Annotated in this window: 50 protein-coding genes (2 of these 50 running past the window's edge); 25 read left to right on the top strand and 25 right to left on the bottom strand. The window is 71.2% G+C overall.

Annotation, left to right across the window (positions count from 1 at the left end):
* Nucleotides 1-1114 carry the 5' portion of a WD40 repeat domain-containing protein gene (locus AB0I04_RS01585; protein ID WP_360877220.1) on the bottom strand. 1052 nt of this gene lie to the left of the window's left edge, so only the first 1114 of its 2166 coding nucleotides appear in the window; the start codon lies at nucleotides 1112-1114; its stop codon lies beyond the left edge, outside the window.
* Nucleotides 1115-1430: 316 nt separating this feature from the next.
* Here AB0I04_RS01585 and AB0I04_RS01580 point away from each other — a divergent pair, with 316 nt between their 5' ends.
* On the top strand, nucleotides 1431-2237 hold the full coding sequence (locus AB0I04_RS01580) for a YhjD/YihY/BrkB family envelope integrity protein (RefSeq protein WP_360877217.1): 807 nt from the start codon (nucleotides 1431-1433) through the stop codon (nucleotides 2235-2237).
* Nucleotides 2238-2244: 7 nt separating this feature from the next.
* Here AB0I04_RS01580 and AB0I04_RS01575 read toward each other — a convergent pair whose 3' ends face one another.
* Nucleotides 2245-3132: an RNA polymerase sigma-70 factor gene (locus AB0I04_RS01575; RefSeq protein ID WP_360877215.1), complete on the bottom strand. Its 888-nt coding sequence runs from the start codon at nucleotides 3130-3132 to the stop codon at nucleotides 2245-2247.
* Nucleotides 3132-4310, bottom strand: a complete 1179-nt coding sequence (locus tag AB0I04_RS01570; RefSeq protein WP_360877212.1) for an FAD-dependent oxidoreductase — start codon at nucleotides 4308-4310, stop codon at nucleotides 3132-3134. Before AB0I04_RS01570 ends, AB0I04_RS01575 begins: the two co-directional genes overlap by 1 nt.
* Nucleotides 4311-4597: 287 nt before the next feature.
* Here AB0I04_RS01570 and AB0I04_RS01565 point away from each other — a divergent pair, with 287 nt between their 5' ends.
* Complete coding sequence (locus AB0I04_RS01565; RefSeq protein ID WP_360877209.1) at nucleotides 4598-5077, top strand: Rrf2 family transcriptional regulator; 480 nt, start codon at nucleotides 4598-4600, stop codon at nucleotides 5075-5077.
* A gap of 49 nt (nucleotides 5078-5126) precedes the next feature.
* Complete coding sequence (locus tag AB0I04_RS01560; protein WP_360877206.1) at nucleotides 5127-6371, top strand: MFS transporter; 1245 nt, start codon at nucleotides 5127-5129, stop codon at nucleotides 6369-6371.
* A gap of 47 nt (nucleotides 6372-6418) precedes the next feature.
* Here the strand turns inward: AB0I04_RS01560 and AB0I04_RS01555 are convergent, their stop codons facing one another.
* Complete coding sequence (locus AB0I04_RS01555) at nucleotides 6419-7552, bottom strand: Dyp-type peroxidase (RefSeq protein ID WP_360877203.1); 1134 nt, start codon at nucleotides 7550-7552, stop codon at nucleotides 6419-6421.
* A gap of 108 nt (nucleotides 7553-7660) precedes the next feature.
* On the opposite strand from AB0I04_RS01555, the gene AB0I04_RS01550 reads away from it, so the two are divergent.
* The 3 genes from AB0I04_RS01550 (at nucleotide 7661) to AB0I04_RS01540 (ending at nucleotide 9196) form a co-directional block, all read left to right on the top strand.
* Nucleotides 7661-7930, top strand: a complete 270-nt coding sequence (locus tag AB0I04_RS01550; RefSeq protein ID WP_360877200.1) for a hypothetical protein — start codon at nucleotides 7661-7663, stop codon at nucleotides 7928-7930.
* 380 nt (nucleotides 7931-8310) lie between these two features.
* Complete coding sequence (locus AB0I04_RS01545) at nucleotides 8311-8706, top strand: hypothetical protein (protein ID WP_360877197.1); 396 nt, start codon at nucleotides 8311-8313, stop codon at nucleotides 8704-8706.
* A gap of 34 nt (nucleotides 8707-8740) precedes the next feature.
* Nucleotides 8741-9196 carry a hypothetical protein gene (locus tag AB0I04_RS01540; protein ID WP_360877195.1) on the top strand — a complete coding sequence of 152 codons (456 nt, stop codon included), beginning with the start codon at nucleotides 8741-8743 and terminating at the stop codon, nucleotides 9194-9196.
* Nucleotides 9197-9230: 34 nt separating this feature from the next.
* Here AB0I04_RS01540 and AB0I04_RS01535 read toward each other — a convergent pair whose 3' ends face one another.
* The 3 genes from AB0I04_RS01535 to larB all read right to left on the bottom strand — a co-directional run bounded on the left by AB0I04_RS01535 (nucleotide 9231) and on the right by larB (nucleotide 12525).
* Nucleotides 9231-10286 carry a helix-turn-helix domain-containing protein gene (locus AB0I04_RS01535; protein WP_360877192.1) on the bottom strand — a complete coding sequence of 352 codons (1056 nt, stop codon included), beginning with the start codon at nucleotides 10284-10286 and terminating at the stop codon, nucleotides 9231-9233.
* A gap of 184 nt (nucleotides 10287-10470) precedes the next feature.
* Nucleotides 10471-11664: a nickel pincer cofactor biosynthesis protein LarC gene (gene larC, locus AB0I04_RS01530; protein WP_360877190.1), complete on the bottom strand. Its 1194-nt coding sequence runs from the start codon at nucleotides 11662-11664 to the stop codon at nucleotides 10471-10473.
* A 168-nt stretch (nucleotides 11665-11832) separates the two neighbouring features.
* Nucleotides 11833-12525, bottom strand: coding sequence for a nickel pincer cofactor biosynthesis protein LarB (larB, locus tag AB0I04_RS01525; protein WP_360877187.1), 693 nt, complete (start codon nucleotides 12523-12525; stop codon nucleotides 11833-11835).
* A 30-nt stretch (nucleotides 12526-12555) separates the two neighbouring features.
* Between larB and larE the strand changes: the two genes are divergently transcribed.
* From larE to AB0I04_RS01495, 6 genes are all read left to right on the top strand, one after another.
* Nucleotides 12556-13383 (top strand): ATP-dependent sacrificial sulfur transferase LarE, encoded by an 828-nt coding sequence (larE, locus tag AB0I04_RS01520; RefSeq protein ID WP_360877184.1) that lies wholly within the window; start codon nucleotides 12556-12558, stop codon nucleotides 13381-13383.
* Between the two features lie 159 nt (nucleotides 13384-13542).
* On the top strand, nucleotides 13543-15828 hold the full coding sequence (locus AB0I04_RS01515) for an HAD-IB family hydrolase (RefSeq protein ID WP_360877181.1): 2286 nt from the start codon (nucleotides 13543-13545) through the stop codon (nucleotides 15826-15828).
* Nucleotides 15825-17021, top strand: coding sequence for a zinc-binding dehydrogenase (locus tag AB0I04_RS01510; RefSeq protein ID WP_360877178.1), 1197 nt, complete (start codon nucleotides 15825-15827; stop codon nucleotides 17019-17021). The genes AB0I04_RS01515 and AB0I04_RS01510 overlap by 4 nt, the downstream gene beginning before the upstream one ends.
* 24 nt (nucleotides 17022-17045) lie before the next feature.
* Nucleotides 17046-18623 (top strand): lactate racemase domain-containing protein, encoded by a 1578-nt coding sequence (locus AB0I04_RS01505; RefSeq protein WP_360877175.1) that lies wholly within the window; start codon nucleotides 17046-17048, stop codon nucleotides 18621-18623.
* Nucleotides 18620-19585 (top strand): lysophospholipid acyltransferase family protein, encoded by a 966-nt coding sequence (locus tag AB0I04_RS01500; protein ID WP_360877171.1) that lies wholly within the window; start codon nucleotides 18620-18622, stop codon nucleotides 19583-19585. The genes AB0I04_RS01505 and AB0I04_RS01500 overlap by 4 nt, the downstream gene beginning before the upstream one ends.
* Before the next feature lie 100 nt (nucleotides 19586-19685).
* On the top strand, nucleotides 19686-19814 hold the full coding sequence (locus tag AB0I04_RS01495; protein ID WP_360877169.1) for a hypothetical protein: 129 nt from the start codon (nucleotides 19686-19688) through the stop codon (nucleotides 19812-19814).
* A gap of 70 nt (nucleotides 19815-19884) precedes the next feature.
* Here the strand turns inward: AB0I04_RS01495 and AB0I04_RS01490 are convergent, their stop codons facing one another.
* Nucleotides 19885-20724 (bottom strand): SDR family oxidoreductase, encoded by an 840-nt coding sequence (locus AB0I04_RS01490; RefSeq protein ID WP_360877166.1) that lies wholly within the window; start codon nucleotides 20722-20724, stop codon nucleotides 19885-19887.
* A 58-nt stretch (nucleotides 20725-20782) separates the two neighbouring features.
* Here AB0I04_RS01490 and AB0I04_RS01485 point away from each other — a divergent pair, with 58 nt between their 5' ends.
* Nucleotides 20783-21154 (top strand): MerR family transcriptional regulator, encoded by a 372-nt coding sequence (locus AB0I04_RS01485; RefSeq protein ID WP_360877163.1) that lies wholly within the window; start codon nucleotides 20783-20785, stop codon nucleotides 21152-21154.
* A 103-nt stretch (nucleotides 21155-21257) separates the two neighbouring features.
* On the opposite strand, the gene AB0I04_RS01480 is transcribed toward AB0I04_RS01485, so the two are convergent.
* Both AB0I04_RS01480 and AB0I04_RS01475 read right to left on the bottom strand, forming a co-directional pair.
* Nucleotides 21258-21920 carry an SGNH/GDSL hydrolase family protein gene (locus AB0I04_RS01480; RefSeq protein ID WP_360877160.1) on the bottom strand — a complete coding sequence of 221 codons (663 nt, stop codon included), beginning with the start codon at nucleotides 21918-21920 and terminating at the stop codon, nucleotides 21258-21260.
* A 35-nt stretch (nucleotides 21921-21955) separates the two neighbouring features.
* On the bottom strand, nucleotides 21956-23473 hold the full coding sequence (locus AB0I04_RS01475) for an FAD-dependent monooxygenase (RefSeq protein WP_360877158.1): 1518 nt from the start codon (nucleotides 23471-23473) through the stop codon (nucleotides 21956-21958).
* Between the two features lie 268 nt (nucleotides 23474-23741).
* On the opposite strand from AB0I04_RS01475, the gene AB0I04_RS01470 reads away from it, so the two are divergent.
* Both AB0I04_RS01470 and AB0I04_RS01465 read left to right on the top strand, forming a co-directional pair.
* Nucleotides 23742-25295 (top strand): BTAD domain-containing putative transcriptional regulator, encoded by a 1554-nt coding sequence (locus tag AB0I04_RS01470; RefSeq protein ID WP_360877155.1) that lies wholly within the window; start codon nucleotides 23742-23744, stop codon nucleotides 25293-25295.
* Between the two features lie 29 nt (nucleotides 25296-25324).
* Nucleotides 25325-25600, top strand: coding sequence for a hypothetical protein (locus AB0I04_RS01465; protein WP_360877152.1), 276 nt, complete (start codon nucleotides 25325-25327; stop codon nucleotides 25598-25600).
* A gap of 76 nt (nucleotides 25601-25676) precedes the next feature.
* Here the strand turns inward: AB0I04_RS01465 and AB0I04_RS01460 are convergent, their stop codons facing one another.
* The 10 genes from AB0I04_RS01460 to AB0I04_RS01415 form a co-directional block, all read right to left on the bottom strand.
* Complete coding sequence (locus tag AB0I04_RS01460) at nucleotides 25677-27095, bottom strand: serine hydrolase (protein WP_360877149.1); 1419 nt, start codon at nucleotides 27093-27095, stop codon at nucleotides 25677-25679.
* Between the two features lie 131 nt (nucleotides 27096-27226).
* Nucleotides 27227-27916 (bottom strand): hypothetical protein, encoded by a 690-nt coding sequence (locus AB0I04_RS01455; protein ID WP_360877147.1) that lies wholly within the window; start codon nucleotides 27914-27916, stop codon nucleotides 27227-27229.
* A 166-nt stretch (nucleotides 27917-28082) separates the two neighbouring features.
* A complete protein-coding gene (locus tag AB0I04_RS01450; protein ID WP_360877144.1) occupies nucleotides 28083-29066 on the bottom strand; it encodes a hypothetical protein in 984 nt (327 codons plus the stop codon).
* Nucleotides 29067-29401: 335 nt separating this feature from the next.
* Complete coding sequence (locus tag AB0I04_RS01445) at nucleotides 29402-31480, bottom strand: glycogen debranching N-terminal domain-containing protein (RefSeq protein ID WP_360877142.1); 2079 nt, start codon at nucleotides 31478-31480, stop codon at nucleotides 29402-29404.
* Nucleotides 31481-31539: 59 nt separating this feature from the next.
* Entirely contained in the window at nucleotides 31540-34155 is a 2616-nt protein-coding gene (locus AB0I04_RS01440; RefSeq protein WP_360877139.1) for a hypothetical protein, read from the bottom strand.
* A 98-nt stretch (nucleotides 34156-34253) separates the two neighbouring features.
* Complete coding sequence (locus AB0I04_RS01435) at nucleotides 34254-35888, bottom strand: glycoside hydrolase family 13 protein (RefSeq protein ID WP_360877136.1); 1635 nt, start codon at nucleotides 35886-35888, stop codon at nucleotides 34254-34256.
* A gap of 34 nt (nucleotides 35889-35922) precedes the next feature.
* Nucleotides 35923-36792: a carbohydrate ABC transporter permease gene (locus AB0I04_RS01430; protein WP_360877133.1), complete on the bottom strand. Its 870-nt coding sequence runs from the start codon at nucleotides 36790-36792 to the stop codon at nucleotides 35923-35925.
* Nucleotides 36789-37799 carry a sugar ABC transporter permease gene (locus AB0I04_RS01425; RefSeq protein ID WP_360877130.1) on the bottom strand — a complete coding sequence of 337 codons (1011 nt, stop codon included), beginning with the start codon at nucleotides 37797-37799 and terminating at the stop codon, nucleotides 36789-36791. Before AB0I04_RS01425 ends, AB0I04_RS01430 begins: the two co-directional genes overlap by 4 nt.
* Before the next feature lie 55 nt (nucleotides 37800-37854).
* Nucleotides 37855-39141: an ABC transporter substrate-binding protein gene (locus tag AB0I04_RS01420; RefSeq protein ID WP_360877127.1), complete on the bottom strand. Its 1287-nt coding sequence runs from the start codon at nucleotides 39139-39141 to the stop codon at nucleotides 37855-37857.
* Nucleotides 39142-39169: 28 nt separating this feature from the next.
* Entirely contained in the window at nucleotides 39170-40204 is a 1035-nt protein-coding gene (locus AB0I04_RS01415; protein WP_360877124.1) for a LacI family DNA-binding transcriptional regulator, read from the bottom strand.
* A 341-nt stretch (nucleotides 40205-40545) separates the two neighbouring features.
* On the opposite strand from AB0I04_RS01415, the gene AB0I04_RS01410 reads away from it, so the two are divergent.
* Together AB0I04_RS01410 and AB0I04_RS01405 are read left to right on the top strand one after the other, a co-directional pair.
* Nucleotides 40546-41907: a hemolysin family protein gene (locus AB0I04_RS01410; RefSeq protein ID WP_360877121.1), complete on the top strand. Its 1362-nt coding sequence runs from the start codon at nucleotides 40546-40548 to the stop codon at nucleotides 41905-41907.
* A complete protein-coding gene (locus AB0I04_RS01405; protein WP_360877118.1) occupies nucleotides 41895-42911 on the top strand; it encodes a hemolysin family protein in 1017 nt (338 codons plus the stop codon). Before AB0I04_RS01410 ends, AB0I04_RS01405 begins: the two co-directional genes overlap by 13 nt.
* Before the next feature lie 156 nt (nucleotides 42912-43067).
* Here the strand turns inward: AB0I04_RS01405 and AB0I04_RS01400 are convergent, their stop codons facing one another.
* The 3 genes from AB0I04_RS01400 to AB0I04_RS01390 are packed head-to-tail and all read right to left on the bottom strand — an operon-like array spanning nucleotide 43068 to nucleotide 45838.
* Entirely contained in the window at nucleotides 43068-43781 is a 714-nt protein-coding gene (locus tag AB0I04_RS01400; RefSeq protein WP_360877115.1) for a PIG-L family deacetylase, read from the bottom strand.
* A gap of 29 nt (nucleotides 43782-43810) precedes the next feature.
* On the bottom strand, nucleotides 43811-44578 hold the full coding sequence (locus AB0I04_RS01395) for a class I SAM-dependent methyltransferase (RefSeq protein WP_360877112.1): 768 nt from the start codon (nucleotides 44576-44578) through the stop codon (nucleotides 43811-43813).
* A 33-nt stretch (nucleotides 44579-44611) separates the two neighbouring features.
* A complete protein-coding gene (locus AB0I04_RS01390; protein ID WP_360877109.1) occupies nucleotides 44612-45838 on the bottom strand; it encodes an MraY family glycosyltransferase in 1227 nt (408 codons plus the stop codon).
* Between the two features lie 205 nt (nucleotides 45839-46043).
* Here AB0I04_RS01390 and AB0I04_RS01385 point away from each other — a divergent pair, with 205 nt between their 5' ends.
* Nucleotides 46044-46619, top strand: coding sequence for a hemerythrin domain-containing protein (locus tag AB0I04_RS01385; RefSeq protein WP_360877107.1), 576 nt, complete (start codon nucleotides 46044-46046; stop codon nucleotides 46617-46619).
* 386 nt (nucleotides 46620-47005) lie between these two features.
* Here AB0I04_RS01385 and AB0I04_RS01380 read toward each other — a convergent pair whose 3' ends face one another.
* Entirely contained in the window at nucleotides 47006-50260 is a 3255-nt protein-coding gene (locus AB0I04_RS01380; RefSeq protein WP_360877104.1) for a glycoside hydrolase family 2 TIM barrel-domain containing protein, read from the bottom strand.
* Nucleotides 50261-50522: 262 nt separating this feature from the next.
* On the opposite strand from AB0I04_RS01380, the gene AB0I04_RS01375 reads away from it, so the two are divergent.
* The 4 genes from AB0I04_RS01375 to AB0I04_RS01360 all read left to right on the top strand — a co-directional run bounded on the left by AB0I04_RS01375 (nucleotide 50523) and on the right by AB0I04_RS01360 (nucleotide 52947).
* Nucleotides 50523-50903, top strand: coding sequence for a hypothetical protein (locus AB0I04_RS01375; RefSeq protein ID WP_360877101.1), 381 nt, complete (start codon nucleotides 50523-50525; stop codon nucleotides 50901-50903).
* Between the two features lie 187 nt (nucleotides 50904-51090).
* Nucleotides 51091-51252: a hypothetical protein gene (locus tag AB0I04_RS01370; RefSeq protein WP_360877098.1), complete on the top strand. Its 162-nt coding sequence runs from the start codon at nucleotides 51091-51093 to the stop codon at nucleotides 51250-51252.
* A 36-nt stretch (nucleotides 51253-51288) separates the two neighbouring features.
* On the top strand, nucleotides 51289-51771 hold the full coding sequence (locus AB0I04_RS01365; RefSeq protein WP_360877095.1) for a cation:proton antiporter regulatory subunit: 483 nt from the start codon (nucleotides 51289-51291) through the stop codon (nucleotides 51769-51771).
* 6 nt (nucleotides 51772-51777) lie between these two features.
* Complete coding sequence (locus AB0I04_RS01360) at nucleotides 51778-52947, top strand: cation:proton antiporter (protein WP_360877092.1); 1170 nt, start codon at nucleotides 51778-51780, stop codon at nucleotides 52945-52947.
* A 39-nt stretch (nucleotides 52948-52986) separates the two neighbouring features.
* Here the strand turns inward: AB0I04_RS01360 and AB0I04_RS01355 are convergent, their stop codons facing one another.
* Nucleotides 52987-53748: a pirin family protein gene (locus AB0I04_RS01355; protein WP_360877089.1), complete on the bottom strand. Its 762-nt coding sequence runs from the start codon at nucleotides 53746-53748 to the stop codon at nucleotides 52987-52989.
* A 153-nt stretch (nucleotides 53749-53901) separates the two neighbouring features.
* Between AB0I04_RS01355 and pgm the strand changes: the two genes are divergently transcribed.
* The 3 genes in view from pgm to AB0I04_RS01340 are tightly spaced (at most 53 nt apart) and all read left to right on the top strand, a layout consistent with a single transcriptional unit that may run on beyond the window.
* Nucleotides 53902-55551: a phosphoglucomutase (alpha-D-glucose-1,6-bisphosphate-dependent) gene (gene pgm, locus AB0I04_RS01350; RefSeq protein WP_360877087.1), complete on the top strand. Its 1650-nt coding sequence runs from the start codon at nucleotides 53902-53904 to the stop codon at nucleotides 55549-55551.
* 26 nt (nucleotides 55552-55577) lie between these two features.
* Nucleotides 55578-55829, top strand: coding sequence for an alpha-ketoglutarate-dependent dioxygenase AlkB (locus AB0I04_RS01345; RefSeq protein ID WP_360877084.1), 252 nt, complete (start codon nucleotides 55578-55580; stop codon nucleotides 55827-55829).
* Nucleotides 55830-55882: 53 nt separating this feature from the next.
* A protein-coding gene (locus AB0I04_RS01340) for a hypothetical protein (protein ID WP_360877081.1) crosses the window boundary here: on the top strand, nucleotides 55883-57073 show its 5' end (the start). It continues 1683 nt past the right edge of the window; only the first 1191 of its 2874 coding nucleotides appear in the window; the start codon lies at nucleotides 55883-55885; the stop codon falls past the right edge of the window.

Raw genomic sequence — 57073 nt, 5'->3', positions numbered from 1 at the left:
CGACGCCGGTAACGCTGTCGGTGTGCCCCGCCAACGTGTGGAGCTCACGCTCGCCACTCAGGTCCCACAGCCGCACGACACCGTCCGCACCACCGGACGCCACCAGTGCACGATCCCCGTCACCGGCCATCGCGACCGCGTTGACCCAGCCGGTGTGACCGCGCAGCGTGCCGACGATGCGGCGGTCGGCGCCATCCCACACACGGACAACGCCGTCATCGGCGCCCGCGCAGATGAGGTCGCGCTCCGCGATCCGGGCGTGGCAGACACTCGTGAGCCCACCCTCACGGACCGAGATGGTGCCGAGATCGGCAGCAGTGTCAGCGGCCCATATCCGGATATCGCCGTCATCGCCCGCCGACAGCGCGACCGGGCGGCCGGCGATCTCGGCCGCCGCCACTCCGCTTACCGGCCCGCGATGGCCGGCCCTGGCATGCAGCGCTCGGCCCGTACGCACGTCGTACACCCTGATCACGCGGTCGTCGCCGGCCGAGGCGAGAAGGTCGCCTTCGCCGGCGGCAAGGGCGGCGGCACGAACCGGCGCTGGTACAGGAATGGACGGCCCAAGAGGCGTTCGGTCGGGAAGCGAAGAAAGCGTGATGTCGTCCTGAACGACCGCGAGTGCGGGACGTCGGCCGATGGTGCCGAACGCCGCCGCACCGGACACGATGCTCGCCGACTCGGAGCGTTCGGTCTCGCTCACCCGCCGGTGAACGACCCGCGGAAGCTCATCGGCGGTGGACCGTACGGCCCCGCCACTCACCTGGCGTACGAGCGCGTCGAGAATCCCGAAGACATCGAGAATGGCCGGCTCGGTCGTATCGTTCCAGGCGAACACCAACTCCCCGACGGGCTCGACGATGAGCTCCCGGCGCGCGGCGCCCGGTGGGATCGGGGCGGGCGTGATCGTCGGGAAGCCGGATCGACTCAGCATGTCGAGGATCTGTGGCCACAGCACTCGTTCGAGCCTCGCGGTCCACCTCCGCAGCCCCGTGACGTCGCGATGATCCAGCCGCGCGCTGCCGTCGGGCCGCACGGTCAGTTCGAAGCGCCCCAACGCGTCGGCAGGGGAACCCGAACGGTAGAGGATCCCGACGACGCCTCCGTCGGCCATACGGTCATCCTTCCCCGGCTCGATCGCGCACCATAATTGCCGCTGAGCATTAGCGTCCGCCGCCGTTAATGAATGTCACACGTATGAGCGATCCGATTGTTCCTTCTTGGGCGCGTTGACGATCAGACGATACAGACGCGGCGACGGCTCCGGCCGACATTTCATCATTCATCGAAGCGTCCGTTTACCTTCCGCGGGGAAGAGATGCAGCCCCAGGGGAAAGCCTGCGGGAGGGCCCATTCTCAAACACGCGCTTAGACTGGTGTACATGGCGGGCCGGAGGGGGCCGGTCGGTTCGCGTGGCGGGCGGGGGCGCATGCGCGTGTGGCTCTCTGGCCTGGGACGACGGGGTCGGGCGGCCGTCCAACGCCTCAGGGCGGGTGAGCCGGGCAGGCTGTGGAGTCGGCTGAACGCGGTCGACTTCTACGGCAACTCGTTCCAGTTGGCCGCGCTCGCGATCTTGTGCTTCTTTCCCTTCCTCATCGTCGTCACCGCCGCGGCCGGTCGTGACGCCGCGGCGGTCGTCGCGGGCTGGCTGGGCTTGAACCGGCAGGCGGCGGAGGATGTGGCGGCCCTCTTCAAGCCCGGCCAGGGCTCCGGCTCGCTGACGGTCGCGAGCGCCTGCGTGCTGGTCATCGGGGCCATGGCCGTCGCCGGCACCCTGCAACGGTGGTACGAGAGGGTCTTCGACGTTCGCGGCCGAGGGTGGCGGGACATCGCCGCCCAGTTCTCCTGGATCGCGGCGCTGCTCGCGTACGGGGCCGTGCAGGCCACGGCCGGCAGGGCGCTCGGCCCGGCCGGCGGGCCGGTGCTGCAGGGTCTCTTCGCCTTCGCACTGGCGACGCTCTTCTGGTGGGCGAGCATGAAGATGCTGCTCATGGGTGCGGTGAGCTGGCGCGCTCTCTTCCCCGCCGCCCTGGCCACCGGCGTGTGCTGGATGGGTCTGGGGGTGTTCTCCGCGCACTTCTTCTCCGCGGCGATCATCGAGAATGAGCAGAGCTACGGTCCCATCGGCGTCATCATGATCATCTTGTCGTGGCTGGTGGCCATGGGGGTGGTCATCCACCTCGGATCGATCGTCGGCCGGATGTACGTCGAGCGACGTTCCCGTCCGCCGGGATGATGCCGGGTCAGGCGGTGTCCTGGGCGATCGCCGGGAGCTTGTCCGGGTTGGCGATCAGGTGGATCGCACTGATCCCCCGGCCGTCGGGGTCGATATCGACGGTGGCCACCGTGATGGGAACGCCGGCGAGGTGCACGAGGACCGCCGGCCCGCCGTTCGCCTCGACGAGGCGGAACTCCGATCCCGGCGGCACGTCCCCCGCGACCGCCGCGAAGAATCGGGCGACCTTGTCCGCTCCCTCGACCGGGCGACGCGGCGCGCGTACCTTACCGCCGCCGTCCGACCAGAGCGTCACGTCGGGGGCGAGGACCTCCATGAGGGCGTTCAGGTCACCGCCGACGGCCGCCTCCAGGAACCGCTCGGTGGCCCGCCGGCGCACCTGACGATCGGGTTCGAAGCGCGGCCGCCGCGCCTCGACGTGGCGGCGTGCCCGGTGCGCGAGCTGCCGTACCGACTCCTCCGAACGGTCCAGGACGCGGGCGATCTCCGCGTGGTCGAAGCCGAACGCCTCCCGCAGGACGAACACCGAACGTTCCAGCGGCGACAGGGTCTCCAGCACGACGAGCATCGCCATGGACACCGAGTCGGCGAGCGCGGCCTCCTCGGCCACGTCCGGGGCGGTGAGCAGGGGCTCGGGCAGCCAGGTGCCGACGTACACCTCGCGGGCGGCCTTCTCTCGGCGCAGCCGGTCGATGGCCGCCCGGGTGGTGAGTTTGACCAGGTAGGCACGGGGCTCGGTGACCGTGGACCGGTCGACGCGGCTCCAGCGGAGCCATGCCTCCTGAAGGGTGTCCTCCGCCGCGGCGACGCTGCCGAGCATGCGGTACGCCACCGAGAACAGCAGCGTCCGATGCCCCTCGAAGACGTCGTCGCCGGACGTCGGCTCGTCCGGCATCAGGACACCGGGGCGGGCTCGGCGGGCCGGGCGGCCGTCCGGCGGCGCGGCGTGTAGGGGCCGGGGTGCCGGAACACCACCTTCGCGGAATCGAGCACGATGTTCTTGTACCAGACCGCGAGCCGTCCCGTCAGGACCCATCGGCTCGGGGTCTGGTCGGCGCGCAGGAACTGGATGAAGGCGTCACGGCGGCCGAGGCTGACGCACTCGTGGAAGTAGCGGAACCGGAACGAACGCGGCGTCCTCCCGGCCAGGCGGTCGGCGATCGCGTCCGCGGCGCACGGCGCGGTGAAGCTTCCGGTCCGGCAGCCGTACGCCAGCGCCGCGCCCCAGGGGCCGGGTACGGCGGCGGCGTCGCCGATGGCGTACACGTCCGGGTGGGACACGGACCGCAGCGTCTCGTCGACCACGATCCGTCCCTGGTCGTCCACGGCGAGCCCGGCGTCCCGGGCCAGGGACGGCACGGTGAAGCCGCCGGCCCAGACGCACAGGTCGTACGGGACTCGCCGGTCCCCGTCCAGCACGAGCGTGTCCTCTGCGACCTGCCTGACCTCGGCACCGGCGAGGACCTCGACGCCGAGCCGGTCGAAGGCCCGGCGCAGGTACCGCCGTGCCCTCGGGGCCTGCCACGCCCCGGGCTCGGTCCGGGAGGCGAGGAGAACCCGCAGGTCGGGACGGGACTCGGCCAGCTCCGCCGCCATCTCGATGCCGCACAGCCCGCCGCCGCACACCGCGACCGTGGAGCCGGGTGACGCCGTCGCCAGCGCCTCGTTCAGGCGTTCCGCGGATCCGGCGTCGGAGAGGGTGTGCGCGTGAGCGGCGACGCCCGGCACGGCGCGTACGTCGACGGTGCTGCCGAGTGCGTACACGAGCACGTCGTAGCCGAGCGTGCGCTCGCCGCCCCGCGCCTGGACGCGGACCCGGCGGCCGGCGAGATCGAGGTCGCCGATCCGGCCGACGGTCAGGCTCCCGCCTCGGGGCCCGCCGACCAGGTCGGCCAGGGGCAGCTCGCGGAGCCGCTGTCCGGTGGCCGTCTGGTGCAGGCGCGGCCGTTCGACGAACGACGGCGACGCGCTCACGACGGTCACGTCGGCGGTATCGCCGAGCCCGTTGATGAGCCGCCGTGCGGCCGGCAGTCCCGCGTATCCGGCACCGAGTACGACGATCCGGGTTGTCATGGTGGTCCTCCTCACGGTGACGTGACGCCTGGAAGGCGCCCTCACCGATGTAGGCGGAACGACCCCCGCCGAACGTGACATGCGTTCCGCGGATTTCCGGCTCCGGGTCGGATCCAGCCCCTCCGGACCGCCTCGGTGCCCGGTTGGAACCGGGTGTCGACGCCAAGACGGGAGGCGATCGCCTTCCTGCGAAGCAGTGCCCGTGCCACACCTGCCGTCTGGGTGGTTTTCGTGGCTTTTACGTAAGAGGCTGGTTACCGGCAATCTGGACGGGTAATGTCCAGGTTATGCGGATGGGGGAAGGCGTCGAGTGGGGCCTGCACTGCTGTCTGGCCCTGGCGTGGATCGGCGGTGAGGAGCCGCTGTCGACGGCGAAGCTGGCGGCGTGGTTCGGGCTGCCGCCCGCGTACCTGAACAAGCGGCTCCAGGCGCTGGTCCGGGCGGGCGTGCTGACCTCGACCGCCGGCGCGCGCGGCGGGTTCCGGCTCGCCCGGCCCCCGGAGAAGATCACGCTGATGGACGTCGTGTCCGCGATCGAGGGTCCGGATGAGGCGTTCCGCTGCGCGGAGATCCGGCAGCGGGGCGCGGGGGCGGAGGCACCCGCGAGCGACTTCCAGCGCGCGTGCGGTGTCTCCGTCGCGATGCGCCGCGCAGAGCTGGCGTGGCGGCGGGAGCTCGCCTCCCAGACGCTCGCCGACCTGATGGCGAAGGCGCCGCCGTCGGCCGGCGCCCGCGCCCGGCGCTGGCACGAACGCGTCAACGGCTGACCCGAGTCCCCGGGAGACGGTCCCGGGCCGACTTGGAAGGAGAATCTGGATGTTGAATGTCCTGAATCGGCCCCGTACGGCAGAGGTGACGAGGCCGGGTGGCCTGGGCCCGACGCTCGTCCTTGCGCTGGGCACCTTCGCCGTCGGCACGGACGCCTTCATCGTCGCCGGGTTCCTGCCGTCCATGGCCAGTGCGCTGCACGTCTCCACCGGAGCGGCGGGCCAGTCGGTCACGGTGTTCGCCGTCGCGTACGCCGTCCTCGCCCCCGTGCTGGCCACCCTGACCGCGCGGCTGCCCCGACGCATGTTGCTGGTCGGGGCGCTCGTCGTGCTGGGCGTCGCCAACCTGGCCTCGGCGCTCGCACCGAACCTGCCCCTGCTGATCGCGAGCCGGGTGCTGGCGGCGGCCGGGGCCGCGGTCTACACGCCCGGAGCCGGGGCGGTCAGCGCGGCGCTGGTCCGCGCGGAGCTGCGGGCGCGCGCCCTCGCCGTCGTCGTCGGCGGCCTGACCGTCGCCACCGCACTCGGGGTGCCGCTCGGCGACCTGGCCGGACACTGGCTGGGCTGGCGTACGGCGCTCGGCCTGGTGGCCGCGCTCTCTCTGGTGGCGGCGGCCGGGGTGTTCTGGATCATGCCGGTGCTGCCGGGCGGACCGCGGGTGCCGCTGCGGGCCCGGCTCGGCCTGCTGCGCCGGCCGGCGGTGGCGGCGGTGCTGCCGCTCACCGTCCTCGGCATGGCGGCGAGCTACACCGTGTACGCGTACAGCGTCCCGGCGCTGCGGAGCGTCGGGGTGCCCGAGGGCTCCACGGTCCTGATGCTGTTCTTGTACGGCGCGGGCGCCGTGGCCGGCAACCTGGTCTCCGGCTACGCCACCGACCGGTGGGGCCCGACACGCGTGCTGAACGGCGGCTACCTCGCCATGGCCGTCGCCCTGGCGGCCCTCGGGATCAGCGCCGCCACCGGCGTCACGTCGCCGGTGATCGCCGGGGTGCTCGTGCTGCTGTGGGGCGCGAGCACGTGGACGCAGACGCCCGCGCAGCAGCACCGCCTCATCGCCGCCGCTCCCCAGGAGGCCCCGCTCGTCGTCTCGCTGAACGCCTCATCGATCTACATCGGCATCGGAGCCGGAACCGCCGCCGGAGGTGCGGTCCTCGGAGCGGGCCCGTCCGTGATGTACGGGCTGGCCACCGCGGTCGCGGTCCTCGCGCTGGTGTTCCTGCGCTGGACGACCCGGGCCAGGCGCGGATGGCGCCCCGTCCCCGCGCCGAGGAGTGTCAGCGACGCCGCACGCTGATGGCCGGCAGTACCGGTCCGCGTCGTAAATCGGCTCCTCCTCCGGCGTCAGCGCGGCGACAGGCCCGCCGCGGCCATGAGCGAATGTCCGAGGTAGTCGCCTCCGCCGGGCAGGACGTAGAAGTAGCCGCCGCCCACCGGCAGGACGTACTTGTCGAGCGCCTCGCCGGTCAGCCTGCGCTGTACGGTCGCGAAGCCGCGTTCGAGGTCCTGCTGGAAACAGATGAAGACGAGCCCCTCGTCGGCGTGGCCGGCGCTGTCACGGCCGCGCCGGTAGGAGTACCCCCGGCGCAGGATGCGGTTGTCCTCCGTTCCCGGGGTACGCGGGTTCGCTCGCCGGATGTGGGAGTCCAGCGGGATCACCTGGCCGTTCGGGTCGCCGCGATAGTCGAACGCCGCGTTCTCTCGCCCGTACCCGAGCGGCGCGCCGTCGTTCTTGCGGCGCCCGAAGACCTTCTCCTGCTCGGCGACCGTCTCGGTGTTCCACAGGTCCGTCGCGAGCCGGATGATCCGCACGACCTGATACGTGCCGCCGACGGCCCAGTCCGGCTCGCCGCCGCCCGGCTGCACCCACACCAGCCGGTCCATCTCCGCCTGGTCGCGGACGTCCGGGTTGCCGGAGCCCTCGCGGAACCCGAACAGGTCGCGGGTGCTCGGCCGCCCGTCCGCCGTGAGGGTGTTCTCGCCGCGGAATCCTTCGACCTGCCACCGCGTTCGCAGCCCGCCCCGCGTCGCCGCCCGCAGGTCCGCCATCACCTTCCGCGCGGTCTCCACGCGGTCGGCGCAGACCTGGATCAACAGATCCCCATGGCACTGCGCGGGATCCAGCGTGTCATTCGGAAACGCCGGCATGGTCGACAGGCGCTGCGGCCGGAGTCGCCGCAGCCCGAACCGGTCGAAGAGCGAGGCCCCGACGGCCACGGTGACCGTGGCACCCTGCCGGTCGACGACGGCGGTTCGCGTGCTCAGGCCTTTCAGCAGGACGGCCAAGCGGTCCTTGCTCGACGCCATGACGTCACACGCCGTCATGATCACCGTGGTGGCCGGAAGGGTGGTGATTCCAGGTTGTTCCTCACCGCTCTCCGCGGCCGGTCGTCGCCGGAGGCGCGTCCCGCCGCCGGCGCCGGGGCCGGGGTCGTTCTCACACCCCCCTGTGGCGAGCGCGGAAAGCCCGGTCAGCATCACGCTGCGCCGCGAGAGGAGCCGCGCATGACTCGCTACGCGCCGCATTGATGCAGTCGCTCCCAATCGGGCTCGGCGAGGGTGATCTTCTCCCCATTCCGGTACCACGTGACCGAGTTCCAGTCCCTCTTCCCCATTCGAACGTTGAACCCGAGTCTTCCCATCTCCCAGTTGGTCCCTTCCCGAGCGATCAAGGACATCAAGGTCGGCGACAAGGTCCTCGCCACGGATCCGGAGACGGGCCGCACCGAGGCGCGCCGCGTCGACACCCTGATCACGGGCGACGGCGACAAGAAACTCGTCGAGATTGCGGGAGCCGTCGGCCATCAGGACCGGTGTGTCCCCGGTGAAGTTGTTGGGCACACCAAGATCCCTTGACCATGTCCGCCTCCCGAGATCATGACTGATCAAGAACACACCTCCCGAGACGGGGCGGCATCGACTTTCAATCCGGGCTTAATGACCGAGCTCAGCGATGGGAGCCATGGGCGGGCCGGACTCGTCATTCCCCGCGCTTCGAGCCAGGTGGTCGAGGGGCGTCGGCAGATGAGTCGTGCGGACGGTCCGGCGGCGATCGCCGTGCTCCGTGATGGTCACCCGAGCCGGTTGACGCGCACGGATCCGTGGGTGACCTGCGGATTTCAGCACCTGATGAATGTGGGCGACGTCGGCCGCCGGTACTACGCAGGGTTTGTGTGTCCGAAGCCACGCGGCGGCCGCATCGGCCGACCGCGGCATCGCCACCGAAGGAGGCACCGATGCCAGCGATTCGCAGGTTCCTCAAGGCAACCTCGGCGATCGCCATCGCCGGCCCGTTGTTCGCCCTGTCCCCGACGGCCCACGCCCAGCAGGGAAACACCGTGTCGCCGGCGTATGCGAAGGCCTATGTGAACACCTACGCACAGGCACCCAGCCACTATTCACCGTCCGATCTCTCCGCACAGGCCGGATGGCTCTACCCCGGGAACAACTACTTCTACTGCCAGTACAACAATCCCGACGACGAGACCTACTATCACGGCCACAAGAACCATTGGTGGGCCAAGACCGATGACGACTCGGGCAACACCAACGTGTGGATCAGCGAGGTCTACATGACGCCGGGCCAGGACGACCAGCCCGCGGTTCCGTTCTCCGTGCTGCCGCTGTGCTGAGCGCCGTACCGATCTGGACGAAAGGTGGCAGTTGATGACTGCGAAGAGAGCGGCAACCGTCCTGACCATGACGTTGGTCGCCGGGCTGAGCGCGGCTCCGGCGGCGAACGCGCGGCAGTCCGCGCAAGAGGCCCCCAGAACGGTGGCCGCCCAGCCCGTGCGACCCGCGATCCCTTTTCAATGCAATATGCATGGCAATAACTGGTGCGCGCATGTCACCGCGATCGACTCGGGATCCTACCTGGCGCTCCACCGGAAACCGGACTACGAACACGGCACCGTATCCGGCGTGCAATATCACAACGGCGACACCGTGGGACTGATCTGCTGGACGACCGGAGACCCGGACGCCGACGGAAACGGTGACACTTACTGGTTCGACGTGACGGACCAGAACTACAACTACGGCTACGTCAACGACTGGTATCTGACCACCGGCGGCTACAACGACTGGCACGGCCACGTCCCCGAGTGCGGGCCGATCGTCTGAGGCGGCCGACCCCGGAGCCGTGCCGGATCGATCTCTAGAGCAGGCCGGTCTCGGCACGAGGGCCGGGACCGGGCCGGTCCCCCGGCTCACGCTGGGCCAGCAGCGCCGACCCCAGGGCCGTCAGCACGTGGATCGTGCGGTTGGCCTGTCGCCGACTGGTGATCAGGCCGGCTTCGCGGAGCGTCGTCGCGTGCTGGCTGGCCCCGGCCGCGGAGATGCCGACATGCTCGGCGAGTTCGCCGGTCGTCAATCCGACGATCGTCGCCTGGAGCACCGCGGCGCGGGTCGGCCCGAGCAGTCGCCCCAGCGCCGCGTCGGCGCGGCCGGAGGAGGGGCCTGAGGCGAGCCATTGGAGATCGTGTTCGACCGGGTAGACGAGGGTCGGCGGGAGTTCGGGATCGGCGAACGAGACCGGATATCTCCAGCAGAAATAGGACGGGACGAGAAGCACTCCGCGTCCGTCGAGATACAACTCCTTGTCGACCGGATAGTCCGCCTCCAACACCGGCGCTCGCCAGCGCATATGGGGTGCGAAACCGCCCAGGACCGCGCCGATCCCCCCTTCTCGTAACTGCCGGGCCCGCAGCGCCCGATCGGTGTGGACGCGGGATCTGATGTCGGCCCAGTACGGCCGCAGAGCGGCCTCATGGTAGATCCGGAGGGTCTCGGCGAATTCCGACAGCGTTCGGGTGCCGCGCCCGGCCAGAGCGCTCACCCAGGATGACGCGTCGTTCTCGTTGCCCAGCCGCTCCAACTCCGCGGCGATGCGCCGGGACGGGGCGCCGCACACGGCCTCGAGCCCGGCCTCAAGGCCGAGCAGGCCCTCAGGCGGAGTGAGGAAATCGGGAAAGTAGCCCGTCTCGGGCACGACGGAGAACAACCGCTCGCGCACCGCGCCGACCGCTCCGCGCCGGTACAGGTCGCCCCGTACCCGCCGCCGCCACTCGCCGAACACCGCCCGCCCGGCACGTCCCCGCAGGATGTGCAGGCTGAGCACGGTCTCCCACATCGCGTCAGGGACGTCGACCAAATGAGTCCGAGCGAGGTCCTCGGTGGTGAAGTGAATTCTCAGGATCCCCCGATGTCGCATCGCGTTCCCCCGTGCGAACGTTTTCCCGGGCCCTTGAAGTGTAAACCGAGCAAAACCCCGAAAACATGGGCAGAACGCGGGAACGGCGTGTGCAGTTCATCAAAAATCGAGCATCGCCGGCGTCCGGTCGGCCGTCATCACCCTGGAGTGCCGGACGGTCCCACGGCGATTCGTCCCGGATCGATCACGGACGGCCCTGAGCGGCGGCCCGGGCCTCGGCCAGCACCTCTTTCACGGGACGGCCCACAACCTCCGCGGCGGCGCGGACGTCGTCGTACTCCGGCTGCGCCGTCACGACCTCACCGTTCAGCAGGCCGCGCTTGACGCCGACCGTCGCGCCCCCGGTCACCGGCACGACGATCTGGTCACGCTCGAGGGAACGGCGCTCGACCGGCGAGACCCGCACACCGAGCGTCGTCGTCTGCTCGAAGATCACGCGGCACACGGCGTCGAGCCGCTGCGGGTCCACCAGGACGCTCAGCACCTGACCGGGACGGCCCTTGCGCATCAGCGCGGGCGAGCACCACGCGTCGGCGGCTCCGGCCGACCGCAGGGCCTCCAGCACGTCCGGCCACAGCCGGGGATCGAGGTCGTCGACGGTGGTGTCCACGCGGCGCATCTCCGCCGTCGCCCAGCCGGACGCGTCGGCCGCCTCCCCGATCAGCACGCGCAGGACGTTCGGGTGACCGTCGGGGTCGGCGCGGCCGGCGCCGGTGCCGGTGGCGCGCGGGACGCAGTCCGGCGCGGGGCCCCAGCCGGTGGCGAGCGTGGCGAGCAGCGCGGCGCCCGTCGGGGTGCACAGCTCCATCGCGGCGGGATGCGAGCGCAGCGGCGCACCGGCCTCGGTGAGCAGTTCGAGGACGGCGGGGACCGGGACGGGCAGCGGCCCATGGGCGGCGCGGACGACGCCGGAGCCGGCCGCGACCGGCGACACGACGCGGGTCGCGGTGCCGAGCAGGCCGAGGTCATGGAGGGCGAGCGCGCACCCGGTGACGTCCGCGATGGCGTCGAGCGCCCCGACCTCGTGGAAGTGGATCTCCGAGACGTCCACGCCGTGCACCCGGGCCTCCGCGCGGGCGAGCCGCTGGAAGACGGCCAGGGCGAACTCCCTCGCCTCCTCCGGCAGGGCGGCGGCCGTGAGGATCGCGGTGACGTCCGCGAGGTTCCGGGAGACGTCGCTGTGCGGGGCCCGGACCTCGGCGTACCGGGCGCGCAGCCCGTGCCGGCGCACCTGGGTCACCTCGACGTCCACGGGCTCGACGGCGAGACCGCGCAGGCCCGACCGTACGGCCTCGAGGTCGGCGCCGGCGTCCACCAGCGCCGCGAGCAGCATGTCGCCCGCCGCGCCGTTGCCCGCGTCGACCCACAGCGTCCTCATCGGGCGGCCTTCCCTTCGCGGGCGGCGCACGACAGCGGCCGTCCGACCCACATCAGACGGCCCGCGTCGACCCACAGCGTCCTCATCGGGCGGCCTTCCCTTCGCGGGCGGCGCACGACAGCGGCCGTCTGACCCACATCAGACGGCCCGCGTCGACGCACCGGGTTTTCATCCGGCCGCCTTCGCGGTGCGGCGGGCGATGCGGGCGGCGGCGACGCCGGCGCCGAAGCCGTTGTCGACGTTGACCGAGACGACACCGGGGGCACAGCTGTTCACCGTGGCCAGCCAGGCGGTGACGCCCTCGAGGTTCCAGCCGTAGCCGACGCTGGTCGGCACGGCGATCAAGGGCGCGCCGACGAGCCCGCCGAGCACCGAGGGCAGGGCGGCCTCCATGCCGGCGACCGCGACGACGACGTCGGCCTCGGCGATCCGGTCGCGCTGGGCCAGGAGCCGGTGGATGCCCGCCACGCCGACGTCGACGATCTCGTCGGGCTCGGCCCCGAAGACGCGTACGGTCGCCGCGCACTCGCGGACGACGGGCAGGTCGGAGGTGCCCGCGGCGACCACCGCGACGGTGCCCCGGGTCTCGGTCGTCCCCAGGACCGCCGTGCGGCCGACGGAATCGATCTCGGCCGCCGGCAGCCGCTCGGTGCACGCGGCGATCGCCTCGTCCGACAGCCGGGTGGCGAGCACGGCGCGGTCGGGGTGCGCCTCGTGCAGCGCGCGCAGCGCGGTGACGATCTGCTCGGGCGTCTTGCCCTGGCCGAACACCACCTCCGGATCGCCGGTCCGGGCGGCCCGGTCGACGTCGAGCCGCGCGAAGCCGAGATCGGTTACGCCGTTCGGCTGGGATACCGTCATGAGAGTCGTTCCTCAACGGATCGGGGTTGCATGGTGGACGTGGTGGTCCTCTCCGACGAACTGCTGACCGAGATGGCAGGCTACGGCAGAACGCTGGTGGCGTTCTCCGGCGGCGTGGACTCCAGTGTCGTACTCGCGGCGGCGGCCCGCGCGCTCGGCCCCCATCAGGTGGCGGCCGTCACCGCGGTGTCGCCCTCCCTGCCGTCCGCCGAGCTGGACGCGGCGCGGGAGCTCTGCGCGGATCTGGGCGTGACCCATCACACGCCGGCCACCTCCGAGCTGGAGGTTCCCGGATACCGGGAGAACGGCCCGCAGCGCTGCTACTTCTGCAAGAGCGTCCTGCTCGACACGGCGAACGCCCTCGCCGACCACCTGGGGTACTCCACGATCACGACCGGCACGAACGCCTCGGACGTGGTCGCCGGGTTCCGGCCCGGCATCCGCGCCGCCGCCGAGCGCGGGGCCCGTACGCCACTGGCCGACCTGGGCCTGGACAAGGCGGCGGTGCGGGCCATCGCCCGCCACTGGGACCTGCCGGTGTGGGACAAGCCGGCCGCGGCCTGCATGGCGAGCCGCGTCGCATACGGCATCGAGGTGACCTCCGCTCGGCTGGCGCGGATCGAGCGGGCCGAGACGGCCGTCCGCGCGCTGTTCGGCGGCACGGCCCGCGACCTGCGCGTCCGCGACCTCGGTGACGCCGTGCGCCTGGAGGTCGACCCGCAGCTCGTCGAGCGGGCTCGGGGCGACCAGGCGGTGAGCGCGGCGATCCGCGAGGCCGGGTTCGCCGCCACGCCGATCCGCATTGAGGTGTTCCGGTCCGGTTCCATGAACGACGCGCTCGCCGCCTCGGATCGCTGACGCGGACCGGACGGTGAGATGTGCACGGTGAGAGATGTGCACGACATGAACAACGGGTGACGCGCCCGGCCGTTTGAGCGGTGCCGGTGAACCGTTAGGGTTTCCCCTGTCAGTTTGCGGCCGGGACGGCTCATGCCCAGGATCGGAGAAGAACAGCGGATGGCGCCAGACCGACCTCACGAGTTCCCGTCCCTCGGTGACTCTCACGTCCTGCTGACCGGCGCCACCGGGTTCCTCGGGCAGGCGACGCTGGAGAAGCTGCTGTCGGCCCACCCGGGCGTGCGCGTGTCGGTGCTGATCCGGCCGCGCGGCGGCACGTCCGCCCAGCGCCGCTTCGACGGGCTGCTGCGCAAGCCGGTCTTCCGCCCGCTGCGCGAGCGGATCGGCGAGGAAGAGCTGCGCCGCATCGCCGCGGAGCGGGTCAACGTGATCGAGGGCGATCTCGGCGAGGTGACACTGCCCGCCGACATCGACGTGGTGATCCACGGCGCGTCGACGGTGTCCTTCGACCCGCCGATCGACGAGGCGTTCCGTACGAACGTCGCCGGCGTCGTCACCCTGTACGAGGCGCTGCACAAGTCGGGCGCCGACCCGCACGTCGTCCACGTCTCCACCGCCTACGTCGCCGGCGTCCGCAAGGGCGTCGTGCCGGAGGCCCGGCTGGACCACACCGTGGACTGGCGCACCGAGATGGCCGAGGCGCTGGCGTCCCGGGCCGACGTCGAGCGCGACTCGCGGCGGCCCGAGGTGCTGCGCAAGTCGGTGGCGCGGGCGCAGAGCGAGCACCGCAAGGCCGGCCCGCAGTCGGTGGTCGCGGCCGCCGAGGAGGCCCGCCAGGAGTGGGTGACCGACCGGCTCGTCGACTACGGCCGGTCGCGGGCGCAGAGCCTCGGCTGGCCCGACGTCTACACCTTCACCAAGGCCCAGGGCGAGCGCGCCGCCGAGGAGCTGTGGGGCGAGCGGCGGCTGTCGATCGTCCGCCCGGCGATCGTGGAGAGCTCGCTGCGCCACCCGTACCCCGGCTGGATCGACGGCTACAAGATGGCCGACCCGCTGATCATCGCGTACGGGCGCGGCGTCCTGCCGGAGTTCCCCGGCCTGCCCGACAGCGTCGTCGACATCATCCCGGTCGACCTGGTCGTGAACGCCACCATCGCCGTCGCGGCCACGCCGCCCGAGCGCGGTGAGACCGGCTACTTCCACATCGGCTCCGGCTCGCGCAACCCGCTGTCCTTCCGCGGCCTGTACGAGAACGTCCGCGACTACTTCCGGCGGCATCCGATGCCGGCCGGCGAGCGCGGCCACATCCGTGTGCCGCAGTGGCGCTTCCCCGGCAGCCGGCAGGTCGAGATGATGCTGAGCAGCGGCGAGCGCGCCACCTCGGCGGCCGAGCGGGCGCTGCTGCGGCTGCCGGCCTCGGCCAAGACCCGCGACTGGATGACGGCGGTCCACCGGCAGCAGACCAACCTCGACTTCCTGCGCCGCTACTCCGACCTGTACCAGGCCTACACCAAGGCCGAGGTCATCTACGACGACGCCCGCACGCACGCGCTCCACCGGACCGTGCCGCCCGAGCGGGTCGAGGAGTACGGCTTCGACCCGTCGATCATCGACTGGGAGTACTACCTCCAGGAGGTGCACTCCCCCAGCGTCACCGAGCTGATGCGCGGCTTCTCCAAGGGCCGCGGCGGCGGCCGCAAGAGCGCCGACCCGGCGCTGCCCGAGCGCACCGACATCGCGGCGGTGTTCGACCTCGAGGGCACGATCATCGCCTCGAACCTCATCGAGTCGTACCTGTGGGCGCGGCTGTCGTCGACGCCGCGATCGCAGTGGGGTGGCGAGCTCGCCGACCTGGCCCGCTCGCTCCCCAAATACCTGCGGGCCGAGCGGCGCGACCGGGGCGACTTCGTCCGCGCCTTCCTGCGCCGCTACCAGGGCGCCGACGTCGCCGAGCTGCGCGCGCTGGTCGACGACGTCCTCGGCGAGGCGGTGCTGCAGCGGGTCATGCCGGAGGCGGTCCGCAAGATCCGGGCGCACCGCGCGGCCGGCCACAAGACGATCCTCATCACCGGCACGATCGACGTGTTCGTCGAGCCGCTCGCCTCGCTGTTCGACGAGGTCGTCGCCAGCCGCATGCACGAGCGCGACGGCGTGCTGACGGGCTACCTCGACGCGCCGCCGCTGGTCGACGAGGCTCGCGCCGCCTGGCTGCTCCGCCACGCCGAGGAGACCGGCCTGGACCTGTCGCAGTCGTACGCCTACGCGGACAGCTACTCCGACCGGCCGCTGCTGGAGGCCGTGGGCAACCCGGCGGCGGTCAACCCGGACCCGTCGCTGTACCGCCATGCCAAGCGCAAGCACTGGCGCATCCATGAGTGGGGCGCCCATACCCGTGGACGGGGCGACGTGCTGATCGACACCGTGGGAGCGAGGACCGCCCGATGATCCTCGCGCTCGAGTACCACCGCTCGCCGGGCCGGTTCGTGGCCGCCCGGGGCCTGACCTCCACCCGTGTGGGGAGCCGGCTGAGCGGCATGGTCGCCGGGAACGTCGCGCCGCTGCGCCTGGTCAACCGCCAGGCCCCGGAGCTGCCCGGTGAGGGCTGGACCCGCGTGACGCCGATCCTGACCGGCATCTGCGGCTCCGACCTGAGCCTGCTGACCGGCCACTCCTCGCCGTACCTGTCGCCGATGACGTCGATGCCGTTCGTGCCCGGCCACGAGATCGTCGGCCGGACCCTGGACGAGCTGCCCGGCATCCCGAAGGGCAGCCGCGTCGTCATCGACCCGGTCCTGTCGTGCGCCGTGCGCGGCATGGAGCCCTGCCGCTGGTGCGCCGCCGGGCAGCAGAGCCGCTGCGACCACATCACGGCCGGCCGCATCTCCGCCGGGATCCAGACCGGCACCTGCGCCGACACCGGCGGCGGCTGGAGCCGCCAGATGGTCGCGCACGAGAGCCAGCTGCACGTGGTGCCCGACGACCTGCCCGACGAGCGGGCGGTCCTCGCCGAGCCCCTCGCCTGCGCGATCCACTCGGTGCGGCGCGTGCCGATCGAGCCGAACTCCACGGCCGTGGTCGTCGGCGCGGGCACCGTCGGGCTGCTCACCCTGCTGGCGCTGCGCGAGCTGACCCAGGTCGGCGCGGTGTACGTCATCGCCAAGCACGGGCACCAGAAGGAGAAGGCCAAGGCGCTCGGCGCGACCGCCGTCATCGAGCCCCGCAAGGCCGTACGCGCGCTGCGGCGCGTCACCACCGCGCGGATGCACACGCCGGAGATGGGCGCGGACTTCCTGCTCGGCGGCGTCGACACCGTCTTCGAGTGCACCGGCGGCGCCAGCGGCCTCGACACCTCGCTGCGGCTGGCCCGCGCCGGGGGTACCGTCGTGATGTCGGGCATGCCGTCCGGTGGCGTCGACCTGACGCCGCTGTGGTTCCGCGAGCTGGAGCTGGTCGGGGCGTACTGCTCCGGTTCGGACGGGGCCGACTTCGCCGACGCGCTCCGGCTCGCCGGCTCGGCTCCGCTGGACGGCTACGTCGGCACCACCTACCCTCTCGCCCGCTGGCGGGAGGCCCTGAACCACGCGGCCGACTCCGGGCGGCTCGGTACCGTGAAAGTCGCCTTCGACCTCGCCCGCTAGGGTTCGGAAAGGAAAGGTTTTCGAGTGAGCAGACCAGGCTTCGTACTCGATGTGGATGAGCGGACGCCACCGCTCATCATGCACCAGGGCGAAGGCTTCCGGCTGGAGCGGCTGCCGCTCGGGTCCAAGGTCATCTACCCGCCGGACTCCCTGCCGGGCCTCCGCGACGTCGACGCCGCGATCCGGAACGCGCTGCTGCACCCGCACGGCACCGAGCCGCTGCCGGAGCTGCTGCGGCCCGGCATGCGGCTGACGATCGTCTTCGACGACCTGTCGCTGCCGCTGCCGCAGATGCAGACTCCGGACGTGCGGCAGCGCATCATCGAGCAGGTCCTCGAGATGGCGGCGGCCAAGGGCGTCGACGACGTCGAGCTGATCGCGGGCAACGCCCTGCACCGCCGGATGACCCCGGCGGAGCTGCGGCGCACCGTCGGTGACCGGGTGTTCCACGCGTTCTTCCCCGAGCACCTGAAGAACCACGACGCCGAGGACCACGACAACCTCCTCCACATGGGCAAGACCCGCCACGGGGAGGACGTCGAGATCAACCGGCGCGCCGCCGAGAGCGACCTCATCGTCTACGTCAACATCACGCTGACCGCGATGAGCGGGGGCGCGAAGTCGGTGTCGGTCGGTCTGGCGAGCTACCGCAGCCTGCGCCACCACCACAACGTGCACACGCTGCGGCATTCCAACTCCTTCAACGACCCGCCCAACTCCGCGATGCACCACTCGTACGAGCGGATGAAGGGCCTGATCGACGAGCACGTCAAGGTCTTCACGGTCGAGACGACGCTCAACAACGAGACCTTCCCCTCCTCGATGGGCTTCCTGAACAAGCGCGAGTGGGAGTGGAACGTCCGCGACCAGGCGACCTACCTCGCGGTCAAGCGGGCCAACGAGATGATGCCGAAGAAGACGCGGCGCCGGATCTGGCAGTCGACGGCCGCGCCGTACGGTGTGACCAGCGTGCACGCCGGCCTGCAGTCCGAGGTGCACCCGCTGACGCTGCAGAACGTCCACCGTCAGCAGCTCACCGAGGTGAACGGCCAGTCCGACATCGCGATCTGGGGCCTGCCGTACATCTGCCCCTACAACGTCAACTCGGTGATGAACCCGATCCTGGTGATGTCGCTCGGGCTCGGCTACTTCTTCAACCTGTACAAGAACAAGCCGATCGTCCGGCAGGGCGGCGTGGCGATCTTCTACCACCCGGTGCCGAACGAGTTCCACCCGGTGCATCACCCGAGCTACATCGACTTCTTCGAGGAGATCCTCACCGAGAGCACCGACCCGGTGCTCCTGGAGACGAAGTACGAGGAGCAGTTCGCCACCGACCCGTGGTACACCCAGCTGTACCGCAACAGCTACGCCTACCACGGAGTCCACCCCTTCTACATGTGGTACTGGGGGGCGCACGCGATGCAGCACCTCGGCGACGTCATCTTCGTCGGTGGCAACCGCAAGACCACCCAGCGGATGGGCTTCCGGGCGGCCACCACCCTCGCCGACGCGCTGGAGATGGCCAAGGACACCGTCGGCGGCAGCCCGTCGATCTCCTACCTCCACGCTCCTCCGCTCGCATTGGCGGACGTGCGATGAGCATCCGCAGGGAGGTCAGGCTCCTGCGGCACGGGCGGGACTGGCGGGGGCGCTCGACAGTGCCCCGCTCGGCGGAGCCGCACGTCGTCGAGCCCGAGGAGAAGGTCTTCCCGACCGCGTGGGCCCGCACGCCCGTCGCGGTCGCGGCCCGGTCCGTGCTGCGCAAGGGGCTGCTCAAGCCGGTCGCCTGGCGGCAGATCACCCCGGTCATCGAGGGCGCGGAGTACCTCGACGGCGTGCGCGGGCCGGTGGTGTTCATCGCGAACCACTCCAGCCACCTGGACACGCCGCTGATCCTCGGCTCGCTGCCGGAGCGGTTCGCCAACCGCGTCGCCGTCGGCGCAGCCTCGGACTACTTCTTCGACGTACGCTGGCGCGCGACGCTGACGGCGGTGTTCTTCAACGCCTTTCCCGTCGAGCGCTACGGTTCGAAGCGGCTGCGGAGCCTGGCCCTCGACCTCGTCGACGACGGATGGAGCCTGCTGCTCTACCCGGAGGGCACCCGGTCGGAGGACGGCTGGATGAACCCCTTCAAGCTCGGCGCCGCGGTGCTGTGCGTCACGAAGGGCATCCCGTGCGTCCCGATCGCGATCCGGGGCTCGTACGCCGCGATGCCGCGCGGGCGCAACTGGCCGCAGCCGGGCAAGCCGCGCGTCACCGTCCGGTACGGCCGTCCGCTCGTGCCCGAGGAGGGCGAGGACGTCCGGGCGTTCCGCACCCGGATGGCCAAGGCCGTCAACATGCTGGCGGCCGAGGAGGACCTGGGCTGGTACGACGCGCTGCGCGCCGCGGCCGACGACCGGCTCGAGATCCCAGGCGGCTCCCAGCCGACCCGCCCCGGCGCCGTACGGGACGAGGGCAAGGACGAGGGCGAGAAGGCGGCCGAGACCGCCGACTGGCGCCGGATCTGGGCCTCCACGGAGCCCCTTTCCGGCCGGCGCCGCCGCGTCTGGCGCGACTGACCGTGACGGAGACGGGCCCCGGCCGAGCCGGGGCCCGTCTCCGTCACGGTCCGGTCGGCGCGAGACGACGCCGGTGGAGATATCGGGCACGAACGGAACCGTGGCCTGTCCCCGGAACTCCCATGCGTGGATCAGCGACATCATCATCACGCTGATCACGGGTGGGCTCGCTCTCGCGGGAGTCGTCCTGCTGCTGTCCGTCGGCATCAACCGGATGCGCCGCCGCTGAGACCACCGGACATCGAGGACGGCCCGGCGGCCGGTCAGAGGGCACGCCGCCGAAGCCGATCTCGTTTCCGTCAGCGTACGGTCAGCCGGGGGTCGTCGGTCGTTGAAGGTCGGCGGGGGGTCGGGGTGATCATGGGGAGGAGCCGATCCCACACCCGGCTCGGCAGGGCATGGTGCAGGCCGAGCATGATGTGGGCGAGGCCGCCGACGCGATAGTACGGCCGGGGGCGGGTGGCGGTGGCGGCCCGATGGATCACCCGCGCGACCCGATCCGGGTGCAGCGAGACCGGATTGCGGCTCAGGCGGTCGACGACCTCGGTGGTGAACTCCGCATACGGTCCGTCCGGATGTCCGTGGCGGAAGTCACGTCGTTCGGCCTCCGCGAACGGCGTGTCGATGCCGCCCGGCTGGATCACGCTCACCGCGATCCCGAACGGCCTCAGCTCGTGCCGCAGCGCTTCGCTCATCGATTCCAAGGCATGCTTGCTCATCGCGTACGCGCCCATCCCCGGCATCGTGACCCGGCCCGCGACCGAGCTGACGTTGATGATGCGCCCGTACCCGCGCTGACGCATGCCCGGTGCCACGAGCTGCGCGACCCGCAGCGCCGCGAACACGTTGACGTCGACCTGCCGGCGCAACGTATCGAGCGGTAGCTCTTCCAGCGGCCCGCCCTGGGAGACACCGGCGGCATTCACCACGACATCGATATCGCCATCGATCGCCGAGACGAGATCCGACTCCTCGGTGACATCCAGCCGGACCGGGCGACATCCCATCGCGGTGAGTGCCTCCGCTGCCGCTGGATCTCGGTAGCCGGCGACGACGGTCGCCCCGTCCGCCCGGAACCGCTGTGCGACCGCGCGGCCCACGCCGCCGCTCGCGCCGGTGATCAGTACTGTTCGTGTCATGTGTGCCTCCGCCGTTCGAGTCGATACGGCCCGAACGTAAACTTTGGAGTGTGCACCAATGTCAAGACCGATCATGCTGATTCGCGATGTCGCAGTGCTGCTCGGCGTGAGCACCGACACCGTGCGGTACTACGAACGCGAGGGCCTGCTCGACGATCGCCACGTCGCACGTCTGCCGAACGGGTACCGCGACTACGGCGAGGCGGCGGTTGAGCGCCTGCGGCTGCTGGTACAGGCTCGGCGCTCGGGAATGTCGATCGCCGAGATCAAGGCGCTGGCGGACGCGTTCGATGACGGCACGCTCACGATCGACCTGCAGCTCAAGCTCCTGCGAGAAAAACTGGCCGGCCTGGATCGCCAGGCCCGTGAGCTGAACGTGACCCGTACCGCGATCGCCGCCAAGATCGACGATCTGGAATCGAGGCGGTAGACGGTCACCCGCGCCAAGGACGGCCTGGGGGACGGTCACAGCGCGCCGGCGAGCACGCCGAGCCTGGCGTGCTCGCCGGCGCCGCCGGGATCGCGAGGCGCGGTCACGCGACCAGGCGCAGCCAGGCCTCCGCGAGTGCGGCGTGACCGGCCGGTGTCGGGTGCACGCCGTCCTCGGCCCAGTACTCCGGCCCGGTCGTCGCGGCGAGCTCGGCGAACATGCGGTCGGCGGCGAGCAGGTGCGCGCCGTACCTGTGGGCGAGCTCGCGCACGACCTGGATCTTCGGGTCCAGATCGGCGCGCCACTCTTTCCGCTCCTTTTCGCCGACGTGCGTGTTGCCGGCCTCGACGCTGCCGCTGATCGGCAGGAGGAACGGCTCGATGAGGATCAGCCCCGTGCCCGCCTCGGCGAGGGGCGCGAGCAGGCGGTCGTAACCTGCCGCGAAATCCTCCGCGGGGATCACGTAGCCGTCCGGGTCGAGAGTGTGCCAGCCCATGTCATTGACACCGACGAGGATCGACACCACGTCCGGGCGCGCGTCGAGCACGTCCGCCTGCCAGCGGGCTTCGAGATCCATCACCTTGTGGCCCGCGATCCCGGTGTTCAGCCAGGTCACGGGCCGGTCCGGGTGCCGGAGTCCCCACTCGCCCGCGACACGCAACGGGTAGCCGAACCCAAGACCCTGTTCGCTCTCCAACCGCTGGCAGTCGGTGATCGAATCGCCGGTGAACATCACGGTGCTTCCCGGCCGGAGAGTGATCGTCATATGTGCTCCTTGAGATCGATTGAGAAGAGGGAGTTTCACGCCGGATCGCCGAACCAATGGCCGGCGGCCCGCTCGAACGCTTCACGGTCAGGGTCGCGATCATCCGCCCAGGCGACCGTCCCGTCGGGCCGGACGAGCACGGCCTCGAATCCGAGGTCGTTCCTCGCCGACCCGGCCGCATACCGGATCCGGTTCTCCCAGCCCATCGCTGAACCGTGCAGGCGTCGGTCGGTGCTGAAGTCGAGAGCGACGCCTCGTCCGTCCTGCATCAGGTCGCCGAGGCGAGTGCCGTCCTCAAGACGAAGGTCCGGGGCGTTGCGGCCGACCAGCGGCTGCTCACTGCCAAGGTCGTAGCGGATCGACGATCCCGATATCTTCTCGAACACGTAGGTCGTTCCGTCACGGGTCCCGAGCAGGTCGCGGATCACTCGTTGGATCGCCTGGGCATGCGGGTCCGGCCTCATGGCCGCCGTCTGGGCGCGCGTCCAGTCGAGCACCCAGGCGCCGATCGGATGACGCTCGCCGGTGTAGGTGTCGAGAAGCCCGTCCGGCGCGTACCCGTGCACGGTCGCGGCGAGCTTCCATCCCAGGTTCATGGCGTCGCCGATGCCGGTGTTGAGTCCCTGCCCGCCAAGGGGGGAGTGGATGTGCGCGGCGTCGCCCGCGAGCAGGACGCGTCCCTGCCGGTAGGTCGTCGTCTGCATCGCCCGATCGGTGAAGCTCGAGGCGAGATGGACATCGCTCAGCGTCACGTCGGTGCCGGACACACGGCGCAGAACCGCCTGGAGATGGTCGCGAGTCGGCTGCTGCGAGCGATCGAACGCACCGCCGTCGAAGTCCATCATGCCGATGTGCCCTGGCGTGGGCGTCTGGACGTACATGCCCGTCGGCGTCAGGTTGAACCCAGGGCTCAGCTTCTCGGGATCGGCGATGGTGACGAGCGCGGCGTAGCCGGTGAACTGCGGCTCGGTGCCGACGAACTCGAAGCCCGCGGCCCCACGCACCGCGCTGCGGCCGCCATCGCAGCCGACGACCCAGCGCGCCGCGTACTCGTGCTCGCCGGCGTGCGCGACCACGACCTCATCGTCCTGCGCGATGGCCGAGACCGTGACGCCGCGCCTGACCTCCACGCCGAGCTTGGACGCCCGCTCGGACAGCACCGTCTCGACCGCTTCGAGGCTTATCATCACGCCCTCCGTTGCCGGGCTGGGCAGCCGGAACCGTAGGGCGGCGACGTCGACCTTGGCCGGGTCGAGCACCATGCCGGCGAAGTGGCCCGCGATGCGCGGGGGTGGCGGCTCGTCCACGTCGAGGTACGCGCCGGGATCGTCGTTGACGCCCGCCGCCGTCAGCAGCGGGTGCAGCATCCCGCGGCGGTAGAACGCCTCGACCGACGCGGCTGACAGGCCCCGCATCCCGAGCGGATGCGCCTTCCACGGAGAGCGGGGCTCCGGCTCCCGCTCGAGCACCAGGACAGAGCAGCCTGCGAGGCCAAGCTCGCAGGCGAGGAACAGACCGACCGGGCCCGCGCCCACGATCACTACGTCATGCACGAGAACTCCCTTTCCGAAGCTCGCCGTCCTGTCTTCTTCAGACACGCAAAGACTGCGGCAAGCCGCTCACACGGGGCGCACACGGCGCTGACATCGACGCACACGGCGCTGACATCGACGCATACGGCGCTGGCACGGGGGCACACATGGCGCCGGCACTCCCGTCCTGCGACGCGTCGGCACTGCGTTCGAGCACCCGGCAGCAACGGGAAGGCCAGGGCCCGGCCGTGATTTGGGGACTCGAGGGTGCGCGCGCGAAGATCGGGAGATGGACGGGGATGCGCGGCTTCGCGTCACGTTGCTCGGCGCCTTTCAGGCGTCTCGCGGCGGCGTCGCCCTGCCCGTTCCGGGTGCGCGGTCGCGGGGTCTGCTCGTACGGCTGGCGCTCGCCGGCGGGCGCGCGGTCGAGCGGGGCGTCCTGGTCGACGCGATCTGGGCCGAGGACCCGCCGGCCGGCCCCGCCCACGCCCTCCAAGCCCGCGTCTCGCGGCTGCGCCGGACTCTCGGCTCGGCCGGCGACGTCGCACAGGTCGCGGGCGGCTACCGACTGGCGGTGGACGCCGCCGACGTGGACGCGCTGCGGTTCGAGCAGCTCGCCGCCGCCGGCCGTGACCGCCTGCGTGCCGGCGACCCGAATGCCGCGGCGGCCGTGCTCGGCGAGGCCGTGGCGCTGTGGGGCGACCGTTCCGGCACCGAGCCCACGGTCGTCGCCGCGGTGGCGCCCGGCGCCGCGACCCGGCTGGCCCACGCCTCGGTCGAGGCCGTCGCCGACCTCGCCCGGATCGACACGCTGTTCGCCGCCGGGCGCCTGGTCACCGTGCTCGGTCCCGGCGGCGCCGGCAAGACGCGGCTCGCCGTCGAGGCCGCCCGCCGCCACCGCCACGAGTACCGCGACGGCGCCTGGATGATCGACCTCGCCTCGGTCACCGAGCCGGCCAAGGTCGGCGCGGCCGTGCTCGCCGGGATCGGGCTGCGGAGCGGCGCGATGTTCGAGGCCCGGATGCGGGTCGAGGGCGCCGAGCTGGACGTACTCGTCGACCAGCTCGGCGGCCGGGAGAGCCTGCTGCTGGTCGACAACTGCGAGCACCTGATCGACGCCGTGGCCCACCTGGTCACGGCACTGCTAACCCGATGCTCCGGGCTGCGCGTGCTCGCCACCAGCCGCGAACCCCTCGCGGTCGACGGCGAGGCGCTGGTGCCGCTCGGCCCGCTCGCGCTGCCCGGGCCGGACGACGGCGTCGAGCAGGCCCGGCAGGCGGCGTCGGTACGCCTGTTCACCGAGCGGGCCGCGGCCGTGCGCCCGGGCTTCGACGTGGACGAGACGACGCTGCCCGAGGTACGGCGGGTGGTCCGCGGCCTGGACGGTATGCCGCTGGCGCTGGAGCTGGCCGCGGCCCGGCTGCGGACGCTGTCGCTGCCCGAGCTGGCCGACGGGCTGTCCGACCGGTTCCGGCTGCTCACCACCGGCAGCCGCACCGTGCTGCCCCGGCATCGCACGCTGCGCGCGGTCATCGCCTGGAGCTGGGAGCTGCTGAGCGAGCACGAGCGTACGGTCGCCGAACGCGTCTCGATCCTGCCCGGCGGCGTCACGCCGGCCTCGGCCACCGCGATCTGCGCCGGCGCCGCGGTGCCGGCCGCCGAGATCCCCGAGCTGCTCGCGAGCCTGGTCGACCGGTCGCTGCTGCAGCTCGCGCCCGACCCGGGCCGCTACGTGACCACGCGCGGACGCTGGTCGGCAGCGTACGGGCCTCGCTCTGCCTGGAGACGGGTGACCTGGCCGGCGCGGAGAAGGCGCTGGAGAAGGCGTACGCGGCGGCGCTGAAGACCCGGGACCTCCCGATCATGTCGCTCATGGCGGTGAACGCGGCCGCGCTCGCCGAGGCGCACGGGCGGCATCACGAGTCGGCCGTCCTGCTCGGCGCCGCCTCCCGGCTGCGCGGCGCTCACGACCGTACCGATCGGCAGGTTCGCGAGCTCACCCGCCGAGGGCGGGCCACGCTGGGCGAGGAAGCCTTCGCCGCGGCGTACGAGAAGGGCTGGGAGCTGGACGGGAAGACGGCCGTGACCGAAGTCGACCCGGCCCGGCTGCGCCGGGAACTCAGGACGGCTCACCCAGGTCCCGAGTGATTCAGCCGGCGTGTCGAAGCGCGACGGATGCGAAAGGGGCCGGAGGGATCCGGCCCCTTCCTCGTATCCGGGTCGGCTACTTCTGGGCCTCGTACTCGTCCATCGCGCGGCCGATCTTGGCGAACTTCTCGGTGCGGTTCACTGCGGGCTGGACACCCGGGTTCGGACGGTTCGCGTCCTGGTAGCGCCAGCCGAGGTTGCTGAACGCGACGATGATGTAGTTGCGCTTCGCCTGGCCGGGCAGGGAGTGCACGATGCCCGCGTCCCCGGCAGCGAACGCCGTCAGCCCCGTCTTGTGGGCGAACGTCACCTGCCCGGCGTCCTGGCAGGGCTTCACCGGGTACTGGTACTTGCCGTCGGTCGGGTCGTTGTTGACCGTCACGGTTCCGTCGGGGCCGATCCACCGGTCCGCGATCCGCTGCGGCATGCCCTGGGCCGGGTAGCTGTAGCCGCAGTAGTTGGTCGTCGACAGGACGTTGTTCCAGCCCTGGTCGCCGAGTTCCTTCATGAAGTACTCGCGGGACGACTTACTGAGGATGTCGCTGGTGACCGGCTTGCCGTTCGGGGCGGTCCACGCCGTGCCGGAGACACCGTTGATGAGCATGAGAAGCTTGGCGGTGTCCAGCGAGGACATGGTGATCTGCGGGGACCAGTCGCCGTTGGCCGGGTCGGTGCCCTTCAGCTGGAGCATGTCCAGGCCGAGGTCCTGGAACTGCTGGTTGAGCCAGTCGACCCCGCCGTGCTCGTGCATCACCTTGATGAGCGTGCACGCCGATCCGTTGTCGGAGATGGTGATCATCCGGTCGAAGTACTCGCCGATGGTCCGGGTGGTCGCGCCCTCGCAGCGGTCAGAGGGCTTCGTCGGCGTGTAGGCGTAGGTGTCGCTCAGCTTGATGGCGCCCTTGTCCACCAGCTGCATGATCCCGAAGCCGACCATCAGCTTGACGATCGACGCCGAGTAGGGCTCCATGTAGTCGATGGGCGCGTTCTCGCGGCCCGGGACGGTGTCGGTCGTGCCCTGGCCGTTGTTGGCGTCCCACTGGTCGGTGTCCCACAGGCGGTACCGCACGGCGGTGGTGCGGAGGTTCTTGTCGACGGGGACGACGACGCCGTTCTTGTACTTCGGGCTCATCAGGACCGTTCCCGACGAGACGGGCCGCCCCTTCTTGTCGAGCTCGATGACGGTCATGTCGACCTGCGGCTGCTGGTGGATCGTCGTGGCCGCGGCGGCGTTGAGCGCGGGAGCGTGCTTCGGCCGGCCCGATTCGGACTCCGGCTGGGCGTCGAGAGCGCGGGCCTGGGCCGATCCGGGCGGAGTCGTGTCCACCAGGTCGCCGAAATTCTGTGCGACCATGGTCGCCTTGAGCCGCTCCGCGAGATCACCGGACCGGTGCGTGGCAGCGTGGGCCGGCTGGGTCATGGTGGCCGTCAACACGGCGGCGCTACCGAGCGCGACCAGAGCCTGACCATGTTTGCGTAGTCGATACAAGATCACCGCGCCACAGTAACCTGAACGTGATCACCAGTTGTTGATCTTCACAAAAACGGCCAAGGACGTTTACTGGACGCTAACTCCATCGGTTCTCCGCCGCGGAGACGCGCACGTCGTACGCGCCGCCGTCCGGCTCACCCGATGAGCGCGCGCGCCATGAGCGGTGCGGCCTCCGCTCCGACCATGTCCCCGCAGACGGAGCGGAGCTCCCCGGCGAAGCGCGCGACCTCCGCCTCGGCCGTGGTGACCGCCTCGTCGAGCGCTTGACGCCCGATGCGCGCGATCACCGGGGCGGGCTCGGTCGCGAGGTCGACCGGACCCGCCAGGGTCAGCACGGGTCCGTCTCCGCTGACGGTGAGCATGGGATGCCCGATCCACAGGCTCGCGGGCGCCGGCTCGTCGTGCCGCGTGGCCTCCCGCCAGTCCCGCAGATTACCGATGTCGCCGCAGCAGCCCGGAAGCGCCAGGCACCGGCCGTCGGGCGTCTCGAGCATGAGGCCGCCCGAGAGCGCCACGACCTCATCAACTGCCTGCTCCCGCGTCGCGAGGTCCCGGATCCGGGCGAGCAGGAGCTCACCGTCCTCATCATCGGCCGCGAACAGCGACGCGCGGACGAGCCGGGTGAGGCCGGGCCCGCGCAGGTCGACGGCCCGGACCAGCCACGGATGTGCCGCCACCGGCGCGGGAAGGCCCGCCTCGATGATCTTGAGGCGAGAGTACGCGTCCCAGCGGGGTTCGGTGATCGGGCCGAAGTCCTCATCGCTCAGCACACCCGTGTACGCCTCGACGACCGGGACCAGCCGGACGCCGTCCAGAACCTCCACCGATCCTCCCTCGGCAGTGCGGGGACCCGGTGACCGTACGGGAGCCGGGGCACCCGGCGCCACAGGGTTTCCCGTGGCGCGGGCAGGGTGCCGGAGAGCATTCAGTATGCCGCGTTGTGAGCCGACAGGATCGACTCAAGGTTCGAGGCGTGCGACAGAGGCCGTGCTACTCGGCCCTGATCTCCAGGCCGTAATTCAGGGTGGTGGACAGGCCGTTCGCCTTCAGCTGGGCGCGCAGTTGGCTCCATGCCTGCGCGGCGGTGTTGCCGCCGCCGGGGTACTGGTCCATGGCACCGGGGATGCTGAGCGGCTTCTTGTGGCGGTTCTTGCCGTACTTGCTGATCAGTGCCCACTGCTTGGCGTTCGCCGGGTAGTAGATCTCCGGCGTGACCGAGGCACCGCGTGCGCCGGTCGACACGTACCAGAGGGTCTCCTGCGTCCAGCCGTGGTCGCAGGCCCCACCGCTCGCGCTCGTCTGCGGGCATCCGTCGGCCGAGCCGAAGTTGAGGTAGCCGCTGCCCTTGACCGACGAGTAGCCCTTGGCCCAGGCGACCGCGGCGCTCGCACCACCGAAGCCGGGTTCCAGGTCGTTGGCGCCGACGATGGTCGTGTGCGGCGCGTGCTTCTTGGCCCAGGAGGCCGCTGTGGCGACCGTCTTCGCCCAGGTCACGCCGAGGGATCGGCTGACACTGACCGAGTTGTTGGTGCCGACGCCGAGGGTCAGAGTGGGCTTTTTCGAGCCGACGCCCTTGGAGTAGCCGGCGGCGAACTGCTCGGCGACCGCGGCGATCTGCGCATTGCTCGCATGGGTGCTCTGGCCGATGATCAGAGTGCCCTTGCCGGTGGACAGCTGGCCACCGAAGTCCAGGATGGCGATCCGGCCGGTGCCGCTCTTCGCGTCGGTCTTGCCGGCCGTCAGGCCCCGCGCGTACGCCGTCTTCGTGCTCAGCGTATTGATGTAATAGCTGTTCTTGCCGACCGGCGCTTTCGCGTTCGCCACCACCGCCGATGACGCCATCCGGGCCGACGGGGACGCCTGGTGCGATGAGCCGAAGGCCGGCGCGGCCCCGCCCGCCGCAGCCGTGAGCGGCAGCGCGATCGCGACACCGATCAGCAGGCGGCGACGGGCCTCTCCGTGCTTTCCAAGCATGTGCATCTCCATCCGTGTCGGGGCGGCGGCCCTACAGGACCGCCGGAGATCGATCACGAACAGAAACGCATTCGGCGTTTCCCTTGCAACTTATTCGAATGGAAGTAAATAGGTATCCGCCCGGCAACCTATTTGAATCAGGTTAAAAGCCGGGAACGATAGCGCCGTTATTCACGCCCGGATGACGAGTCCCCTAGCGAGGATTCGCGCTCAGCACGTCCTGGAGGAAGACCGGTGGGCGGCCGGTCAGCTCGGTGACCGCGATCCTCATCGCGCCTGCCCCTCGTCCGGGAACCCGGCCCGGCACCCGTACCGCCCGTCAAGACCGCTGCGGCTCAGAGCTCCAGCGTCAGACCCGGCGGCACGCCGATGAGCGACACGGCGCCCTGGGGATCGACGTCGACCGAAAGGGTCGCGTCGCCGACGCGCACGTTGCTCACGGACAGCGCGCCGAAGTCGCGCAGCGGGGACACTGTCAGCCGGCCGGATGGCACGTCGACGTCCAGTCCGAGGAGCGCGGTGACCAGGGCCGGCGAGACCGCAGCGGCCCAGGCCTGCGGCCGGCATGCCGCGGCGTACGGCACGGGGCCCACCGACCCGCCGTCGTCCGTCCGGCCGGCCGGGCCGCTGTGCCCGGAATGGGAGACCGTCCGGCGGCTGTGGTCAGAGCCGTGGTCTGGCGGAGCGTCCTGGCCGCCGAACAGCTCGGGCAGCCGGTGGTCGAAGCTCGGCGCGGCGGCGATCAGGCCACGCGCCAGGCTCGCGGCGACGTCGTGGTGACCCGCCCGGACCAGGCCGAGCACGGCGATCATGGTGTCGTGCGGCCAGACCGAGCCCAGGTGGTACGACAGCGGGTCGAAGCCCGCCGAGGCCGTACCCAGCGTCCGCAGCCCCCAGCCGGAGTCCAGCTCGGCCAGCCGGGGCGCCACCTGGTCCTCCTCGGCCGGGGTGAGCAGGCCGGTGCCGAGAAGGTGCCCCATGTTGGAGGCCGGACCGTCCACCGGCTCTCCCCTGCCGTCCAGCGCGATCGCCGGATACCCGTCCACCCAGAACCGCGCCCGGAACCGCTCCGCGAGGGCGGCAGCCCACTCCCGGCGGCGTTCGCCGCCCGGCCGGCCGAACGCGTCGAGCAGGTCGGCGCCGAGCATGGCGGCCTGGTAGGCGTACGCCTGCACCTCCGACAGGGCGACCGGGGGCTCGGCCAGGCGGCCGTCGGCGTGCTGGACGCCGTCGGTGGAGTCCTTCCAGCCCTGATTGACGAGCCGGTCCGGCGACCCGGTGTAGGACAGGAAGGCGTCGCCGAAGCCTTCGAGCCAGTCCAGTGCCCGCTCGGCGGCGGGCAGCAGCGCCTCGACCTCGGCGGCGGGCATCCCCCACCGCCACGCCTCCGCGAGCGTGGTGACGAACAGCGGAGTGGCGTCGACCGTGCCGTAGTACACCGGTGGCAGCCAGCCGGCGGCGTGCACCGGCCGCAGCTCGTGCGGGATCTTGCCGGGCGCCTCCTCGGTGTCCGGGTCGTGGCGGACGCCCTGGTGCCGGGCCAGGGTCCGCAGCGTCCCGGCGGCGAGCTCGTACCCGAGCGGGAGCGCCAGCCGGGCGGTCCACAGGGAGTCCCGGCCGAACAGCGTGAGGTACCACGGGCTGCCGGCCGCGCAGTACAGGTCGTTCTCGTCGGCGAGCAGCAGCGCGCCGAGGTCCGCGATCCCCTGGCCGACCAGCGCGTCCAGGCGCCGGTCCGCGATCCCCTGGCCGACCAGCGCGTCCAGGCGCCGGTCCTCGGACCGTACGGTGAGCGGCGCGGCCGACCAGGGCGGCGGCGTACCCGGCGGCAGTGGCCGGAACCCCTCCACCGGCGGAGGCGTCGCCCGTACCGTCAGCGTGGTCGTGAACTCCTCCCCCGGTGCCAGCGCCGGCTCGGCCCGCAGGCGTCCGGTCAGCAGCACCGTGTAGCCGTCCGGTCCGGTGTGCGCGATCCCGTCGCGCAGCGGCGTCTCATCCGGCCGGAGGCCTCCGCCGTCGCCCGACCGGCCCGGTTCTCCGGCGTGCCACGCCTTGACGTCGCTGATCTCGGCCAGGTCCGCGGCCGCCTCGACCGCGACGGCCACCGTGACCGGCTCGGCTCCGGCGTTCCGGACGCGGATCTCCTCGGTGCCGCCGTCGCGGCCGACCGTACGGGTCCGCTCGACCGTCAGGTCACCGAGCGTCGCGGTGAACCGCGCGCCGTCCGCCCCGAGCGGCGTCGCGTCGGCCGGCTCGGGCTCGGCTCCGTCGAGGGTGAGCACGAGCCGTGACAGGACCCGGCGGTCGGCGACGTACAGCCCGTCGGCGCCGCCGGTCAGCTGCCCGCCGGGCGGGGAGAGCCAGACGGCGGGCGCGGCCACGCAGGTGAGGTGGTCGTGGAGGGACTGGGACACGGGGCGACTCCGGGGGGTGGGAGTCCGTGGGGACGCCCCGAGGGGCGTCCCCACGGGTTTCAACGGAGGGTCACGGCGAGTACGGCGGTGCCGCTCACGGATCCGGCGTCGGCCACGACCTCGGTGCCGCGCGCGGTCTTCCGGACCTGGTACTTCACCGCGTGCCCGTCGAGGGTCACCGACGCGACCGTCGCGCCGCTCGGCAGGACCTGGCCGATCAGCAGGCCCGCCTTGGCGGACCGGCCGGTCACGGTGGTGCGCAGCGACTTGCCGGCGGCCTCGGCGGTGACGTCGACCGCGCCGGCGCCGACCCGGATGTTGCGGCCGGCGACCCGGGGCTGGCCCGGCGGCACCTGCGGGACGACCTCCAGCCGCGCCCGGCCCATGTCCGGGGAGACGCCGAGCTGCTGGTGGACGACCGGCCACAGGTTGCCGTACGCGCCCCACGCCTGCAGGACCATCGAGCGTCCGGTCAGGGGACGGTCGATGTTCGCCGGGTCGAAGTCGGGGCTCGGCGCGATCTCCGGCATGGCGCCCGGCATCTCCCACAGCGACGGGTCGAGCTGGATTCGGGCGTTGTCGGTGGTGTACGTCCGCTGCTGGGCGAGGCGGCCGTAGTTGCCCTCGGCGACGGCCATGATCCCGTTGCCGAGCGAGAAGACCTCGCGGTCGCTCTGCACGGACGAGACGACGCCGTCACAGGACGGTCCCTTGTTCCCGCCGTCGGCCGAGGTCGGACCGGTGCCCGTGTGGTAGAGCCCGGTCGTGCCGGTATAGCAGGACTGCTCGCGCCGGGCCAGCGCCGTCTGGGCGTGCTGGTCGTCGGCCAGCGGACGGGTGACCTGACCGGGGCGGACGAGTTCGGCGTCCATCGGGGTCACACCGATCCAGTGCCGCTGGAAGATCTTCGTGTTGTCGTTGGCCGGGTCGTCGGGCTTGTCGATGGAGTCGGCGTACTGGGCGGTGTCGCCGCCGTACCACCAGGCTCCCTCGAACTTCTTCTCCATCGCGTCGGCGTGCCCGCCCGCCCAGGCGGCGGTGGCGCCGTCGCCCTCGGCGGTGGCCAGGTCGGCCAGGTCCCGCAGACCGCGGATCGTGTACACGGCGTTGTCCAGCTTCTCGACGCCCATGCCGGGACGCTCGACGTTGCCGGAGCCCTCGGGCCAGCCGTCGCCGTCGCTGTCCAGCTTCTCCACGATGTAGTGCATGTTGCGCTTCGTGAAGTCGTACATCGAGTCGAGGAACGCCCGGTCACCGGTCCAGCGCCACAGCAGCGCGACCGCGCTGGGGAACTTCGCGGTCTCGTCGGTGTTGCCGGCCTCGCCGTTCGCGCCGAAGTAGACCGAACCGTCCGAGACGACCTCGTGGATCACCTTGCCGCTGCGGTCGTTGACGATGTCGCTGGTGTCACGGACGGCCCGCAGGTGGTCCTCGATCGAGGAGAACTGCCCGGCCGCCACGGTCGCGTAGGCGGTGTACTCCCCGTCTGTGCCGAACAGCCACGGGTAGTCGGGCCAGCCGGCGCCGAGCCAGCGGGCCTTGGCGACGGTGCCCTTGGGCGCCGGGTACTCCTTGCCCTCGTGGGTGACCCGCAGCTGCAGGTCGCGGGCCTCCTGCACGGAGTCGGCGAGGTTCTGCTTGCTCCACTCGACGCTCTGCTGCAGGAGCCGGTCGCCGGGCAGGTCGACGACGGTGTTCGCGGCGACGGAGCGGCGTGCGGCGACCTTCCGGGCGAGCAGGCCGGCCGGATTCTTCAGCGCGGTGCGCAGCGCGCCGTTCGCCTCGGACATGCCGTGATCCGAGCCGGCGACCGCGATCCAGACGGTGGCCTTGCCGCCCGCCGGGACGCTGACGTCGTACGAGAGCCGTCCGCCGGTGCCCTTGCCGAACGCCGTGTCGTCGCAGCGCTTGGGCTGGTCACCGCTCGCGGGGCAGACGACGGCCGGATCCTGCGGCCCGCGATGGTCCGGGCCTAGCTGGTGCGCGACCGGCGTGCGGTCGGCGGCGACGAGCGCCGCGTAGTCGTGCCGGGGCGCGTTGGGGACGTTCGGGGTGCCCTGCTCGCGGAAGACCAGACTGCCGTTCTCGTACGCGCCGGTGTCCGGGAGGTTGTTCGCCTGCTGGTCGGGCGTCGTCCAGCCCCACGGGTAGGCGGTCATCAGCTCCGAGTGCGCGTCCACGTCGAGGCGTACGGTCTTGCGGGACGCGGAGCTGAGGGTGATTCCGATGAGCCCGGCACGTACGCCGTCGGGCGCGACGTCCGTGCGCTCGGCCTGCACGCCGTCCGCCGCGCGGTAGGCGATGCGGGTGTAGCCGTGCCCGGCGGTGAACCGCTCGGCCGCGGCCTGCTTGCCGAGCCACGCGCCGTCCAGGCCGAACCAGACACCGTCGAGCAGTTTCAGCGGCGGGGTCCAGAGCCCGCCCATCTCTCCGCTCGTGTGCCAGCCCGCTGCCGGGTAGAGCCCGTCCTCGGTGGACACGGAGTAGAACCGGTCCCCGACGACGACGGACCGCCGGTCCGGCAACCGGGTGGTCTCCGACAGTTCGGCCGGGACGGCCGACGCGCCGGTGCTCGTCGCCGCGCGGACCGGGGCGGTCCGCGCGGCGACGGTCCCGGCGATCAGGACCAGCGCGGCGGCGACAGTGGAGACGGGTCGTAGGACACGTCTTCTCATCAACAACACCTCTCGTGGATGACCCCCGAGGCGGATGAAACAAGGGTCTGTCTCGAAGTCCCGCTGTCCTACGGACGGGGACTTCGAGACAGACCCGGTCAGTCGGACACCGCGAGCCAGGCGGCCGTGTCCGTGGGCAGGAGGCCGCCGTCGAGCGGGCCGCTGGCCAGCAGCACCTCGGCGTCGGCCGACAACTGGTACGGCGTGCCGGACAGGTTGACGACGCAGGCGAAGCCCGGGGCGCGAGTGAACCGCAGCACGCCCTCCGGAGCGTCGTCGTCCCAGGTCAGGCCGCCGTCGCCCAGGGCTGCGCGCTCGTGCCGCAACCGCAGCGCGGAGCGGTAGAGCTCGAGCATGGAGGCCGGATCACCGGCCTCCGCCTCGGCGGAGTAGCCCTTCCAGGACTCCGGCTGCGGCAGCCACGGCGTGCTCCCGTCGGGGCCGAATCCGTACGGCTCGCCGTCACCGGACCACGGAATCGGCACCCGGCAGCCGTCACGGCCACGGGACGTGTGGCCGGAACGTTCCCAAACCGGGTCCTGCAAAGCCGACTCGGGCAGGTCCTCGACTTCGGGAAGGCCGAGCTCCTCGCCCTGGTAGACGTACGCGCCGCCGGGCAGGGCCAGCATGAGCATCGCGGCGGCGCGGGCCCGGCGGGTGCCGAGCTCCAGGTCGACGGGCTCCTCGACGTCGCCCTGCGGACCGCGCCCGCCGGTGTCGCTCCGGCCGTACCGCGTGACGTGGCGGACCACGTCATGGTTGGACAGCACCCAGGTGGCCGGGGCGTCCTCCAGGGCGAAGGCGGCCAGGCTCTCGTCGATGACGGAGCGCAGGTTCGCCGCGTCCCAGGAGGCGCGCAGGTAGTCGAAGTTGAAGGCGGTCTGCAGCTCGTCGGGGCGGAGGTAGCGCGCCAGCCGCTCCGGCGTCGCCACCCACGCCTCCGCCACGAACGTGCGGTCGCCGTCGTACCGGTCGGCCACCCGCCGCCAGCCGCGGTAGATCTCGTGGACCCCGTCGCGGTCCCAGTGCGGGTGGTCGAGCCGCATGCTCGGCTCGAGGACGTCCTCGCCCTCGCCGCCGAGGTCCGGCAGGCCGTCCTGCTTGATCAGGCCGTGCGCGACGTCGATGCGGAACCCGTCGACGCCGCGGTCGAACCAGAACGCCAGCACCCGTTCGAACTCCGCGCGGACCTCGGGGTTCTCCCAGTTCAGGTCCGGCTGTTCGGGGGCGAACAGGTGGAGGTACCACTCTCCGTCCGGCACCCGGGTCCAGGCGGCGCCGCCGAACGTGCTTCGCCAGTCGTTCGGCGGCAACTCGCCATCGGCCCCGCGACCGGTCCGGAAGACGTACCGGTCGCGCTCGGGGCTGCCCGGGCCGGCCGCGAGCGCGGCCTGGAACCACACGTGCCGGTCGGAGGTGTGGTTGGGAACGATATCGATGATCACCTTGAGACCGTGGTCGTGCGCGTCCCCGATCAGGGCGTCCGCGTCGGACAAGGTCCCGAACATCGGGTCGATATCGAGGTAGTCCGCCACGTCGTACCCGCCGTCGGCCATCGGCGACGGGTACCACGGCGTGATCCAGACGGCGTCGACGCCGAGGTCGCGCAGGTACGGCAACCGGGACCGAATTCCGGCGATGTCACCGATCCCGTCACCGTTCGCGTCGGCGAAGCTGCGAATGTAGATCTGGTAGATGACGGCGCTGCGCCACCAGGGGGCGTTGACGTGCACGGTTTCCCTTCGGGGGTGAGGGGACGGCGTCGCGTTACTTGACGCCGCCGGAGGTGAGACCGGCGATGATGCGGCGCTGGAGGATCAGTACGACGATGACGAGCGGCACGGTGACGAGCACGCCGGCCGCCATCTGCGTGCCGAACGGCTGGTCGAACCCGTACGCCCCGGTGAACTTGGAGATCGACACGGTGGCCGTCTGCATCTCCTTCTTGTTCACCATGCTCAGCGCGATCATGAACTCGTTCCACGCGGCGATGAACGCGATGATCGCGGTGGTGAAGACGCCCGGCGCCGCGAGCGGAACGATGATCTTCCGGAAGGCCTGGCCGCGCGTGCAGCCGTCGACCATCGCCGCGTACTCCAGCTCGAACGGCATCTGCCGGAAGAACGCGGTGAGGTTCCAGACCGCCAGCGGCAGCGAGAACGACAGGCTCGGCAGGATCATCGCCTGGTAGGTGTTGATCCACTTGATGTCGGTGAACAGGTGCAGCAGCGGGACGAGCAGGGAGATCGTCGGGAACATCGACGTCGCGACGATGATGCCGAGCGTGATGTTCTTGAACCGGAAGTCCAGCCGGGCCAGCGCGTACGCGGTGAAGGTGCCGACGACCAGCGTGAGCACCGTCGTCGAGCCCGCGACGACGAGGCTGTTCAGCAGCGCCCGCCCGAACCCGACGTCGGGCTTGAACACCGCCGTGAAGTTCTTGATCGAGAACGGGGCAGGGATCGGCGAGTTGTCGAACTGGTCCTCGGGCCGCCGGAAGGCCGACACGACCATCCAGTAGAACGGCGCCAGACAGTAGAGCGCCACGACGATCATGCCGAGGTACGAGAGCACCTTCCGCAGGCTGACGGGCTCGCGTCCGGCGGACCTCGACTTCGAGGTGGAAATGGCGGTCATGCCGTTACCTCCCGGGCGGCACGCGCCCCCTTCTTGGCACGCTTGGACGTCGAGGACTTACGCGACCGCGCGTCACCGATGATGTCGGCGCCGAGCAGCTTCACGAAGGCGTACGCGATGACCACGACGTAGACGAACAGGATCGTGGCGAACGCGGCCGCGGGACCGTACCGCAGGTTGTTCGCCTCGTCGTAGGCGAGCATGGACAGGGTGTTCACCGAGTCCTTGTGCGCGCCGATGAGCACGAACGGCAGGTCGAACATCCGCAGCACGTCGAGCAGCCGGAACAGCACGGCGACGAGCAGCACCGGCTTGATCAGCGGCAGGGTGATCTTGATGAACGTGCGCCACGCGGTCGCCCCGTCCACCTTGGCGGCCTCGTACACCTCGGCGGGGATCAGCTGGAGGCCGGCGAGGGCGAGCAGGCCGACGAACGGCGCGGTCTTCCACGTGTCGGCGATGATGACGGCGATCTTCGCGTGGAAGCCCTCGGTGGTCCACAGGACCTGGTGGCCGATGATCGCGTTGGCCACGCCGTCGGCCTGGAAGACCCAGCGCCACAGCAGCGCGGACACGGCCGTCGGGATCGCCCAGGGCACGAGGATGCTCGCCCGGACGAAGGCCCGGCCACGGAACGCCCGGTGCATGATCAGCGCCATCGCGATGCCGAGCACGACCTCGATGATCACGCTGGTGACGGTGAAGAACGTGGTGTTCCAGAAGGCGTTCCAGAAGGCGTCAGACTTCACGCCGGTGAAGATGTCGGTGTAGTTCTTGAGGCCGACGAACTTGTCGCCGTTGACGACGAAGCCGTTGGCGTCGAGGCCCTGGTTCTTCTGGTACAGCGACTCGCGAAGCGCCTCGACGATGGGGTAGCCGACGACCAGGGCGAGGACCAGGAAGGTCGGCGAAAGCAGCACGGCGGCCAGGCGACCCGAGCCTTGAACGTCGCGCTTGTTCTGCTTTACCGGCGCCGCGGCTGCCGGTTCGGCGGTCGTAGTGGTCATGGAGCCCTCCTAGGGGTCCGTGGCGGGACGCCGCGCGTCCCGCCACGGGACGCCGCTACGGCGTGATCAGCTGTCCGAGCTTGGTCTGCAGGTCGGCCAGCGCCTGGTCGGTGGTCGACTTGCCGGTGAGGGCCGAGTAGGCGGCCTCCTGGATCGCGGTGGTCACGTCGTTGTACCGGACGGCCTGCGGCCGGGGCTTGGCGTTCTGGAGGGATGCCTTGAGCGTCGGCAGGTAGGGGAACTTCTTCTGCAGCTCCGGGTCGTCGTACAGCGACGCCAGGGTCGGGGCCTCGGAGGACGCGATGAGGTTGGCGCGCTCGGTCTGCTCGCTGGTGAGGTACTTGATGAAGTCCAGCGCGGTGGCCTTGTTCTGGGCGAACTTGGAGATCGCCAGGTTGTGGCCGCCGAGGGTCGGCGAGCCGGGGCCGCTCAGACCCGGCACAGGGGCGACGGCGAACTTGCCGACGACCTTGGAGTCGCCCTTCTTGTTGGACAGGGCGTACTGGTACGGCCAGTTGCGGAGGAAGACCAGGTTGCCCTTCTCGAAGGCGCGGCGGGACTCCTCCTCCTTGTAGCTGATGGCCTCCTTGGGGATCATCCCGCTCTTGAAGCCGTTGACCAGGAAGTTCAGGCCCTGCTTGGCCTCCGGGGTGTTGACGTTCGGCTTGCCGTCCTCACCGACGACCACGCCGCCCGCGCTCTCGACGGCCTCGGAGAAGTTGACCGTCAGGCCCTCGTACTTCTCGAACTGGCCGGCGTAGCAGTTGTTGCCCTTGAGCTTGGCGCAGTCCTGCTGCATCTCCGCCCAGGTCTTCGGCGGCGCCGTGATGCCCGCCTTGTCCAGCAGGTCCTTTCGGTAGTACAGCAGACCGGAGTCGGTCTTCCACGGCGCGGCGTACAGGTTGTTCCGGTACTCGCCGGTCTTGGTCGCCGACGGGAGGAACTTCGTCAGGTCGAACTGCGTCTTCGGCAGCTGCGAGATCCACTGGTTGGCGGCGAACTCCGCCGTCCACACGACGTCCAGGTTCAGGACGCTGTATGCGTTGGACTTGGTCTGGGCGTTCTGCACCATCTGCTGCCGCTGCGCGTCCGCGTCCTCGGGCAGCTCGATGATCCGGGCCTGCTCCTTCGGGTGCTGCTGGTTCCAGGCGTTGACCAGGTTCTGCAGGTTGCCCGACGTGTCCTTACCGGTCGCCAGCGTGATCGGCCCGCGGCCGCTCAGCGCACCGGCGTCCTTGGAGCCGCCCTTGTCGTCGCTCTTGCTACCGCCACACCCGGCGGCCATCACCGCGACGCTCGTCGCGACGACGGTCCAGCGGGCCATCTTCGATATGGATGACACCTTTACTCCATCCTCTGGGTTGTTCACTTCAGGGGTCGGATGTCGGTCTTCGTAACTCCCGTGCCACGAGTTCTGGACGCAACATCACCCCCTCGGGCGGGGAATCAGTGCCCTGGACTCTGGCCTTGAGCAGGCCGACGACGCGGTGCGCGACCTCGTCGAGCGGCTGCCGGATGCTCGACATCCGGGGTGAGATCAAGGTCGCGGCCGGTGAGTCGTCGAAGCCCACGACCTCGACTCGCGGGCGGCCGTCCGCGTCCAGGCCGCCGGCGAGCCTGGCTCCGACCGCGTGGGTGTCGCTGCCGCACACGAAGGCGGTCGGCGGCGTGGGCGACCGCATGAGCCGCTCGGCCGCCTCGGCGGCGACGGCGACACCCTCGGCACACACGCCGATCAGGTCGTCGGCCGGCAGGTCATGCCGTTCCATGGCCCGCAGCCAGCCCTTCCGCCGCTCGTCGCCGAACCCGGTGCCCTCCGGCCAGCCGAGATAGGCGATCCGCTGGTGCCTGCGCGTGACGAGGTGGTCGACGGCCTGCTCGATGCCGTACGCCCCATCGACGTCCACCCAGGTGTACGGCCCGTTCTCCTGTCCCCAGGGCCGGCCGAAGCAGACGAAGGGGATGCGGCGCTCGGCGAACCAGGGCAGCCGCCGGTCCCTGGCCGACACGTCCGCCAGCACGAAGCCGTCGACCGTTCCGGTGCGGATCAGGTCCTCGTACACGGCGAGTTCCTCGTCCACGGCCGTGGGGGCGAACAGCAGGAGGTGGTAGCCGGCCGCCCCGGCCGCCGACGTGAGGGCGTAGAGGAAGCGGTCCAGGAAGTTGCTCACGCCGATCGGCGCGGCGATCTTCAGTCCGATGCACCGGCTGGCGCGCTCGCGCAGGTTCTGCGCGGCGCGGTTCGGACGGTAGCCGAGCATCTCGATGGCCTGCCGTACGCGCTCGGCGGTCTCGGGCGCCACCCGCGCGGGAGCGTTGAGCACGTTCGAGACGGTCTGGCGCGAGACACCGGCGGCCGCGGCGACATCGGAGATCGTGACTCCGTTCGCGTTTCGGCCGCTCATGCCTCTCCCTCGCGTCGGATTCGGAAGTTTCCGTCACAACCGTGGCGATTTGATCGTTCAAATTGCCACCGCGCGAGAAGTCATGTCAAGCACATGTCACACACGTTTCCAGCTCGTTACATCGGCGTGTTGGGAGCGAGTCCTGGCTGCTCCGCGTCCCCCGGACAGGACGATGCCACTACGGAGCGCCTCCGGGAAGAGGCTTGAGGTTCCCTTGAGGTTGATCGCTTCGGGGGAACATCGGGGCGGACCCGGGTCGTTGGCGTATTGAGGAACGAACCGATGAGAGGGGATGTGGTGTCCGCGGCGTCGGACCCTTCCAGTCCGGGGGCACCACGGTGGTGAGCGCCCTGGCCGGCGTCGTCGCCATCCTGGCGCTGACGGCCGCGACCGGCTACTTCGTGGCCCAGGAGTTCGCCTTCGTCTCCGCCGACCGGGCCGCGCTCAGCGCGGAGGCCGAACACGGCGACAAGCGGGCCGGGCGGGCCCTGACCGTGATGAGCCGGCTCTCGTTCATGTTGTCCGGTGCCCAGCTGGGCATCACGGTCACCGCCCTGGTCGTCGGCTTCATCGCCGAGCCCGCCATGTCCGCGCTGATCGCCCCGGCGCTGGGGCGCCTGGGCCTGTCCGGCGGCGGGGCCGACGGTGTCGCGGTCGTCGCGGGGTTCCTGCTGGCGACCGTGATCCAGATGGTGCTCGGCGAGCTGCTGCCCAAGAACCTCTCCCTGGCCCGGGCCGAGCCGGTCGCCAAGGCCCTGGCCGCCTCGACGCTGGCCTACCTGGCCGTCGCCGGCCCGGTGATCCGGCTGTTCGACACCACCGCGGCCCGGCTGGTGCGGTTGTTCGGGGTCGAGCCGGTGGAGGAGCTGCACCACGGGGCGACCCTGGAGGAGCTCGGCGACATCATCGGCGAGTCCCGGCGCGCGGGCCACCTGCCGCCGGACCTGTCCGACCTGCTCCAGCGCGCGCTGACCTTCCGGGAGCGCACCGCGGCCGAGGTCATGGTGCCCCGCCCCGACGTCGTCGCCGTCCCGCGGACCACGACCGTGGCGGAGCTGACCGACCTCGTCGCCCGCGCCGGCCACACCGACTATCCGGTCTGGGGAGGCGACATCGACGACGTCGTCGGCGTCGTCGGCGTCCGCGAGCTCGCCGCCCTCGACGCCGCCGACGGCGACGACCGGACGGCGGAGACGATGATGCGCCCGGCGCTGCTCGTCCCGGACACACTCGAGGTCCACGAGGTGACGGCACGGATGCGGGAGGCCCGTCAGGAGTTCGCCGCCGTCGTCGACGAGTACGGCGGCCTGGCCGGGATCCTCACCTTCGAGGACATCGCCGAAGAGCTCGTGGGCGAGATCGCCGACGAGAACGACGCCGCGGAGGCGGACCCGACGCGCGGCGAGGGGGTCTGGGTGCTGAACGCCGCGACGCGGATCGCGCAGGTCCGCGACCTGACGGGGCTGGCGCTGCCCGCCGACGTCGCCTACGACAGCCTCAGCGGACTGGTCATGACCAACCTCCACCGGCTGCCGCGCGCCGGCGACCGGATCGAGGTCGAGCTCGACCCCGGGTACGGTCCGCCGGGACGCGCCGAGATCGAGGTCCTCGCGGTGCGCCGCCGCGTCGCCCGGACCGTACGGCTGCGGGCCCTTCCGCTCGCCACCGCCGCGCCCGACGGGGAGGTGTCGTGGACCCGCTGACCTCCGCGCTGGTCACACTCGCGCTGCTGGCCGGCAACGCCTTCTTCGTCGCCTCGGAGTTCGCCCTCGTCGCCGCGAAACGCCCCCGGCTCGAGCGGGCCGCCGCGCGCGGCGGTACGGCGGCGCGGGCGGCCGTCGCCGGGATCGACGAGCTGTCGCTGATGCTGGCGGGGGCGCAGCTGGGCATCACGATGTGCTCCCTGGGACTGGGCGTCGTCACCGAGCCGGCCTTCGAGTCCGTGCTCGACGCGCCGCTGGCGGCCATCGGCGTCCCCGAGGCGGCCGGGCACGCGGTGGCGTTCACGCTGGCGCTCGGCGTGGTGACCTTCCTGCACATGGTCGTCGGCGAGATGGCGCCGAAGTCCTGGGCGATCGCGCATCCCGAGCGCTCCGCCCTGGTCCTCGCGGTCCCGTTCCGCGGGTTCGCGCGGCTGGCGCGGCCCCTGCTGGCCGCCCTCAACGGGGTGACCAACGGCCTGCTCCGGCTCGTCGGCGTACGGCCGCGGGAGGCGGCGGAGGCGCCCGCCGACCCGCAACGGCTGTCCCACCTGATCGGCGAGTCGCGCCGGCTGGGGCTGATCGACCATGCCGAGCACGACCTGCTGGGCCGGGCCATCACCACCCGGCACGCGGGCATCGACCACCTGGTCGTTCCCGCCGAGCAGGTGACGGTGGTCCCCGCCGACGCCGCTCCCGAGGAGATCCGGCGGGCGTCCGCGGCGAGCGGCCACACCCGGCTGCTCGTACGGGACGGCAGGGCCGGGATCCTCGGCCTGCTGCACGTACGCGACGCCCTCCCCCGCGCGGCCACCGGCCGGGCCGCCGCGGACATGACCTATCCGCTGCCTACGCTGACGCCGGGCACCACCGTGCTGGCAGCCGTGAGCAGGCTGCGACGGGCGCGAGCCCAGCTCGCCCTCGTCGCGACCTCCGACGACCCGTTCCTCGGCATCGTCAGCCTCGACGATCTGCTCAGCGAGCTGCTCGCCGGCAATCCGCACTGAGCCGGACGCGGCCAAGGCCGCACCGGTCGGCGACGCGGTCGCCGGTCGCGCCCCGGAGCTCGCCGGCGTGGGCCGTGCCTCCGCAGGTTCCGGGAGGCAGGCGTCCTACGTGCCGACGCCGACGTTCCACGGACCCGCCGCGACGGGAGTGGGTCGTCAGCCCTTCCAGCGCAGGCAGTGGAACGCCTCGGCCAGCGGCTCGCCGCACTGCGCTCCGCGGATCGCGGCGAGCGCACGGAGCGCCTCCTCCGACCGTGTGTTCGGGTGCGTGCGCCACTGGCTCGTGTAGCGGCGGAGCCCCTCGATCTTGCGGTCGAGGTCGACCGGCTCGACGACGACGTGGAAGTTCCGGGGCGAGACCGTCTCGCCGCTCCAGCCGTCGGCCACCTCCTCGTACATGAGGATCAGGTCCGGCTGGTGACGGTCGCGCCGGGGGCCCGGTCGCAGCGCGGTGATCGCCGCGGCGGCGACGGCGCGGTGGTCCTGGTTGTAGCTGCTCAGCTCGGGAATCAGGACGACGGACGGACGGATCTCGGAGACGGCGAGCGGGCCGTCGCGCTCGATGAGGTCGACCAGACGCTGCTGGGGCAGCTGGTCGAGCCTGAGGTGGAACTCCTCGCCCGGCAGTGCCAGGTGGTGGCCGTCCAGGTTGATGTACTTCGCGACGTCATCGACCTCTCGCTCGCGTTCGACGCCGGTCGAGCGGCCGGTCCGCGAGAAGTCACGCGTGTCGCCCACGGTCACGAAGAGGACGAACACCTCGCCCCCGGCGCGTTTCACCCGGCTCATGAGCGCGCCGCAGCCCAGGAGCTCGTCATCGGGATGGGGTGCGACCACGAGGAGCCGCTGGTCCGCCCAGTCAATGGTCATGTGTCACTCGCTTTCCACCGGGGTCAGGATCATCTCGTCGCCATCACGGCGACCATTTCCTTCGACACGAGCATCTCGCCGCTCGCCGGGCAGTAGGACTTGAGCTCGTCGAGCGAGTAACCCTCACGTTCGGCGATCTCTTCGTAGAGGAGGGTCGAACAGAAATAGCGGAGAAACTCCTCCCGATCCGGGAAGGTGAGGACTGAGCTGAGGACTTCCGCCCGGATCCGGCCGAATATCTGCAGCGAGCGCGGCAGGAATTCCTTGACGATGCGCTCCGTACGCCGCAGCGTCTTCTCGTCGACCCGGCGACCGGTCACCCTCTCGTTGAACTCGTAGAGCTCCATGACGTTGCCCGGGGCGGGACCGACCATCACCAGCTCACCCCCGGCCACCAGTACCCGGTGCAGCTCGCGCAGCGTGAAGTCGGCGTCCCGGGCGTTGTAGATCGAGAAGTTCGCCGTGCACAGGTCGAAGGACCCGTCGGCGAACGGCAGCTTGTCGTCCATCGACCCGACGTGCAGGGCGAGGTTGCCCGCGTCCGGATGGCGCCCGCCCGCCCGCTCGATCAGTCCGCCGTCGCGGTCGATCCCGGTCACGGTGCCGTCCTCGCCGACGTGCCGCAGGAAGAGACCGAGGTGGTTGCCGTCCCCGCACCCGAGGTCGAGGACGTGGCGCGGCCGGCTCCGGGCGAGGAAGGCGTCGATCCAATCACCGATCTCGAAGTTCCCGAAGAGTTTGTGGGCGCGGATGCGGTTCGCGAGACGGTCTTGGGTCTCCTGGTAACTGATGTCCATTCTCGGCGTCACCTCGCTGGGAAAACGGATCGGTCAATGCTGTTCGAGCGCATTTTCCACCTGCTTTTTCGGCGCGTCGCGAACGACGCGGAGCTTCGGCGAGGTGCGGTCCGGATGAGCCGCCGCCTGCGAGTCCGCCGTCTCTGGAGCGGAGGCGGGCATCGGCACACCGGCCCGTGCGGCGTACACCGGGACGTTCAGCAGGAGCCCGATCAGCGCGGCGGCCCCGACGGCCGCCGCCGCGAGCATGGCGATCCCGGGCAACCGCGCGGTCGCCACGCCGACCCCGCACAGGCCCGCCGCGACCGCGACGGCGAACAGGGCCAGGCCGACCTGGCGGACGGTGAGCCCCATCGTCCGCAGCCGGTGGGACGCGTGATCGGTGCCGGCCGTGAAGCAGGACAGCCCGGCGCGGGGACGCGCGATCACCACCAGGCAGGTGTCGACGGTGGCCACGAACGTGAACAGGAAGAGCTCCGCCGGCCTCGCCGTAGGTCCGCCGGGCACCCGCACCATGACGGCGGCCGTCGCCAGGAGGAAGCCGATGAACAGCGAGCCGGCGTCGCCCATGAACATCCGCGCGGGCGCCCAGTTGTGCACGAGGAATCCCAGGCACGCCGCCGACAGCGACATCAGCAGCAGAGCCAGGTTGCTCTGGCCCTCCAGGTAGGCCGCCGCGGCGATGAGGCAGGCGCTGCCGACGGCGACCGCCGCCGCCACGCCGTCCATGTTGTCCAGGAGGTTGTAGGAGTTGGTGAGCACGACGATCCACGCCACCGTCACCACGGGGTCCAGCCAGTGCCCGAAGAGGCCGATGCGCCCCCCGGCCACGACCACCGCCGTGGCGGCGGCGCCCTCCACGACCAGCCGGAACGCCGGGTGGGTCGGCCGCAGATCGTCGAACAGGCCGACGAGGGCGACGACGACGCCGGCGAGGACGACGACCGTGATCCGCCGATCCCAGCCAGAGATCGCGACCGCGGCCGAGGCCAGCGTGCCGACGGCGATCGCGACGCCGCCGAGGTACGGGGTCGGTCGCGTGTGCGCCTTGCGCACGTCCGGCCAATCGATGAGGCCGTGCCGCAGGGCGTACCGGCCGAGCGCCACGCTCAGCACGTCGGCCAGCACGAGCGCCGCGAGGGCCGCGCCGGCCGCCCTCAGCCACGGCGGCACGGCCACCGGTCTTCTAGGACGTATCTCCTGGTGCGGGGCATGGCACGCCTTCCGGACTCCGACGACGGTCACGCGACGGGGCGTCACCGTCCGTGACCATTCTGGAGATCAGGCTAGAGATCGTTGATCAAAACCAGGGTCGTCCCACCGACATGATCGAAGAAAGTGGCCGCCCAGAAAGCCCCCCTTTTCCGGGTGGAGCGGCACCGATCGGACAAGCGTTTAAGCAGGTCAGCACCGGCAATGTCGCAATAGGCACATACGGGGAGACACCAGGGGGAAGGAACGCGCGATGACTCAGAGACCTGAGACGATGCCGGAGAAGGACGCGATCGACCTGCTCATCCACCAGCACCAGGAGATCCGCCGCCTCTTCGACGAGGTCGACAAGAGCAGAGGCCATGCCCGCGAGGAGGCGTTCGAGAAGCTCTGCCGCTTCCTGGCCGTGCACGAGACGGCGGAGGAGGAGGTCGTCCACCCATTGGCCCGCCGTGTCATCCCGGACGGCGACCGAATGATCGACGCCCTGCTGGAAGAGGAGAACGAGGGTAAGCGGGTCCTGCAGGCCCTGGAGAAGATGGGCACCTCGACGGCCGGCTTCGAACCGCTGTTCACCGAGTTCCGCAAGTCCGTCATCGACCACGCCGAGCACGAGGAACGCGAGGAGTTCACCCGGCTGCGGGAGATGGGCGGCCCGGAGTTGCGCGGCCTCGCCGCGGCGATCAAGGCCGCGGAGGCGGCGGCGCCCACCCACCCGCATCCGGGCATGGAGTCCGCCGCCAAGAACATCCTGATCGGCACGTTCGCCTCCGCCGCCGACCGGACGCGCGACGTGGTCCGCAAGGTGATCGGCCGCGACAAGAAGTGACGGCGCCGGCGCGGTCCACGACCGACGCGGGCCGGTCCGCGGCGCTCCACGACGTACGCGGGTGACGGTGCGTCGGCCACGGGGAGCGTGACCTCGCGGCGATCTTGTCGGTCCGGTGGTGGTGCACCCCGGATTCGGCAGAATGGGGGCGCTGAACGATTGTTTACCGTTTGCACTCTTGACGCTACAGTCTGTTACCGTCACAGTTGAAAGAGACCGCGCATTGCGGTCGATTCGGAATGCGATGGCGCATTTATCGTCAGTCGCACGACGCGGTCGCCTCCGGGCGGCCGGGTGCGACCGGCGTCCCCGGATCAGATGATTCCGGGTGGGCGATCGGGAGCCGATCCCGATCGCCCGTCACGGCAGATCCCGCTCCCCAGTGATCACGGGTCGTCCGCCGTGCCGATGACCTGGAGCTCCGCCACCTGGAGGAAACCCGTGGTGGTGCCGGGCGCCGGGCTCGTCAGGTCGAGCCGGACGCTCGGCGCGGTCACCGGGTCGAAGGTGATCGTCGTCGGCTGGTTCGACCCGTCCGCCCAGTCGATCTTCAGGTGGCGTACCGGGACGTCCCGCCCGTCTCGCCGGTAGGTGACGCCGATCGCGGCGGGCCGGGCACGCCCGGAGCCTGCGGTGAAGTACGCCTTGATCGTCCCGAACCGGTGGGGCTCCGGCCAGGACACCGAGATCCAGTCGGCGGGACGTGCCCTGCTGACCGACGGCAGCAGGGCCGTCGCCGCTTTGTCGTAGTAGTTCGACCAGCCGCCGGACGTCGTGACGCCGTCCAGCATCGCGGCGGGCACCGTGTCGGGGGCGCCCGAGTAGCTCGCGTCCGCGCTGGGGCTCAGCTCGGGAGCCGTCAGGTTCCGTGGGTCCCTGATGCTCCTCGGTGCCGCCACGTGCGTGGGCGCGGTGCCGGAGGCCGCGCGCGCCGGCGCGCCCGCCGTCCGGGCGGCGATCGCCTGAGGCACGGCCGTGACCTGGGCGACCTTCGCGGCGGCACGTGCCTGGATCGTCACCGACGCCGGACGCAGTCCGGGCGATGTCGCGGTGAGCGTCACCGGACCGGCGCGGTCGCCCGCCCGGACGATCGCCAGCGCCTTTCCGGCCCACGCCCGCCTGGTCGGGGCCTTGTAGTTCTCCGCGCTCTCCTGACGCCCGTTGTCCAGGCCCGCCAGGCTCCCTCCGGTGACCGCGAAGTGGATCGCGTTCTCGGCGCCCGGGACGACGACGCCCCGTGCGTCCACCACGTCGGCGGTGACGTACGACAGGGACCGGCCGTCCGCCGCGATGTCCTTCCGGTCCGGGGAGAGACGGACCGTGTACGGCGCCCCGGCGGTCCTCAGCTCGTCGGTCGCCACGACCCTGCCGCCGCTCCGCGCCACGGCGGTCAGCCGTCCGGGCGCGAAGGGAACGTCCCAGCTCAGATGAAGTTTGCCCGCGCTCCCGTCAGGGCTGGTGTAACTGCCCGGGTACGGCCCGGAGGTGACGTTCTTGTCGTCGTGGGTGGCCTCGGTCGTCTCGAGGTACGCCCTCCCGTCCGCCGTCGTCTTGTGGTCGAACTTCCGTACGCCCAGCGACCTGCCGTTCAGGAGCAGCTCGACCGTGTCGGCGTTGGAGTAGGCCCACACCTGCACCTGCTCGCCCGGCTTGTGGTCGGTCCAGTTCATCGGCAGCAGGTGGACCATCGGAGTGTCGGTCCACTGGCTCTTGAACAGGTAGTACATGTCCTTCGGGAAGCCCGCCGTGTCGACGGCACCGAAGAAGGAGGACTTGACCGGGAACACGTTGTACGGCGTGGGCTCGCCGATGTAGTCCATGCCGGACCACAGGAACTCACCGGCGAAGAAGCGCCGGTCGCGGTCCTTCTTCAGCCCGTACTCGCCGCTCATCGTCCAGGACGCGAGGTTGTTGTCGTACGACGAGGTGCCGCGCCGGCCCGGGGTGTAGTTCTCGCCCGTGTTGAGCTGGTCGGGGTCCTGGTAGACGCCGCGTGTCGAGGTCTCCGACGACGACTCGGACTCGAAGAAGAACTTCCCGGGGTACCGCGCGTGCAGCGCGTCCACCGACCCCGCCGTGTTGTAGTTCAGCCCGAGCCCGTCCAGCAGCCCGAGGATCTGGTCCTGCGCCGACCCGGGGGCCGGCACGCTGCGGTACTTGTCGGAGCCCATGACGATCGGGCGGCTGGTGTCGATCGACCGGATGTCCGCGATCAGCCGCTTGGCGATGGGCACGCCGACCGGCGACGTCGAGTCGGGGATCTCGTTGCCGATCGACCACAGGACGACCGCCGGGGAGTTCTTGGCGGCGTTCACCATCTCCGTGATGTCCGCGTCGCTGTCGGCGTCGAAGAAGCGCCCGTAGTCGTACTTGACCTTGGGCGTGCGCCAGGTGTCGAACGCCTCGACCATCATCACGATCCCGAGTTCCTCGCAGACCTGCACCATCTCCGGCGACGGCGGGTTGTGCGAGGTGCGGAACGCGTTGACGCCCATGCTCTTCATGAGCCTCATCTGGCGGTACAGCGTGTCCTTCGTGACGGCGGCGCCGAGCGCCCCGCCGTCGTGGTGCAGGTCGACGCCCTTCAGCTTGGTGTACCGGCCGTTGAGCGAGAAGCCGTGGTCGGGGTCGAAGCGGAACCACCGGATCCCGAAGCGGGTCGTCGTCGTGTCGACCGTACGGCCGGCGACGACCAGGTCGGTGCGCAGGGAGTACAGGTAGGGACGGTCGGTCGACCAGAGTGTCGGGTGCTCGACCCGGAGGTCCGCGACGGCGGTCGCCGGCCGGTCTCCCACGGCGAGGTCCGAGGTCGCCCGCGCCACCGTACGGCCCCGGGCGTCCTGGACACGGGAGACGACCGCGACCTGGGCGGTACCCCCGCCCTCGTCGGCGACGTCCGTCCGGACGTGCACGTTCGCGTACCCGGACCCGATGGTGTGCTCCAGGTCCGGCGTGGTGACGAAGACGCCGTGCCGCCCGACGTGCACCGGATCGGTCACGGTGAGGTGGACGTCCCGGTATATCCCGCTGCCGGAGTACCACCGGCTGCTCGGCAGCCGGTTCTGGACCTTCACCGCGACGACGTTCGGGGTGCTGCCGTCCGTGTGCACCGAACCGGTCAGGTCCGCGGCGAATCCGGTGTAGCCGTAGTGGTGGTTCGCGATCTGCCGGCCGTTCAGGTAGACGGTGGAGTCCATGTAGACGCCGTCGAAGTCGATGGAGATCCGCTTGCCGGCCATCGACGGTGGCAGGGTGAACGTCTTGCGGTACCAGCCGAGGCCGCCCTGCAGGAACCCGGTGCCGGCGTCGGTGCCACCGGTCGGTGTCGGGTCGCGTTCGATGCTCCAGTCATGGGGGAGTTCGACCTGACGCCACGAGGAGTCGTCGTACGCGGGGTCGGCGGCGTGGGCGTACGCGCCCGTCGGGTCGGTGATGCCCTCGGGGTTGGCGAGGGCGAATCTCCAGCCGGTGTCGAAGTCCAGGCTCCTGTCGCCGCCGGTCGCGGCCGCCGCCGCGGGCCCCGGCGGCGTGACGCTAGGCCGGGCCGACGCCGCGGTGAGCGGCAGGCCGGCCGTCGCGGCGCAGGTGGCGACGGCGATCAGCAGTCGAAGGGCGGCTCTTGCAGAGAGCTTCCTGGACATCCGGCTCCTCGAGGCTCGACCCCAGGCGGAGGCAGCCCCGGGATCACTTGTCCGAGATATCGAACAGCTTTCGGAATACGGCTGCTTGAGGATCCTCAGTCGGCACGACCACGTCAATGGCGGCGCGATGTCCGGTTTCGGACAGCCCCCTCCGCAGACGGAGGCGAGCGGCCCCCGTAAGGGTGATCTTCGCCCCGGGCGGCGGGGTGCCGGTAAGGTCAAGGTGAGGTATGTCGTCTCGACGGATGGGGGGAGGGCGGCCGTGTCCGGTGAGCGGATGCGCCGGTGGCTTCCGGCGATCTTCGTCTCACTGCTGCTGTTGCTCGGTTCCGGCCACGTCTTCGACGCCACCTCCGCTTCCTCTTCAGACGCCGTTCCCCTGACCTCCACGGTGGCGGCCGCGCCCGCCGCGGGCGTCGCCGGTGCCGCCGAGCACGGCCGGCACCAGCCTCGGCTCGGCGAGCACCGGCAGGCCGGCAAGGCGCCGCTCAGGGCGGCCGACCCGAAGGGCACGTCGATCTCGGCCGGGCGGCCCGTCTGGTGGCGAGGGCCGCACCGGGCCTCTTCCCGTAGGCCGTCGGCTGACCGGCCGGCGCGGGGCGGCCGGGCTCCCCCGGTCACCGTTCCCGCCACGTCGGCGTAACCGGACGGCCGCGAGAGCCGGTCGCCGGCGCGGATCCGGGTGTCCGCTCCCCGGAACACGGGCGCTCTCGCCGCGTGACGGCGCGCCCGTCTCCCGACCATGCCCCGTCCGCGGACTTCGGCGCGCCATCCCGCCGGTCCGCGGGCCGCCGGTGTCTCGCACCGGCGTCCTACGTGGAGAAACGACAGTGACCTACCTTCTCGTCGCCATCGCCGTCCTCGTCGCCGGCGGTGCGCTGCTGTTCGGTGCGATGTTCCGCCGTGACAACGCGCGTCTCGGCCTGCCGGCGCTGGCGGTGCTGATCGCCGCGAACGTTCTGGCGATGGTCCACGCGGCCTACGACCAGTGAGATCCCGTGACGCACGCCGAGCCTGAGAGGATTCTCGTGGAGATCGAACGCACCTCCCTGCCGGGTATCGGCCTGCAACACGTGTTCACGACGACCCGCGGCCGGCGCGTCGGGGTCGTGTCCCACCACAGCGGCCGCCGCGACGTGGTCGTCTTCGACCGGGACGACCCCGACAGCGCCGCCACGACGATCGCGCTGAGCGCGGCGGAGGCCGGCGCGGTCGCCGAGCTCCTCGGCACCGCGCGCGTCGTCGAACGGCTGACCGAACTGCACCGCCACGTCGAGGGCCTGGTCAGTGAGCAGGTGCCGATCACCGCCGGTTCGCCCTATGACGGGCGGCCGCTCGGCGACACTCGAGCCCGTACCCGGACCGGCGCGTCGATCGTGGCGGTCGTCCGCGGCGGCGACGTGATCGCCAGCCCGCGTCCGGACTTCGTCTTCCGGGCGGGCGACATCGTCCTGGTGGTCGGCACCGCCGACGGCACCGCTGCCGTCGCCGCGCTGCTGGGCACGGGGTAGCCGCCCATGCACTCGACCACCCAACTGATCGAACTGGGCGCCATCATCCTGGGCCTTGGGCTGCTCGGCGCGGTCGCGGTCCGGTTCTCCATCTCGCCGATCCCGTTGTACCTGCTGGCCGGGCTCGCGTTCGGATCCGGTGGCGTGCTCCCGCTGACGACCAGCGAGGAGTTCGTCTCGGTCGGCGCCGAGGTCGGCGTGATCCTCCTGCTGTTCACCCTCGGCCTGGAGTACACCGCCGACGAGCTGGTGACCACCCTGCGGACCTCCGCCCCTGTGGGACTGTCCGACCTGGTGCTGAACGCCACGCCCGGTGTCGCCGCCGCACTCCTGCTGGGCTGGGGTCCGGTGGCGGCGGTGGCGCTGGGCGGCATCACGTACGTCACGTCCTCCGGGATCACCGCGAAGGTGATGGGCGACCTGGGCCGGCTGGGGAACCGCGAGACGCCCAGCGTGCTGTCCGTGCTGGTCTTCGAGGACCTGGCGATGGCCGCGTACCTGCCGATCCTCACGGCGCTGCTCGCGGGGGCGGGGCTGCTCGGCGGCGGGCTCGCGCTGCTGGCCGCCGCGGTGACGATCAGCGCGATCCTGTTCGTCGCGCTGCGGCACGGCGAGATCGTGCAGCGTTTCGTCGCGAGCCCCAGCCGTGAGGTGCTCCTGCTGAAGGTGCTCGGGCTGACCGTCCTGGTCGCCGGGCTCGCCCAGCAACTGCAGGTGTCGGCCGCCGTGGGGGCGTTCCTCGTCGGCATCGCGCTGTCCGGGCCGCTCGCCCATGACGCCCGGCAGCTGCTCAGTCCGCTCCGCGACCTGTTCGCGGCGGTGTTCTTCGTGTTCTTCGGCCTGCACACCGATCCGGCGGACCTGCCGCCGGTCGCCGGAATCGCCGCCGCGCTGGCGGTCGCGGGTGTGGCCACGAAGCTCGCGACCGGGTGGGTGGCGGCCCGGCGGACGGGAGTGGGTCCGGCCGGGCGCCTGCGTGCCGGAACCGCGCTGGTCCCTCGCGGAGAGTTCAGCATCGTCGTCGCGGGCCTGGCGGTCGGCGCGGGGACGAATCCGCGCCTCGGGCCGCTCGCCGCGGCGTACGTGCTGATCCTCGCGGTCGCCGGGCCGCTGCTGGCCCGGAGCGCGGACTCCCTCTCCCGTGTCGCCATGGCAGGCGGCGGGCGCCGGGCCTGACCAACGGTGCCGGTGGGCGGCGCCGCCCACCGGCATCGATCACGCGGCGATCGTGGCGTGCATCTCCCAGACGAGGATCTCCGCCGGTTCGGTGGCCGTCACCCGCTGACCGCCCGTCGCGGTGAACCGCACCGCGTCGCCCTCGTTCAGCGCGCCCGCGCCTTCGAGGGTGACGTTGCCGCGCGGCACGAACAGGTGCAGGAACGGGGCTTCCGGCAGTTCGACGCTGTCGCCGGCCTGCAGCCGCGCCACGTGCAGCGCCGCGTACCTGTTCTTGATGCGGATGGCCGTCTCGCCCTCGTGGCGCTCCATCCCGGAGGCCACGGTCACGAGGCCGCCCCGCAGCAACTCGTCGTCGATCTCCAACTGCTCGTAGCCGGGGCGGATCCCAGCCTCGTCGGGCACCACCCACATCTGGACGAAGTGCACGGGCTCGGTCGGCTCGTCGCTGCCGACCGGTCCACGGTGGTCGTTCTTCTCCGAGTGCAGGATCCCGGTGCCGGCGCTCATGCGCTGCGCCAGGCCCGGGTAGATCACGCCGTTGTGCCCCTCGGAGTCCTGGTGGACCAGCGAGCCGCGGAGCACCCAGGTGACGATCTCCATGTCCTGGTGCGGATGCGTCTCGAAGCCGGTGCCGGGCTTGACCACGTCGTCGTTGTTGACGAGCAGGAGCCCGTGGTGGATGTTGTCCGGGTCCTGATGGTGGCCGAAGGAGAACGAGTGCTTTGAATCGAGCCACGAGATCTTCGTGGCCATGCGCTCGTCGGCCCGGCGGATGTCGACCGTGGGTCGCAGGTTCATGACGCCCTTCCCTAGTTGGTTGAAGCTTCAACCATCCTTCTTCGGCGATTGTTCCCGCCGGTCATCGCCAGGCCGCCTCGATTACGACACCGGCACTGGGACAGACTGGCGTCGTAGGAGTCGTCGACGGCCCGCGGGGTCAAGGAGTATCCGATGGTGCATGAGCGTGCGGGGCGGCCCGCGCAGCCGGAAGACCTGGTGGACGTCGCGCGCCTGGTGACGGCGTACTACGCCCTGCGGCCCGACCCCTCCCGGGTTGAGCAACGCGTGGCGTTCGGCACGTCGGGGCATCGCGGATCGGCATTGAACACCGCCTTCAACGAGGCGCACATCCTCGCCACCAGCCAGGCCATCTGCGAATACCGGACGCGTCAGGGGGTCGACGGGCCGCTGTTCCTGGGGATCGACACGCACGCCCTGTCGGAGCCCGCGCGCGTGTCGGCGCTGGAGGTGTTCGCCGCCAACGACGTACGCGTGCTGATCGACAGCCGGGACGGCTACACGCCGACGCCCGCCGTCTCGCACGCCATCCTGACCTACAACCGGGGCCGGACGACCGGTCTCGCGGACGGCGTCGTCGTGACGCCCTCGCACAACCCTCCGGCGGACGGCGGTTTCAAGTACAACCCGCCCAGCGGCGGCCCGGCCGACACCGACGCGACCTCCTGGATCCAGGACCGGGCGAACGCCCTCATCGCCGCCGATCTCAAGGAGGTCCGGCGCATCCCGTACGCCCGGGCGCTCGCGGCGGACACCACCGGCCGGTACGACTTCCTCGGCGCGTACGTGGACGACCTGCCCTCCGTCCTCGACCTCGACGCGATCCGGGGGGCCGGGGTCCGGATCGGCGCGGACCCGCTCGGCGGGGCGAGCGTGGCGTACTGGGGCGAGATCGCCGAACGTCATCGGCTCGACCTGACCGTCGTCAACCCGCACACCGACCCGACCTGGCGGTTCATGACGCTGGACTGGGACGGCAAGATCCGGATGGACTGCTCGTCGCCGTACGCGATGGCCTCGCTCATCGCCCGCAAGGACGAGTTCGCGGTCTCGACGGGCAACGACGCGGACGCCGACCGGCACGGCATCGTCACGCCGGACCGCGGGCTGATGAACCCCAACCACTTCCTCGCGGTAGCGATCTCCTACCTGTACGCCAACCGGCCGGAGTGGCCGGGCGACGCGGGGGTCGGCAAGACCCTCGTCAGCAGCAGCATGATCGACAGGGTGGCGGCCGGGCTGGGCCGTCGCCTGGTCGAGGTCCCGGTCGGGTTCAAGTGGTTCGTCCCCGGCCTGCTGGACGGCTCGCTCGGCTTCGGCGGCGAGGAGAGCGCGGGCGCCTCGTTCCTGCGGCGCGACGGCTCGGTGTGGACGACCGACAAGGACGGCATCATCCTTGCCCTGCTCGCGTCGGAGATCACCGCCGTCACCGGCCGCTCCCCCAGCGAGAACTACGCCGAACTCGTCGGGCGGTACGGCGACCCCGCCTACGCGCGCGTCGACGCGCCCGCGTCCCGGGAGGAGAAGGCGGTCCTCAAGAAGCTGTCCGCCGAGCAGATCACCGCCGACGCCCTCGCCGACGAGCCGATCACCACGGTGCTCACCGACGCCCCCGGCAACGGCGCCCCGCTCGGCGGCGTGAAGGTCTGCACCGAGAACTCCTGGTTCGCCGCCCGCCCATCCGGCACCGAGGACGTCTACAAGATCTACGCCGAGTCCTTCAAGGGACCGGACCACCTGGCGCGCGTCCAGGAGGAGGCCCGCGCCGTCGTCGACTCCGCTCTCTCCGACGCCCGCTCCTGACCCACCGGCGCCGGGTCCGGGAAGAGGTGCTCCCGGACCCGACCGGCAGGAACGCGCGGAATCGGGAGGATCCACCAGGCCAGAGGTTCACCGACCCTGACCGGGCGACGCGGATCCCCGTTCGGCTGGAGCCGGGCAGTCTGTGCGTGATGACCGGGCCGGCCCGGTACGCGTGGCGGCACGCGATCGCGGCGCGCAAGAGCGACCCGGGCCCGCACGGCCGGCTCCCCCGCTCCCGCCGGGTCTCGATCACGCTCCGGACCGTGCTGCCGTCCTGACCGCCCGAAAAACCGCGTTGGCCGGTGGGGCCGAGTCGGCCATGATTGCTCCGATGAAGATCCGGCTTGCGGGTGGCGTGGTGGCCTCGGACCTGTGCGTCTGGGTTCCGCGGTCGTCCGGCCCGGCCAGGGTGGTGGACGAGTCCGCGATGCCGCCCGGCGCGGCCGTCGCGCTGGGGCCGGCCGCGGCCACCGATGAAGAGGTCCGGTGCGCGGTCGCCGAGCTGACCCGCCTGGTGAAGGCCGGTGGTGTCGTCGCCGCGGGCGCGGGTGTCGACCTCGGGTCGGGGTTCCGTTCCGCGCGCCTGGCCGGGGCGCGCGGAGACCAGCGGGACGCGGTCCTGGCCGCGCTGCGGGTGCTGGGCGTGGAGGACACGCACAGGCTGGGTGACCGGGCCGGGTTCCTGGTGGCGCTGTTCGGACCCGCGGTGACCAAACGGGTCGGGGCCGCGGCGGAGGAGGCGATCCGTGAGGGCCGGTGGGCCGCCGTCCACCTGGCGTCGGCCGCCAGTGACGTCCTCGGCCCGGAGCAGGTGGAACGGGTCCTCGAACTACGGGCACCGGAAGGTGTCGATCTCACCCCGGCCGGCCCGCCCTCCGCGCTCGCGCAGCACCTCCGGCAGGTCCTCGAGCCGGTGACCCGGCCGCGCAGGCCGGCGCTGATCCTGGACCTGTGGGAGCGAGTACTCGAGCATCACGCCGGGCTGGCACGCCGGGAACGGCGGCTGGCCACCCAGAGCCGCCGCGACCGCGTCGACGACCTTCGCGCACGCCGCCGGCATGACGACGACGAGCTGATCCTCTGGCGGCTCAGAGCCTGGCTGGGCGATCAGGAACCGTCCCTCGCCGACGCGGCGCGGTGGGTGCCGCCCGACGACTACTGGTACGACCTGTTCGGCCGGCTTCTCCAGGACGCGCTCGCGGCGACGGCCCTGCTCCGTACGGCGGTGGCCGTCGCCGACCACGGCTTCGACGAGGGGCTGGCGCGCTCGGCGCCGGTCATCCGCGCGGCCCACGCCCAGCCCTACCGGGTCGAGGGCCGCACGCGTCCGGTGCCGGGCCTGGCCGGCCTCCCGGCCCGCCCCGGCGTGTACATCCGCGACATCGACCGAAGGCTGACCGGCGACCGGCCCCGCGACACGACACTCGAGGCGTACGTCAGGGCTCGGCTGGCGCGTGCCCGCGACTACGCCCTAGCGATCATCGAGACGGCCGAACGCCTCTTCGCGGAGTCCACGGCCTTC

Origin of the sequence: Actinoallomurus sp. NPDC050550 (assembly GCF_040655075.1) — a bacterium.
Taxonomy (GTDB): domain Bacteria; phylum Actinomycetota; class Actinomycetes; order Streptosporangiales; family Streptosporangiaceae; genus Actinoallomurus.
Note: the sequence above shows the minus strand (reverse complement) of the source record. Positions and strands in the feature narration are given on the sequence as shown.

Excerpts from the sequence above, each read along its gene's own strand:
- AB0I04_RS01480 (WP_360877160.1), bottom strand. The coding sequence starts at position 21,920 with ATGACGATCACTCTCCGGCCGGGAAGCACCGTGATGTTCACCGGCGAT.
- larE (WP_360877184.1), top strand. The coding sequence starts at position 12,556 with ATGGTGGACGTGGTGGTCCTCTCCGACGAACTGCTGACCGAGATGGCA.
- AB0I04_RS01425 (WP_360877130.1), bottom strand. The coding sequence starts at position 37,799 with ATGACCACTACGACCGCCGAACCGGCAGCCGCGGCGCCGGTAAAGCAG.
- AB0I04_RS01580 (WP_360877217.1), top strand. The coding sequence starts at position 1,431 with ATGCGCGTGTGGCTCTCTGGCCTGGGACGACGGGGTCGGGCGGCCGTC.
- AB0I04_RS01545 (WP_360877197.1), top strand. The coding sequence starts at position 8,311 with ATGCCAGCGATTCGCAGGTTCCTCAAGGCAACCTCGGCGATCGCCATC.
- AB0I04_RS01450 (WP_360877144.1), bottom strand. The coding sequence starts at position 29,066 with ATGCTTGGAAAGCACGGAGAGGCCCGTCGCCGCCTGCTGATCGGTGTC.
- larB (WP_360877187.1), bottom strand. The coding sequence starts at position 12,525 with ATGACGGTATCCCAGCCGAACGGCGTAACCGATCTCGGCTTCGCGCGG.
- AB0I04_RS01355 (WP_360877089.1), bottom strand. The coding sequence starts at position 53,748 with ATGAACCTGCGACCCACGGTCGACATCCGCCGGGCCGACGAGCGCATG.
- AB0I04_RS01415 (WP_360877124.1), bottom strand. The coding sequence starts at position 40,204 with ATGAGCGGCCGAAACGCGAACGGAGTCACGATCTCCGATGTCGCCGCG.
- AB0I04_RS01570 (WP_360877212.1), bottom strand. The coding sequence starts at position 4,310 with ATGACAACCCGGATCGTCGTACTCGGTGCCGGATACGCGGGACTGCCG.
- AB0I04_RS01560 (WP_360877206.1), top strand. The coding sequence starts at position 5,127 with ATGTTGAATGTCCTGAATCGGCCCCGTACGGCAGAGGTGACGAGGCCG.
- AB0I04_RS01360 (WP_360877092.1), top strand. The coding sequence starts at position 51,778 with ATGCACTCGACCACCCAACTGATCGAACTGGGCGCCATCATCCTGGGC.
- AB0I04_RS01470 (WP_360877155.1), top strand. The coding sequence starts at position 23,742 with ATGGACGGGGATGCGCGGCTTCGCGTCACGTTGCTCGGCGCCTTTCAG.
- AB0I04_RS01565 (WP_360877209.1), top strand. The coding sequence starts at position 4,598 with ATGCGGATGGGGGAAGGCGTCGAGTGGGGCCTGCACTGCTGTCTGGCC.
- AB0I04_RS01540 (WP_360877195.1), top strand. The coding sequence starts at position 8,741 with ATGACTGCGAAGAGAGCGGCAACCGTCCTGACCATGACGTTGGTCGCC.
- AB0I04_RS01555 (WP_360877203.1), bottom strand. The coding sequence starts at position 7,552 with ATGCTGACCGGGCTTTCCGCGCTCGCCACAGGGGGGTGTGAGAACGAC.
- AB0I04_RS01380 (WP_360877104.1), bottom strand. The coding sequence starts at position 50,260 with ATGTCCAGGAAGCTCTCTGCAAGAGCCGCCCTTCGACTGCTGATCGCC.
- AB0I04_RS01395 (WP_360877112.1), bottom strand. The coding sequence starts at position 44,578 with ATGGACATCAGTTACCAGGAGACCCAAGACCGTCTCGCGAACCGCATC.
- AB0I04_RS01515 (WP_360877181.1), top strand. The coding sequence starts at position 13,543 with ATGGCGCCAGACCGACCTCACGAGTTCCCGTCCCTCGGTGACTCTCAC.
- AB0I04_RS01535 (WP_360877192.1), bottom strand. The coding sequence starts at position 10,286 with ATGCGACATCGGGGGATCCTGAGAATTCACTTCACCACCGAGGACCTC.
- AB0I04_RS01575 (WP_360877215.1), bottom strand. The coding sequence starts at position 3,132 with ATGCCGGACGAGCCGACGTCCGGCGACGACGTCTTCGAGGGGCATCGG.
- AB0I04_RS01440 (WP_360877139.1), bottom strand. The coding sequence starts at position 34,155 with ATGAGAAGACGTGTCCTACGACCCGTCTCCACTGTCGCCGCCGCGCTG.
- AB0I04_RS01430 (WP_360877133.1), bottom strand. The coding sequence starts at position 36,792 with ATGACCGCCATTTCCACCTCGAAGTCGAGGTCCGCCGGACGCGAGCCC.
- AB0I04_RS01400 (WP_360877115.1), bottom strand. The coding sequence starts at position 43,781 with ATGACCATTGACTGGGCGGACCAGCGGCTCCTCGTGGTCGCACCCCAT.
- AB0I04_RS01490 (WP_360877166.1), bottom strand. The coding sequence starts at position 20,724 with ATGACACGAACAGTACTGATCACCGGCGCGAGCGGCGGCGTGGGCCGC.
- larC (WP_360877190.1), bottom strand. The coding sequence starts at position 11,664 with ATGAGGACGCTGTGGGTCGACGCGGGCAACGGCGCGGCGGGCGACATG.
- AB0I04_RS01485 (WP_360877163.1), top strand. The coding sequence starts at position 20,783 with ATGTCAAGACCGATCATGCTGATTCGCGATGTCGCAGTGCTGCTCGGC.
- AB0I04_RS01510 (WP_360877178.1), top strand. The coding sequence starts at position 15,825 with ATGATCCTCGCGCTCGAGTACCACCGCTCGCCGGGCCGGTTCGTGGCC.
- AB0I04_RS01465 (WP_360877152.1), top strand. The coding sequence starts at position 25,325 with ATGGCGGTGAACGCGGCCGCGCTCGCCGAGGCGCACGGGCGGCATCAC.
- AB0I04_RS01385 (WP_360877107.1), top strand. The coding sequence starts at position 46,044 with ATGACTCAGAGACCTGAGACGATGCCGGAGAAGGACGCGATCGACCTG.
- AB0I04_RS01500 (WP_360877171.1), top strand. The coding sequence starts at position 18,620 with ATGAGCATCCGCAGGGAGGTCAGGCTCCTGCGGCACGGGCGGGACTGG.
- pgm (WP_360877087.1), top strand. The coding sequence starts at position 53,902 with ATGGTGCATGAGCGTGCGGGGCGGCCCGCGCAGCCGGAAGACCTGGTG.